The sequence below is a fragment of the Caballeronia calidae genome (assembly GCF_900044055.2).
GTDB lineage: Bacteria > Pseudomonadota > Gammaproteobacteria > Burkholderiales > Burkholderiaceae > Caballeronia > Caballeronia calidae.
Window position 1 is genome coordinate 56,064 of sequence record NZ_FCOX02000034.1, and the last position, 40,618, is coordinate 96,681.

40 protein-coding genes (1 of these 40 running past the window's edge) are annotated in these 40,618 nt (G+C 62.6%); 26 read left to right on the forward strand and 14 right to left on the reverse strand.

Features of this window, described 5'->3' with window-relative positions; translation table 11 throughout:
- From araD to AWB78_RS26510, 3 genes are all read left to right on the forward strand, one after another.
- Positions 1-317, forward strand: partial view of an L-arabinonate dehydratase gene (gene araD / locus AWB78_RS26500; protein WP_062608932.1) — the 3' end only. 1,447 nt of this gene lie to the left of the window's left edge; the window shows 317 of its 1,764 coding nt (coding positions 1,448-1,764); its start codon lies off the left edge, out of view; it ends in the stop codon at positions 315-317.
- A 13-nt stretch (positions 318-330) separates the two neighbouring features.
- Positions 331-1,068, forward strand: coding sequence for a ribonuclease activity regulator RraA (locus AWB78_RS26505; RefSeq protein ID WP_062608933.1), 738 nt, complete (start codon positions 331-333; stop codon positions 1,066-1,068).
- Positions 1,069-1,966: 898 nt separating this feature from the next.
- Positions 1,967-2,995 (forward strand): LacI family DNA-binding transcriptional regulator, encoded by a 1,029-nt coding sequence (locus tag AWB78_RS26510; protein WP_062608934.1) that lies wholly within the window; start codon positions 1,967-1,969, stop codon positions 2,993-2,995.
- A gap of 12 nt (positions 2,996-3,007) precedes the next feature.
- Here the strand turns inward: AWB78_RS26510 and AWB78_RS26515 are convergent, their stop codons facing one another.
- Positions 3,008-3,592 carry a histidine phosphatase family protein gene (locus AWB78_RS26515; protein WP_062608973.1) on the reverse strand — a complete coding sequence of 195 codons (585 nt, stop codon included), beginning with the start codon at positions 3,590-3,592 and terminating at the stop codon, positions 3,008-3,010.
- Positions 3,593-3,699: 107 nt separating this feature from the next.
- Entirely contained in the window at positions 3,700-4,620 is a 921-nt protein-coding gene (gene nudC, locus AWB78_RS26520) for an NAD(+) diphosphatase (RefSeq protein ID WP_062608935.1), read from the reverse strand.
- Between the two features lie 125 nt (positions 4,621-4,745).
- Here nudC and AWB78_RS26525 point away from each other — a divergent pair, with 125 nt between their 5' ends.
- Together AWB78_RS26525 and AWB78_RS26530 are read left to right on the forward strand one after the other, a co-directional pair.
- Entirely contained in the window at positions 4,746-5,456 is a 711-nt protein-coding gene (locus tag AWB78_RS26525) for a glutathione S-transferase family protein (protein WP_062608936.1), read from the forward strand.
- Positions 5,457-5,587: 131 nt separating this feature from the next.
- The gene (locus AWB78_RS26530) at positions 5,588-6,355 is read left to right on the forward strand and encodes an SDR family NAD(P)-dependent oxidoreductase (protein WP_074173539.1); all 768 of its coding nucleotides are present in this window, start codon (positions 5,588-5,590) and stop codon (positions 6,353-6,355) included.
- Between the two features lie 58 nt (positions 6,356-6,413).
- Here AWB78_RS26530 and AWB78_RS26535 read toward each other — a convergent pair whose 3' ends face one another.
- From AWB78_RS26535 to AWB78_RS26545, 3 genes are all read right to left on the reverse strand, one after another.
- Positions 6,414-7,361, reverse strand: coding sequence for an HpcH/HpaI aldolase/citrate lyase family protein (locus AWB78_RS26535; RefSeq protein WP_062608937.1), 948 nt, complete (start codon positions 7,359-7,361; stop codon positions 6,414-6,416).
- On the reverse strand, positions 7,358-8,515 hold the full coding sequence (locus AWB78_RS26540) for a CaiB/BaiF CoA transferase family protein (protein ID WP_062608938.1): 1,158 nt from the start codon (positions 8,513-8,515) through the stop codon (positions 7,358-7,360). Before AWB78_RS26540 ends, AWB78_RS26535 begins: the two co-directional genes overlap by 4 nt.
- Positions 8,516-8,656: 141 nt before the next feature.
- Positions 8,657-9,595, reverse strand: coding sequence for a LysR substrate-binding domain-containing protein (locus AWB78_RS26545; protein ID WP_062608939.1), 939 nt, complete (start codon positions 9,593-9,595; stop codon positions 8,657-8,659).
- A 177-nt stretch (positions 9,596-9,772) separates the two neighbouring features.
- Here AWB78_RS26545 and AWB78_RS26550 point away from each other — a divergent pair, with 177 nt between their 5' ends.
- The 4 genes from AWB78_RS26550 to AWB78_RS26565 all read left to right on the forward strand — a co-directional run bounded on the left by AWB78_RS26550 (position 9,773) and on the right by AWB78_RS26565 (position 15,404).
- Positions 9,773-11,218: an aldehyde dehydrogenase family protein gene (locus AWB78_RS26550; RefSeq protein ID WP_062608940.1), complete on the forward strand. Its 1,446-nt coding sequence runs from the start codon at positions 9,773-9,775 to the stop codon at positions 11,216-11,218.
- Positions 11,219-11,252: 34 nt separating this feature from the next.
- The gene (locus tag AWB78_RS26555; RefSeq protein WP_062608941.1) at positions 11,253-12,365 is read left to right on the forward strand and encodes a zinc-binding dehydrogenase; all 1,113 of its coding nucleotides are present in this window, start codon (positions 11,253-11,255) and stop codon (positions 12,363-12,365) included.
- Between the two features lie 103 nt (positions 12,366-12,468).
- Positions 12,469-13,500, forward strand: coding sequence for a TRAP transporter substrate-binding protein (locus AWB78_RS26560; protein ID WP_062608942.1), 1,032 nt, complete (start codon positions 12,469-12,471; stop codon positions 13,498-13,500).
- A 71-nt stretch (positions 13,501-13,571) separates the two neighbouring features.
- The gene (locus tag AWB78_RS26565; RefSeq protein WP_232477888.1) at positions 13,572-15,404 is read left to right on the forward strand and encodes a TRAP transporter large permease; all 1,833 of its coding nucleotides are present in this window, start codon (positions 13,572-13,574) and stop codon (positions 15,402-15,404) included.
- Positions 15,405-15,526: 122 nt separating this feature from the next.
- On the opposite strand, the gene AWB78_RS26570 is transcribed toward AWB78_RS26565, so the two are convergent.
- A complete protein-coding gene (locus AWB78_RS26570) occupies positions 15,527-16,918 on the reverse strand; it encodes a four-carbon acid sugar kinase family protein (RefSeq protein WP_062608975.1) in 1,392 nt (463 codons plus the stop codon).
- A gap of 7 nt (positions 16,919-16,925) precedes the next feature.
- A complete protein-coding gene (locus tag AWB78_RS26575; protein WP_062608944.1) occupies positions 16,926-18,203 on the reverse strand; it encodes a ribulose-bisphosphate carboxylase large subunit family protein in 1,278 nt (425 codons plus the stop codon).
- A 292-nt stretch (positions 18,204-18,495) separates the two neighbouring features.
- Between AWB78_RS26575 and AWB78_RS26580 the strand changes: the two genes are divergently transcribed.
- Positions 18,496-19,386, forward strand: coding sequence for a LysR substrate-binding domain-containing protein (locus tag AWB78_RS26580; protein ID WP_332460116.1), 891 nt, complete (start codon positions 18,496-18,498; stop codon positions 19,384-19,386).
- A 6-nt stretch (positions 19,387-19,392) separates the two neighbouring features.
- On the opposite strand, the gene AWB78_RS26585 is transcribed toward AWB78_RS26580, so the two are convergent.
- Positions 19,393-20,151: an SDR family NAD(P)-dependent oxidoreductase gene (locus tag AWB78_RS26585; protein ID WP_062608945.1), complete on the reverse strand. Its 759-nt coding sequence runs from the start codon at positions 20,149-20,151 to the stop codon at positions 19,393-19,395.
- Positions 20,152-20,252: 101 nt separating this feature from the next.
- Here AWB78_RS26585 and AWB78_RS26590 point away from each other — a divergent pair, with 101 nt between their 5' ends.
- From AWB78_RS26590 to AWB78_RS26625, 9 genes are all read left to right on the forward strand, one after another.
- On the forward strand, positions 20,253-20,903 hold the full coding sequence (locus AWB78_RS26590) for an MFS transporter (protein ID WP_062608946.1): 651 nt from the start codon (positions 20,253-20,255) through the stop codon (positions 20,901-20,903).
- 123 nt (positions 20,904-21,026) lie between these two features.
- Entirely contained in the window at positions 21,027-21,629 is a 603-nt protein-coding gene (locus AWB78_RS26595; protein WP_062608947.1) for a DUF1326 domain-containing protein, read from the forward strand.
- A gap of 2 nt (positions 21,630-21,631) precedes the next feature.
- Positions 21,632-22,423 carry a DUF2182 domain-containing protein gene (locus AWB78_RS26600; protein ID WP_062608948.1) on the forward strand — a complete coding sequence of 264 codons (792 nt, stop codon included), beginning with the start codon at positions 21,632-21,634 and terminating at the stop codon, positions 22,421-22,423.
- 142 nt (positions 22,424-22,565) lie between these two features.
- Positions 22,566-22,841, forward strand: a complete 276-nt coding sequence (locus AWB78_RS26605) for a hypothetical protein (RefSeq protein WP_157697625.1) — start codon at positions 22,566-22,568, stop codon at positions 22,839-22,841.
- Between the two features lie 162 nt (positions 22,842-23,003).
- The gene (locus tag AWB78_RS46745) at positions 23,004-23,219 is read left to right on the forward strand and encodes a hypothetical protein (RefSeq protein WP_157697626.1); all 216 of its coding nucleotides are present in this window, start codon (positions 23,004-23,006) and stop codon (positions 23,217-23,219) included.
- A 130-nt stretch (positions 23,220-23,349) separates the two neighbouring features.
- Positions 23,350-23,673 carry a DUF1840 domain-containing protein gene (locus AWB78_RS26610; RefSeq protein WP_062608950.1) on the forward strand — a complete coding sequence of 108 codons (324 nt, stop codon included), beginning with the start codon at positions 23,350-23,352 and terminating at the stop codon, positions 23,671-23,673.
- A gap of 143 nt (positions 23,674-23,816) precedes the next feature.
- The gene (locus AWB78_RS26615; protein ID WP_062608951.1) at positions 23,817-25,181 is read left to right on the forward strand and encodes an MFS transporter; all 1,365 of its coding nucleotides are present in this window, start codon (positions 23,817-23,819) and stop codon (positions 25,179-25,181) included.
- Between the two features lie 121 nt (positions 25,182-25,302).
- Entirely contained in the window at positions 25,303-27,471 is a 2,169-nt protein-coding gene (locus tag AWB78_RS26620; protein ID WP_062608952.1) for an amylo-alpha-1,6-glucosidase, read from the forward strand.
- Between the two features lie 78 nt (positions 27,472-27,549).
- Positions 27,550-27,867 carry an ABC-type transport auxiliary lipoprotein family protein gene (locus AWB78_RS26625; RefSeq protein WP_062608953.1) on the forward strand — a complete coding sequence of 106 codons (318 nt, stop codon included), beginning with the start codon at positions 27,550-27,552 and terminating at the stop codon, positions 27,865-27,867.
- Between the two features lie 43 nt (positions 27,868-27,910).
- On the opposite strand, the gene AWB78_RS26630 is transcribed toward AWB78_RS26625, so the two are convergent.
- Positions 27,911-28,660, reverse strand: a complete 750-nt coding sequence (locus AWB78_RS26630; protein ID WP_062608954.1) for a sialidase family protein — start codon at positions 28,658-28,660, stop codon at positions 27,911-27,913.
- A gap of 52 nt (positions 28,661-28,712) precedes the next feature.
- Here AWB78_RS26630 and AWB78_RS48510 point away from each other — a divergent pair, with 52 nt between their 5' ends.
- Together AWB78_RS48510 and AWB78_RS26640 are read left to right on the forward strand one after the other, a co-directional pair.
- Complete coding sequence (locus AWB78_RS48510; protein WP_232477887.1) at positions 28,713-28,955, forward strand: hypothetical protein; 243 nt, start codon at positions 28,713-28,715, stop codon at positions 28,953-28,955.
- Between the two features lie 469 nt (positions 28,956-29,424).
- A complete protein-coding gene (locus AWB78_RS26640; RefSeq protein WP_062608956.1) occupies positions 29,425-30,846 on the forward strand; it encodes a serine hydrolase domain-containing protein in 1,422 nt (473 codons plus the stop codon).
- Positions 30,847-30,898: 52 nt separating this feature from the next.
- On the opposite strand, the gene AWB78_RS26645 is transcribed toward AWB78_RS26640, so the two are convergent.
- On the reverse strand, positions 30,899-31,537 hold the full coding sequence (locus tag AWB78_RS26645) for a hydrolase (protein ID WP_062608957.1): 639 nt from the start codon (positions 31,535-31,537) through the stop codon (positions 30,899-30,901).
- Positions 31,538-31,749: 212 nt separating this feature from the next.
- On the opposite strand from AWB78_RS26645, the gene AWB78_RS26650 reads away from it, so the two are divergent.
- The gene (locus AWB78_RS26650; RefSeq protein WP_062608958.1) at positions 31,750-32,646 is read left to right on the forward strand and encodes a LysR substrate-binding domain-containing protein; all 897 of its coding nucleotides are present in this window, start codon (positions 31,750-31,752) and stop codon (positions 32,644-32,646) included.
- 24 nt (positions 32,647-32,670) lie between these two features.
- On the opposite strand, the gene AWB78_RS26655 is transcribed toward AWB78_RS26650, so the two are convergent.
- The gene (locus AWB78_RS26655; RefSeq protein WP_062608959.1) at positions 32,671-33,189 is read right to left on the reverse strand and encodes a phasin family protein; all 519 of its coding nucleotides are present in this window, start codon (positions 33,187-33,189) and stop codon (positions 32,671-32,673) included.
- Between the two features lie 363 nt (positions 33,190-33,552).
- Between AWB78_RS26655 and AWB78_RS26660 the strand changes: the two genes are divergently transcribed.
- The 3 genes from AWB78_RS26660 to AWB78_RS26670 all read left to right on the forward strand — a co-directional run bounded on the left by AWB78_RS26660 (position 33,553) and on the right by AWB78_RS26670 (position 36,938).
- Positions 33,553-34,029: a GNAT family N-acetyltransferase gene (locus AWB78_RS26660; RefSeq protein ID WP_062608960.1), complete on the forward strand. Its 477-nt coding sequence runs from the start codon at positions 33,553-33,555 to the stop codon at positions 34,027-34,029.
- Positions 34,030-34,165: 136 nt separating this feature from the next.
- A complete protein-coding gene (locus AWB78_RS26665; RefSeq protein WP_062608961.1) occupies positions 34,166-34,678 on the forward strand; it encodes a flavin reductase family protein in 513 nt (170 codons plus the stop codon).
- 403 nt (positions 34,679-35,081) lie between these two features.
- A complete protein-coding gene (locus AWB78_RS26670; RefSeq protein WP_157697627.1) occupies positions 35,082-36,938 on the forward strand; it encodes a hypothetical protein in 1,857 nt (618 codons plus the stop codon).
- A 201-nt stretch (positions 36,939-37,139) separates the two neighbouring features.
- Here AWB78_RS26670 and AWB78_RS26675 read toward each other — a convergent pair whose 3' ends face one another.
- Together AWB78_RS26675 and AWB78_RS26680 are read right to left on the reverse strand one after the other, a co-directional pair.
- The gene (locus AWB78_RS26675) at positions 37,140-38,309 is read right to left on the reverse strand and encodes an MFS transporter (RefSeq protein ID WP_062608963.1); all 1,170 of its coding nucleotides are present in this window, start codon (positions 38,307-38,309) and stop codon (positions 37,140-37,142) included.
- Positions 38,306-39,088 carry a DeoR/GlpR family DNA-binding transcription regulator gene (locus tag AWB78_RS26680; RefSeq protein ID WP_062608964.1) on the reverse strand — a complete coding sequence of 261 codons (783 nt, stop codon included), beginning with the start codon at positions 39,086-39,088 and terminating at the stop codon, positions 38,306-38,308. The genes AWB78_RS26675 and AWB78_RS26680 overlap by 4 nt, the downstream gene beginning before the upstream one ends.
- A 155-nt stretch (positions 39,089-39,243) precedes the next feature.
- On the opposite strand from AWB78_RS26680, the gene phnN reads away from it, so the two are divergent.
- Positions 39,244-39,804: a phosphonate metabolism protein/1,5-bisphosphokinase (PRPP-forming) PhnN gene (gene phnN / locus AWB78_RS26685; RefSeq protein ID WP_062608977.1), complete on the forward strand. Its 561-nt coding sequence runs from the start codon at positions 39,244-39,246 to the stop codon at positions 39,802-39,804.
- Positions 39,805-40,045: 241 nt separating this feature from the next.
- On the opposite strand, the gene AWB78_RS26690 is transcribed toward phnN, so the two are convergent.
- The gene (locus AWB78_RS26690) at positions 40,046-40,417 is read right to left on the reverse strand and encodes a YciI family protein (protein WP_062608965.1); all 372 of its coding nucleotides are present in this window, start codon (positions 40,415-40,417) and stop codon (positions 40,046-40,048) included.
- Between the last annotated feature and the right edge of the window lie 201 nt (positions 40,418-40,618).

Consider the following 40,618-nt stretch of genomic DNA (forward strand, 5'->3'; position numbering starts at 1 on the left):
CCGATGCGCGCATGAGCGGCACGAGCTACGGCGCGTGCGTGCTGCATGTGGCGCCGGAATCGTTCGTCGGCGGGCCGCTCTCGCTGGTGAGGGATGGCGATATCGTCGAACTGGACGTGCCCGCGCGGCGTCTGCATCTCGATGTCGGCGATGACGAGCTCGCCGCGCGCCGCGCCGCGTGGACGCCGCCGAAGCGTCCGTTCGAACGCGGCTTCGGCGTGATGCATCAACTGCATGTGACGCAGGCGGACAAGGGCTGCGATTTCGATTTCCTCGAAGAGAAAACCGCGACCGGCGGCGAGCCGGACATTCACTGAGAAGCGCAACATCATGACGACACAAGACATCGCCATTTCCGATGAAACCATCGAACTATTGCGTCACGTCAGCACGGCGACGCTCACGACGCAGCTTTTCAAGCGCGGTCTGCGCAACGTGTTCCTGCAGGGCGTCGCGCCGCTCGTGAAGCCCGCGAAGGGCGCGCCGAACATGGTCGGGCCGGCGTTCACGCTGCGCAACATTCCGGCGCGTGAGGATATCGATCATGTCGGCGTGTTTCAGGACCCGGAACATCCGCAGCGCAAGGCGGTGGAGACCGCACCGGCAGGGAGTGTGCTCGTGCAGGATTGCCGCGGCGAGCGCGGCGTGGCGTCGACGGGATCGATTCTCACGATGCGGCTCAAGGTTCGCGGTGTCGCGGGCATGGTGTCGGATGGCTGTGTGCGTGACAGCGGCACGATCGGCGATATCGGATTGCCGCTGTTCTGTGCGGGCGCGAGGGCGCCGCTCAATCTCGCGAAGCATCACGCTGTGGATATGAACGTGCCGATCGCGTGCGGCGGTGTCGCGGTGTATCCGGGGGATATCGTCGTCGGGGATGTCGATGGCGTCGTCATCGTGCCGCGCTATATGGCGGAGGATGTCGCCCGTGATGCTAGCGAGCAGGAGATCTTGGAGGAGTTTTTGTCTTCGCGCGTCGAAGGGGGCGCTGTGCTGCGTGGTACCTATCCGCCGGATGAGGGGACGCTTTCTGCTTACAGAGAGTGGCGCGAGCAGCGCGGCGGGTGAGTGTGTTTTTTTCGCCGGATCCCGTTTTCGCGTCGCGTCGCGTCGCGTCCGTCGGGTGTCCTGCGTGCGCTTCTTTCTATGAAATCCTGTTTTCGCGTCGGTCTATTAGCGTTGCCCCTGTGCGGGGCGGCAGTCACTTTCTTTGCTGCTGCAAAGAAAGTAACCAAAGAAACAGCTATCCCCAGCCTAAGCACTTCAGGCCGGCCGCGGCACAGAAGATTGCACGTGGTCCAGCAGTAGCGAGTGCCCTCATAGGCCTAACCGGGCTTGGACCGCGCACGGTCTGACTAGCTAGAACATTAAGGGCGCTGGTTCAGCACCAAATAGCTCCGGCACAGCGCTACGCGCTGCCGTTGGGTCTGCAAGGGACCCCAACGAATCACAAATGCAGTGAGATGGAAGCGTAAGCAAAGAAGCACACGCATCCCCGATGGACCGATCGGCCGCGAAGCGGGCCGGAGCTATTTGGTGCTGAACCAGTTTGTTATGCGGCGCGATGTGACAGACCGTGCGCGATCCAAGCCCGGTAAGGCCTATGAGGGCACTCGCTACTGCCGGACCACGAGAGTGCTTCTGTGCCGGGGCCGGTGTGAAGTACTTTGGATGGGGATAGCTGTTTCTTTGGTTACTTTCTTTGCAGCAGCAAAGAAAGTGACTGCCGCCCCGCACAGGGGCAACGCTAATAGACCGACGCGAAAACAGGATTTCACGCACGCACCCGAGCATAAACCCGGTGACTGCCGCCCCGCACAGGGGCAGAGCCAATAGACCGACACGAATACGAGAAGTCCATAAAAGCCGAACGCAAAGTTAGCAGCAGCAAAGAAGGTAACTGCCGCCCCGCACAGGGGCAACGCAAATAGACCGCCACGAACCCGGGATCCGGCGAAACGAAAAAATGCAGCCCAACAAGCCAAAAACCCGCCGCCCCCGGACGGGGCAAAAAACCGTCCGCATAACCGACGTAGCGACGACCGCCGGCGTCTCCCCCATCACAGTGTCCCGCGTCTTCAACGCCCCCCACACGGTGGCACCAGAAACCCTGAACCGCGTGCGACGCGCAGTCGCCGACCTCGGCTATGTGCCGAACCGCCTGGCCGGCGGCCTGTCATCGGCGAAATCGCGTTTGATCGCGGCGATCGTCCCGACCCTGGCGCATTCGCTCTTCTCCGCAACCGTGCAAGCCTTCAGCGATACGATGTCCCGCGCCGGCTATCAGGTGCTGCTCGGCCTGTCCGGCTACAGCGACGAAGACGAAGACCAGCTCCTCGACGCCATCCTGAGCCGCCGCCCCGAAGGCGTATTCCTGACAGGCGTCGCGCACACGCCGACGCTCAGGGAACGCCTGCGCAAGATCGGCATCCCGATCGTCGAAACGTGGGACATGAGCGACGATCCCATCGATATGCTCGTCGGCTTCTCGCATCACCAGATCGGCGTGGCGGTCGCGGAGCGCTTCGTCGCGCGCGGCACCCGCCGTCCCGCGCTCGTATCCGCGAACGATCAACGCGCGCTCGCGCGGCGGCGCGGTTTCGTCGAAACACTCGCGAAACACGGCATCGACGATGTCGCCGAGACGCTGATGCCCGCGCCCAGTTCCGTCGCGCTCGGCAAGGAAGGCCTGCGACGCGTGCTCGAAACCCGCGCGGGCGTCGATGCGATCTTCTGCAGCTCCGATCTGCTCGCGCTCGGCGTAGTCTCCGAAGCGCGGCGGCTCGCGATCGACATCCCAGGGCGCATCGCCGTGTGCGGCTTCGGCGACCTCGAATTCGGCGCCGACACCTTGCCCGCGCTCACGACCGTGCGCGTGGACGGCAGGCGCATCGGCGCGACGGCGGCGCGCTGTCTGATCGACCGGCTGAACGGCGCGACGGAACGAACGCGCGTCGACGTGGGCTTCGAGCTGGTCGAGCGCGAAACGCTGTGACGACGCGCCCGGTCAGGGCAGAAGATTCCACTTGATGATCGCGCGCACGTCGCGTTCGAAGCCGAGCACGCTCATCGCGGCGGTGTCCATCGCGAGATGCGCGCCGAGCGACGGCGAGCCCGTCGCCCATTGCGCGCCGAATACGCGCGAAAAATGCGCGTGCGAAAAAAGCGCGATGTTCGCCCCGTTCGTCGCGATCAGCTTGTCGATGAGCGCCTGCGCGCGCCTGCCGACATCGGCAAGATTCTCGCCCTCCGGAATCGGCGATGTCCACACGGACCAGTCCGGAATCTCCTTGCGGATATCCGGCGTTTTCAGCCCTTCATAGACGCCGTAGTTCCACTCGTGCAACTCCGGCTCGACCTGCGCGCGATCGCCCAGACCGGCGAGGCGGCAGGTCTCGATCGCGCGGCCCATCGGGCTCGTCAGGACGAGATCGAACGATTGCGATGAAAGGATCGGCGCGAGCGCGGCCGCCTGTTCGCGGCCGGCATCGGTGAGCGGCACGTCCGTCGTGCCGGTGTGCTGGCCCGACTTGCTCCATTCGGTTTCGCCATGCCGGATCAGCCAGATATGGACGCCAACTTTCGAGTTCATGTCGTTCACCCGGTGTCTGAAGAATTCGCTCGCGTGCCGCCACGACCCGGCCACGGCACAGCTTGCGATTCTGCACCGTTTGCCGCGCGCGCGCCGCGAAGCTGCGCTCAGTCGAGCTCGCCCGCCGCGAACGCCTTCAGCAGATGATGCGCGATCGCAAACGGCTTCGGCGCCGATAGCCCTTGTTCGTGCGTGCCATCGAGCATCGCGGCGACGTCCTTGCGTGTGAACCAGCGCGCATCTTCCAGCTCGTTTTTGTCGATGACGATCTCGACGCTCGCCGCCCGCGCAAAGCAGCCGATCATCAGCGACGACGGAAACGGCCACGGCTGCGACGCGTAATAGTGCACGTCCGTGCAGCGAATGCCCGCTTCTTCCAGCACCTCGCGATACACCGCGTGCTCGAAAGTCTCGCCCGGCTCGACGAAGCCCGCGAGCGCCGAATACATGCCCGGCAGAAATTGCGGCTGACGGCCGAGGAGGCAACGCTCGCCATCGGTGACGAGCATGATGACCACGGGATCGACGCGCGGAAAATGCTGCGCCTTGCAACTCGGGCAGATGCGCCGCCAGCCCGCGCCGGCGGAATCGGTCGGCTGGCCGCAGTTCGCGCAGAAGCGATGCCGCCGATGCCAGTCGAGCATCGAGCGCGCTTCGCCGAGCGCGCTGACCATTGGCGGCGCAACGAGGCCTTGCATCGCGATGGGACGAAGCTCGACCGCTTCGACATCGGGCAGCGCGGGCGGTTCGGCGTCGAATGAATGGGCGAAAAGCGCGCGCTGATCGGCGTCGCGGCCGAGAAACACGGTTTGCGCGGGCGCGCCGAGCGGGGCGATTTCCTGCACGCCGAAAAGCGGATCGTGGCCGCCATCGGCGCGCTTGAATAGCGGCACGTTGTTCACGAAGAGCAGAAAGCGCGTGGACGGATCGTCGCGCAGACCGGCGACGAACGCTTCGTCGTCGCGCTTCTCCGACACGCGATCGAGCGGATCGAGCGTAAAACCGATGGCATGAGGCGGCGTGGGCATAGTATTTTTCGTGTGTGACGGGAAGATGCAAGGCCAACCGGGAATCGTAGCGAAGTTGGCGCGTCCTTGCAGGGCGACGCTTCGCCGGTTCGATCGATCAACGCCGTACGCGCGGAGACGTGCCGATGATTACGCTCTACTCCTATCCTCAGTTGTTCGGCCTCGAAGACAACAATCCGTTCGGGTTGAAGGTGTTCGCGTTCCTGAAGCTGACGGGCCTGCCGTTCGAGCATCGTCATGTGCTCGACACGAGCGCGGCGCCGCGCGGCCAGCTTCCGTATCTCGTCGACGACGATGAAACCGTCGGCGACAGCGATGCGATCATCGCGCATCTGACGCGCAAATACGCGCTCACGCTCGACGACGCGCTGAGCGCCCCGCAGCGCGATCTCGATCTGCTGATCCGCCGCACGCTCGACGATCTCTACTGGGTAATGTCCTACTCGCGCTGGCGCGACGACCGCTACTGGCCGCGCTTTCGCGATGCGCTGCTCGCGCAGCTTCCGGATGTCGGCGGTGAAGTACTCGAAGGCGCGCGCAAGTACAACTTCGAGCGCTATCGCTATCAGGGCATCGGGCGATACGAACCGGATGCCGCCTATGCGCGCGGCATCGCGAGTCTTCAGGCGATCTCAAACCAACTGGGCGACGGCCCGTTCATGTTCGGCGATGCGCCCGTGAGCATCGACGCCGCGTTGTATGGCTTCGTCGCGAACATCTGGTTCTATGACATCGATACGCCGCTCAAGGAATTCGTCGGCACGCGCGGGAATCTCGTTGCGCATTGCGGCGCGATGCGTGAGCGCATGGGACAGAGCGCGGCGCCGGACCATTGAATCTCACATAGGCTCGAGCGCCGGTTGAGTGACCTTTCCTCACAATACGCTGCATTAATATCCATTGAGCCGCTCTGACACGTCTCCGATAATGGGTCGCACATACACGCGAACTACAAACTGGAGACAACGTGGAGAAGACGAACGGACGCGTCGCGGTCGTGACGGGCGGCGCAATGGGCATCGGCGCTGAAACGGCGGAACAGCTCGGCAAGCGCGGCTATCACGTGGTGCTGGCCGACCTCGACAAGGAAAACGCCGAGGAAACCGCCGCGCGTCTCAATGCGCGGGAGCTGTCGATTTCGGCGGTGCAGATGAATGTCGGCAAGCCCGAGTCGATCGCCACGGCGTTCGAGCACATCGCGAAGACGCACGGGCGCTGCGACGTGCTCGTGAACGGCGCGGGCATCGCGAAGCTGGTGTCGTTCATCGACTATCCGCTCGACGCCTTTCTCAACACGATGCAGGTCAACGTGACCGGCACCATGCTGTGCGCGCAGCACGCCGCGCGTCTGATGGTCGAACGCCGCTGGGGACGCATCGTCAATATCGCTTCGGTGGCGGGCATGCGCGCGGTCGGCAAGGGCCGCACCGCGTACGGCACGTCGAAGGGCGCGGTGATCGCGCTGACGCGCCAGATGGCCGTCGAATTGTGCGATTACGGCATCACGGCGAACGCGGTCGCGCCCGGTCCCGTCGATACACCGATGACCAAGGTCCTGCACAGCGACCAGTTCCGCGAGGAATATTCGCGCGCGATCCCGATGAAGCGCTACGGCACGACATCGGAGATCGCGGCGGCGATCTGCTATCTCGCCTCCGATGAAGCGGCGTACACCAACGGCGTGGTGCTGCCGGTGGACGGCGGCTTTCTCTCTTGGGGCGCGGGCGCGGTTTGACGAACCGGGCAGGGACGCCGTCCGAAGTCTGCGAAGCACTCCGGACGGCGACAAAAACTCAGCGCCGATCCGCCGCGCCGAGCATCAGAATGCGCTGCGCCATGCGCAGGTTCGCATAGTCGATCATCTTGCCGTCGACGGACACCGCGCCGCGTCCGTCGGCTTCCGCCTGCTGCATCGCGTCGACGACGCGGGCCGCGAACGCGAGTTCTTCCGGCGACGGCGTGAACGCGCCGCGCGTCGCCTCAATCTGCGAGGGGTGAATCACTTGCTTGCCGTCGAAACCGAGCGCCGCCGCTTTCTCCGCCCACGCGCGCGTGAGCGTTTCATCGCGATACGCGCCGCATGGGCCGTCGATCGCGCGCAGCCCGAAGGCGCGCGCGGCGACGAGCACACGCATCATCGGATAAGCGAAGAGATCGAGCGGCGTTTCGACATGGCGTTCACCCACGAGCGACGTCTGCCGATAACCCGCCGGCGAGCCGCCGATCTCCGCACTGCGCGCGCCGATGGAACCCGCGAAATCGCCGACGCCCAGATGCAGCGCCGCGATGCGCGTGCTGCTTTGCGCGAGCGCTTCGACCATCACGAGGCCGAGCGCGGTTTCGATCAGCAGGTCGATGGCGAGCGGCGCCGTGCGCGCATTGCCTTCGGCGCTGTCGATCATGCGCGTGATCGCTTCGATATGCGCGGGACGTTCGGCCTTCGGCACGATGATGGAATCGAGCCGCGCGATGGGCGCGAGCGCGCGGATCTCTTCCTCGATATGACGGCTGCCGTATGCATTCACGCGCACTAGCATGGTCTTCGTGCCCCAGTCGAGTTCACGCAGCGCGCTTGTTGCGCCTTGCAGCGCTTCGGCTTTTTCCGACTCGGGCACGGCGTCTTCGAGATCGAGAAACACCGCATCCGCCGATGAGCGCGCAGCCGATTCCACATGACGCCTGCGATTCGCGGGCACCGCGAGCACGGTGCGCGTCAGGCGATATTCATTTGCGTCACTCATGCGGTGCTCCGTTTGCCGAGGCGCAGTTCATCGAGCACGCTTTGCGTGTGTTCGCCGACTGCGGGAATCGGCTTCATCACCGGTTCGACGCCGGGAATCGTGATCGCGGGCAGGAACATCGTGAGCGGTCCGGTCGGCGAGCCGACTTCACGCGTGCGCTTGCGTGCATTGACTTGCGGATGATCGACGAATTCTTCCACCGAATTCATGCGCGCGTTGGCGATCGCGGCGCGGTCGAGGCGCGCGAGCACGTCGTCGCTGGTCCACGCGGAGAAACGCGCTTCGATCAGCGCTTCGAGCGCATCGCGATTGGCGAGGCGCTGCGGATTGCTGTTGAAGCGCGCATCGACGGCGATGCTTTTATCGCCGAGCACGACATCGCAGAACGACAGCCACTCGCGTTCGTTCTGAATGCCGAAGAAGATGCTGCGACCGTCGCCGGTGCGGAACGGGCCATATGGAGCGATGGTCGCGTGACGCATGCCGTTGCGCTTGAGCGGCTTGCCGCTGCCCGTCACGTAGTACGCGGGATAGCTCATCCACTCCGTCATCGAATCGAAGAGCGACACTTCGAACGCCGTGCCCTTGCCCGTGCGTTCGCGATGATAAAGCGCCATCAGCACGCCGTTCAGCGCATACATGCCGGTGGCGATATCGGCGATCGCGAGGCCGCATTTGGCCGGCTCCGCTTCGCTGCCGTTGATCGCGAGGAAGCCGGATTCGCATTGCACGAGCAGGTCGTAGGCCTTCTTGCTGCTGTACGGGCCGCCGCTGCCGTAGCCGGAAATATCGCACGCGATCAGACGCGGAAAGCGCGCGACGAGCGACTTGGCATCGAGACCGAGCTTCGCGGCCGCGCCCGGCGCGAGGTTTTGCAGGAACACGTCGGCGGTTTCGAGCAGCGCGAAGAGCGCAGCGGCGCCTTCATCGCTCTTGATGTCGAGCGCGACGCTTTCCTTCGAACGATTGGTCCAGACGAACTGGCTCGACATGCCGTTCATCACGGTGTCGTAGTCGCGGCAGAAATCGCCGTTGCCGGGCCGTTCGATCTTGATGATGCGCGCGCCCCAGTCCGCGAGATGGCGGGACGCGAGCGGCGCGGCGATGGCCTGTTCGAGCGACACCACGGTGATGCCCGAAAGCGGAAGCGACATGCGTTGTCTCCTGATTGTGTGAGTCACGTCGGCGGCGCTTCAGCCACCGTACGAAAAATCGTAGCGCGCGTGACGCATCAGGAGGAAATACTGTTTGGAACTACGGGGTATAGGCGAATCCAATATGCCCGCGTTCGGGACCTATCTCTCGTTCGTGGTGGCGTCGATGCCGGGCGCCAGTTCAGCGACGATCTGCTGCATGCAGTCCTGCACCGCGCGCGAGGCGGCCGTCTGCGGCACCGCATTGAGGCGGCACAGCGCGACGGAGCGTTCGAGCGTCGGCTTGACGAGAAAGCGCGTGAGCAGATCCTTGTGCGTGCCTTGCCCCTTGGCGGCGCGGTCGCGCCCGAGATAGCTCGACAGGATGGTCGCGGCTTCACCGCGCCGCGCGATCTCGAGCATGGTCGGCAGCGAATCGATATCGGCCACGACGTTCAGATCGAGGCCCGCGCTATCGAATGCCCGCTCGACGAGCAGGCGCAGGCCATGCGATTTGCCGGGCAGCACGATGGGCACGCCGGACAGCAGTTCGAGCGGCACGGTCTTCGCGCGCGGATTGCCGACCCACGCCGCGCCATGCACGGCGAGACGCTCGTTGAAGAGCGGAATCACGGAGACGCCGCGCGTTTCGGTTTCGCGAAAGAGCACGGCGATATCGAGCCGGCCATTGGCGAGCAGCTCGTTCAGGTAGCCGCTCATGCTTTCGAAAATCTGCAGCTGGATGCCGGGATACGTGGCGCGCATGCGCTCGAAAAGCGGCACCGCGAGCACCGATGCGACGCTCGTCGGCAGTCCCACCGCGACCTGGCCGGACAGTGCATGCTCGCCGCGCTTCACGTCGCCGCGCATCTGCGCGATCTGCTTGATGATCGACTGCGCGTGACGGTACAGCGTCACGCCGGCTTCGGTGGGCGCGACGCCGGAATAACTGCGCATCAGAAGCGGGACGCCCAGATCGCTCTCCATTTCGGCGATCTGCTGGCTCAGCGACGGCTGCGAGATCGACAGCGCGAGCGCCGCTTTCGAGAGGCTGCCGGCATCGACGCAGGCCACGAAATAGCGCATCTGGCGAATGTCCATCGTGCTTGTCTCCGTTATGCGTGGTTTGCATGGATGACCACTGGATATAGGCGTGAATTATATCCTCTATTGCCAATTCGTATTTGTAGCGGTCGAAGCGATCTCCCTATACTTTTTTTCACTAAGCAACGACATAGCACTTGATCGCTAACCGTTCATCGAACAGGAGACATAGCAATGCCAACGGAGGCCAGGACCATTTTCATCGGCGGCGAGTGGAGCGCCGCTCAATCGCAGGGCTCGCTCGACGTACGCTCGCCGATCGACGGCGAAGTGTTCACGTCGATTTCCCGCGGCGGCAAGCCGGAAGTAGATCGCGCGGTAGCGGCGGCGCGCGATGCGCTCGCCGGTCCGTGGAGCACGATGGCCGGCTTCGAGCGCGGCCGCATCATGAGCAGGCTGTCGGCGTTGATTCTCGACAATCTCGAAGAACTGGCGCAGCTCGAAGCACGCGACACCGGCAAGCCGATCACGCAGGCACGAACGGATATCCGCGCGACCGCACGCTATTTCGAGTTCTACGCGGGCGCCGCCGACAAGATTCTCGGTGACGTGCTGCCGTTCCTCGACGGCTATCAGGTCACCGTGCAGCGCGAGCCGCGCGGCGTATGCGGGCTGATCATTCCGTGGAACTATCCCGCGTCGATGTTCGGCCGCACCATCGGCCCGGCGCTCGCCACGGGCAACACGGTCGTATTGAAGCCCGCCGAAGACGCGAGCATGAGCTGCACGCGGCTGACCGCGCTGGCGCACGAAGCGGGCTTGCCTGCGGGCGTGATCAACCTCGTGACCGGTCTCGGCGAGGAAGCGGGCGCGGCGCTGTCGCAGCATCCCGATATCGATTTCCTCTCGTTCACCGGCTCGCCCGAAGTCGGCACGCTGATTCAGACGGCAGCCGCGAAGAACCACGTGCCGTGCGTGCTCGAACTCGGCGGCAAGTCGCCGCAGATCGTGTTCGACGATGCCGATTTCGACAACGCGGCGAAGACCATCATCGGCGTCATCACGCAGAACGCGGGGCAGACGTGCTCGGCAGGCAGCCGCGTGCTGATCCAGCGCTCCGCGTATGACCGCTTCATCGCGATGCTCAAGGAGAAGATGTCGGACGTGCGGGTCGGCGCGCCGGCGGCGGATCTTCAGTGCGGGCCGGTCATCAACGGCACGCAGCAGACCAAGGTGAAGGGCTTCATCGAACGCGCACGCGCCGACGGCATCGACGTGATCGCGCAAGGTTCGCTCGATAAAAGTGCCGTGGAAACCGGCTATTTCGTCACGCCGACGCTCTTCGGCCCGGTGCCGACGACGCACGAGCTCGCGCAGGACGAGGTGTTCGGCCCGGTGCTCGCGGCGATTCCGTTCGAGGACGAAGCCGAAGCCATCGCGATCGCCAACGGCACCGCATACGGACTCGTCGCGGGACTGTGGACGGAGAACGGCGCACGTCAGATGCGCGTCGCGAAGAAGCTGCGCGTGGGCCAGGTGTTCATCAACAACTATGGCGCGGGCGGCGGCATCGAATTGCCGTTCGGCGGCGTGAAGCGCAGCGGTCACGGCCGCGAGAAGGGCCTGGAAGCGCTCAAGGAATACACCGTCGCGAAGACCGTCGTGCTGAAGCACGGCTGATGCGCACGTCAATCAAACGAGGAGACACAACCGCATGACCGCTGTTCCCGAATTTTCCCGCGCGGCCGTGCTGCGCGAATTCAAAGCGCCGCTGAAGATCGAGGAAGTGCCGCTGCCGCGCGATACCGAGCCGAACGCCGCGCTCGTCAAGATCGAAATGTGCTCGATCTGCGGCACCGATGTGCATCTGTGGCAAGGCTCGCTCTCATTGAAGGTGAATCTGCCGGTGATCATCGGTCACGAGATGGTCGGGCGCGTGGTGCGCGCGGGCGCGGGCGTGACGACCGATTCCGTCGGCACGCCGCTGAAGGTCGGCGACCGCGTCGTCTATACGCATACGTCCTGCGGTGGCTGCTACTTCTGCACGACCGCGCGCAAGCCGACGCTCTGCACGAATCGCCGCGCGTACATGTACGAGAACATCGAGGAATCGCCGTATCTGCTCGGCGGTTTCTCGCAATACGGCTATGTGCTGCCGCAGGCGGGGCGTCTTCGCGTGCCGGATTCGGTGCCGAACGAACTCGCGAGTCTGTCGAGTTGCGCGCTGCGCTCGGTGATGAACGCGTTCTCGCAGATCGGCGAAATCGAGCCGACCGATACCGTGCTGATTCAAGGCGCCGGCCCGCTCGGCCTGCTCGCGACAGCGAACGCACGCGTGCGCGGCGCGAAGAAGATCATCGTGATCGGCTCGCCTTCGGCGCGTCTGAAGATGGCCGAGCGCTTCGGCGCGGACGTGTGCATTCCCGTCGAAGGCGCCACGCCGCAAGAGCGGCTCGATGCCGTGCTCGCCCAAACCGAAGGACGCGGCGCGGACATCGTCATGGAGTTCACCGGCGTGCCCGCGGCGTTCGCGGAAGGCCTCGCGCTCGCGCGCAAGGGCGGACGTTACCTGGTGGTCGGCCAGCTCGGCGAAGCATCGACGACGATGGCGCCTTCGATGATCGTGAAGAAGAACCTGCAGGTCATCGGTTCATTTTCAGGCGATGCCCGCAGCTATTCGCTCGCGCTCCAGTTCCTCGAAAAGCATCAGCACGCCTTCCCGTTCCACGAAATGATCACGGGCCGCTACAAGCTCGATGAAGTCAACACGGCGCTCACGCGCATGAAGAATTTCGAGGAGGTGAAGCCCGTTATCACGGTGGACTGATCCGATAGCACGCAGCAGCGCCGCAGTAAATCTCGCAGCAGATACGCCGGTTCCTACGATGAAACCGGCGTCCATACAAATATCACACAACAGGAGACAACCCATGAAACTCGATCGTCGCAGCTTCCTCGTCACGAGCGCAGGAACCGCAGCGGTAGCCGCCTCGGGCATGATGGGCGCGCCGTGGATCAGGCGTGCGCAGGCGGCGGAATTCAGCTACAAGGTCGGCACGGATCTGCCGGCATCGCATCCGCTGAACGTGCGTATCCAGCAAGCCGCCGATGCCATCAAGAAGGAGACCGACGGCCGCATGGAGATTCGCGTGTTCGCGAACAACCAGCTCGGCGGCGATCCGGACATGTTCGCGCAGCTGCGCGCGGGCGCGCTCGAATTCTTCACGCTGTCGGGCGCGAACGCGTTGTCGTCGCTGGTGCCGAAGACCGCGATCACGGGCACGGGCTTCGCGTTCAAGGACTACGACCAGGTGTTTGCCGCGCTCGACGGCGAGCTCGGCGCACATCTGCGCGGCCTCATCACGAAGGCCGGTCTCGTCGTGCAGGACAAGGTGTGGGACAACGGCTTCCGCCAGATCACCACGAGCTCGAAGGCGATCAAGACGCCGGGCGATCTGCAAGGCCTGAAAATCCGCGTGCCGCCGGGCCGTCTGTGGATCTCGCTGTTCCGCTCGCTCAACTCCGCGCCGACATCCATCAGTTTCAACGAGGTGTATTCGTCGTTGCAGACGAAGGTGGTCGAAGGTCAGGAAAACGCACTCGCGGTGGTCGACACGGCCAAGCTCTATGAAGTGCAGAAGTACTGCTCGATGACGAGTCACATGTGGGACGGCTTCTGGTTCCTCGGCAACCGTGCGGCGTGGGAGAAGCTGCCGACGAACATTCGCGACGTCACCTCGAAGCATTTGAATGCGTACGCCATGCTTCAGCGCAAGGACGTCGCGCAACTGAATGCATCGCTGCAAAAGACGCTGGAAAGCAAGGGCCTGCAATTCAATGCGCCCGACCTGAACAGCTTCCGCGAGGTCTTGCAGAAATCGGGCTTCTACGCCGAGCAAAAGAAGTTCTTCGGCGAAGAGGAGTGGGCGCTGCTCGAGAAAGTCACCGGGAAACTCGCATGAGAACGCATATGGCCGATGAATTCACGCAAGGCCCCAACGATGGCAGTGAAGCGCTGCACAGCCTTCCGTCGATGCCGCGCGGCCTCGCGCTCGCCGATCATGTCCTCGGGCTGGTCGTGTCGATTCCCGCGGCGCTGCTCGTGCTGGCGGAAATCGTGCTGCTCTTCAGCGGCGTGGTGGCGCGTTACGTTTTTCACCAGCCGCTCGTCTGGGGCGATGAACTCGCGGCCATCCTGTTTCTCTGGCTCGCGATGACGGGCGCCGCGACCGCGCTGCATCGCGGCTCGCACATGCGGATGACGGCGATCGTCAATCGCGCGGGCGAGGAGTGGGGCGCGATCTGGGACAACGTCGCACTCATCGCGAGCCTGCTGTTCCTCGCAATGATCGCCGCGCCCGTGTACGCGTTCATCAACCAGCAATGGGGCATCGTCACGCCGGCGCTGGAGATCAACGACGGCTTGCGCGTCGCGGCCATCGTGTATGGCGTCGTGTGCATGCTGCTGATGTCGCTCGTCAAGCTGCTCGCGCGCGGCTGGAAAACGGCGGCGATCGGCCTCGGCGTGACGGCGGCGGTCGTGACCGTGCTGCATACTGTCGGTCCCGTGCTGCAATCTCTCGGCAATCTGAACCTGCTGATCTTCTTCGTCGGCGTGATCGGATTCACGGTGCTCTCGGGCATGCCCATCGCGTTCTCGTTCGGGCTCGCGGTGTTCTCGTATCTGTCGCTGTCCACGTCGATGCCGCTCGAAATCGTCGTGAGCCGCATGGACGAAGGCATGTCGCAACTGCTGCTGCTCGCGGTGCCGATGTTCATCTTCCTCGGCCTGCTGATCGAAATGACCGGCATGGCGCGCGCGATGATCAACTTCCTCGCGTCCTTGCTCGGTCATGTGCGCGGCGGCTTGTCGTACGTGCTGGTCGGCGCGATGTATCTGATCTCGGGCATCTCCGGTTCGAAGGCCGCGGACATGGCCGCCGTCGCGCCGATTCTCTTTCCCGAGATGAAAAAGCGCGGCGAAAAGCCGGGCGAGCTGGTCGCGCTGTTGTCGGCGACGGGCGCGCAGACGGAAACCGTGCCGCCTTCCATCGTGCTGATCACGATCGGCTCGGTGACGGGCGTGTCGATATCCGCGCTCTTCACCGGCGGCCTGCTGCCGGGCCTCGTGCTCGCGGTCGCGCTGTGCGTGCTCGTGTGGTGGCGCGCGCGCGGCACGAAGCCGGTGTCGGCGAAACGCGCGACGGGTGTGGAGATCGGCAAGACGCTGGTGATCGCGCTGCCGGCGCTCGCGTTGCCGGTGGTGATCCGCTTCGCGGTGGTCGAAGGCGTGGCCACCGCGACGGAAGTGTCGACGGTCGGCATCGTGTATTCGCTGATCGCGGGCTTGCTGATCTATCGGCGCTTCGATCTGAAGCGCGTCATGCCGATGCTCGTCGAAACGGCGGCGCTGTCCGGTGCGATTCTCATCATCATCGGCACCGCGACGGCGATGGCCTGGTCCCTCACGCAGTCGGGCTTCTCGCACAGCCTTGCGTCGTTCATGGAACATCTGCCGGGCGGCGCGATGAGCTTCATGGCGGTGTCCATCGTGATGTTCGTGTTGCTCGGCAGCGTGCTCGAAGGTATTCCGGCGATCGTGCTGTTCGGGCCGCTCCTGTTCCCCATCGCGCGCGATGTCGGCATACACGAAGTGCAATACGCGATGGTCGTGATTCTGTCGATGGGCCTCGGGCTGTTTGCGCCGCCGTTCGGTGTCGGTTATTACGGCGCGTGCGCGGTCAGCAAGATTCATCCGGATGAAGGCATCCGGCCGATCGTGGGTTATATGATCGCGCTGTTCATCGGCATTATCGTGATTGCGCTGGTGCCGTGGATCTCGATCGGGTTCCTGAAGACGGTTTGAGGGTTTGAGTGGTGATGGACAAGCGGCGATGCTTCACGGCATCGCCGCTTTTATTTCGGCCATGAAAAGCAAAAGGGCGGCGATGTCTCCATCGCCGCCCCTTCGATTTGCCGCACAAAAACTCAACTTACATTCCCGTCCCGTGCCGTGATGAAGAACTTCTCATCACCCATCTGCCCGCCTTTCAGCGCGACGCGCAGATCGCGCAGATGCGGCTTGTCGGAAATTACGCGGCACAGCGGTGCACCCGGCGTCAAACGCGCATCGATCTCCAACGCATCCGGCCCGAGCACTTGCGTGACCTGGCTCGACGTATCCCCGCCCGAAAGAATGAGACGACGCAGCGGCATTGCGCGCAGCACGGCATCCGCGATTGCGCCGAGCCGCTGACCGAGCAGACGTCCGCCGCGATGACGCGCATCGTCGAGCGACATGCCTTGCGCCACGAGCGCATCCAGCATGCCGCCGATGCGCGGATCGCGTGGCCCGCGCGCCGTGTGCATGATGACGCTCTGTCCATCGCGCAACGCATTCAGCGCGCGGCTCACGATGGCATCGAACGTGTGCGTGCCGTCTTGCGTATCGATGAGCGCGCGCGCGTCGATTTCGATATCCGCGAAACCGGCGCCGATGGCCGCATCGATCTGCGCCGCCGACAACGGCGATGCACTGCCCGACAGCGCGAGAATCGGCGCGGCGGGTTCGATGCGATCGTAAGCGCGTGTTTGCGCCTGCAACGTGCCGGTTTCATTCCACCATTGCGTGAGCGCGTATTCGAGGCCCGACGAACCGACCGCGAAAACGGGCCCATGCCGTTGCCCTTCCTGCCAGAGCAAACGCCCGACTTCCGTCAGATGCGCGGGCGATGCCGTATCGAGCAGCAAGCCCGCGGGCGTGGCATCGAGCGCTTGCTTGAACGCCTGATCGATCTGCTCCCGCGTGCCCTCGAAGTTCGGCAGATGAAAGCCCGAAAGCGTTAGCTCCGTTTGACGCGCGAAGTGGCGAAGCAGATCGCCTTCGTCCATCGGCGTGACGGGATGCGCGCTCATGATCGGATGACGATCGATGCGATAAATCTTCCCGTCGGTTCCGGAGCGCGCGAACAGATTGCCGAACGCGCAAAAGCGCTTCAACGCAGGCGTGCCCGCGACGATCGGAATCGTGCGCGGCCCGAACGACGCACGCGCAAGCTCCATCACACGTCCGATGCTGCCGATGCCCGGCGCGCTGTCGAAGGTCGAGCATACCTTGTAATGGATGATCGGCGCGTTCAATGCGGAAAGCGCCTCGAAGACGGGCGGCAACGCCGAATCCATTTCGGCGGGCGTCATCGCGCGGCTGTCGCCGGCGACGCCGATCGCATCGAAGCCGCCGAGCGCGGCCAGTTGCTCGCGCGTCGGCGGCTTCAGGAACAAGGCGCAGCGCAGGCCGGCGAACGCCAGCACTTCGAGCGCATCGGAGGAGCCGGTGAAATCGTCGCCATAGAAGGCGAGGCGTAGCCTGGCATCGGTCATCGTCAATTCAGATTGCCTTGAAGTGGGAAAGGGCGGCGAGGAGCGCGGGATGCGTCTTCGCGTACGTGTTCAGATCGACGCCTTCGACCGCGGCTTCCCAGCCTTCGCGCATGCTGGCGACGCCCGCCGCGATGCCCTGCGGATGCCCGATGATGCCGCCGCCCGCGAGATGCATCAGATCCACCGAACGGAGCGCGCCGAACAGATCCGGCGCCTGCGATGCCCATTGTCCCGACGAGAATACCGGCATCACCGGCCGCACGCCGGCGAAAGGCGCGAGGCACGCACGCGCGGAATCGATCACGGACGCATCCGGCTCCCAGAACTTGCTGCGCACGCCGTTCACGTGCAGATGATCGACGCCCGCGAGCCGCCACAGCTTCTGATACGCGGTGAACGAAAAGCCGAGCTGCGGATAGCGCGTGAACGCACCCCAGCCATTGCGATGGCCGTGTATCGGCAATTGCGCGTGACGCCGAACATGCTCGACGCCCGCGAAGCCGACCCAGTTCACGCACACCATCACGCACGTGCCGCCCGCTTCGAGCACCTGATCGTGACGGCGCAGCATTTCGTCGATGGTTCCGGAGATGTTGATCGCGTACATCGGCATGCGTCCGAGCCGGTCGGCATGCTTACGCAGCACCGGCATTACGGCGGCGAGGCGCGCATCGAAGCTCGCGTAGGCAGGATCGGCGAGCAGTTCGTCATCCTTGATGAAGTCGATATCGGCGGCGCAAAGATCGTCGACGATTCTCGCGGTTTCATCGGGCAAGAGTCCGATGCTCGGCTTGATGATGGTGCCGATCAGCGGCCGCGCATGCACGCCCGCCAGACGCCGCGTGCCGTCGATACCGAAAGCCGGCCCGGCGAAGCGCCGCGCGTAATCGTCGGGCATGTCGATATCGAGCAGACGCAAGCCTGTGATTTCCCCGAGTTCGAAGAGATTGCCCGCGATGGTCGACAACAGCGCGGGCAGATTCGCGCCCACATTGTCGATGGGAAACGCGATGTCGATCTCGCCGCGATAGTAGAGCTTCGCCGGTTCCTTGCGTTCGGCGTACGCGCTCTTCAACGAAGGTTCGAGCACCGGGGGCAAGGAATCGACACGGGCCACGCGGGCGCGCGCACGTTCCTTCAGTGCATCGGTTTCGCCCGGCAGCGCGAGGAAAGTGCCGCTCGACTGCTCGCCCGCGATCACTTCCGCGGCCTTCGCGATAGGCACCGAGCTTTCCACGAAATAACGCGCCGTGAATTCCGCGCGCGAATTGGAGTTTTTGGACATGTTATGGCTTCACGTTGCGGCAGGCGCGATAGGAAAGGAGTGCGCCGGATGTCTCCGTTTTCGGCTTGCCGCACGACGTATCGTGCGGCGAAGCGCGCTTATGGACTGTCGATCGACTATAAGATTGACGCTCGAAAGCATCAAACGATATGATTTCTGCGCGCGCTGCAAAAAACTCACAATAGCAACGCACTCATTGCTTCACGTCGCTTGTTCGCATGTTCATCACGCTTCGCGTTCGTTTCGATTCACTTCGAAGCGCGCGGGCTTCGTTTCGCGAGGTCATCTGCACGTGCCCCGTCCTTCCCTCAACGCGCTGCGCGCGTTCGAAGCCACCGCGCGGCTGCGCAGCTTCGGCGAAGCGGCCGCGGAACTGTCCGTTACGCATGGCGCGATCAGCCGTCACATCCGTTCGCTCGAAGACACGCTCGGCGTGCTGCTGCTGTTACGCAACGCGCACGCGACCGAACCCACGCCGGAAGGCGCGCGTCTCGCCGAAGGACTGTCGCGCGGGTTCGACCTGATTCAGTCGAGCGTCGATCAGGTGCGGCCCGGCCCGCTCACGCTGTCGTGTTCGCAGTCGATCATGATGTACTGGCTATTGCCGCGGCTTTCCAGGCTGCATCGCAAGGAGCCGCAAATCGAGCTGGGTTTCAGCATGGGATCGGGTGAAGTGGATTTCGCGCGCGACAACATCAGCGTCGCGATTCGCCTGTCGACCATCAAGCCGCCGAAGGACATCGTGCCGAAGCCGCTCGTCGATGAATGGATCGGCGTCGTGTGCGCGCCCGAGTACATGCGCGAGACGCGCATCACCAGCGCCGACGATCTCGAACGCGCGCGTCTGCTCGCGACCGCAACGCGCCCCGGCGCGTGGGACGACTGGTTCGAGGCGAGCCGTCACACGCCCGCGCGCCGGCCGCAGATAGCGGAATCGTTCGAGCACTTCTATCTCTTGATTCAGGCCGCGAAATGCGGGCTCGGCATGGCGACCGTGCCGCGCATGCTGGTGCGCGACGAACTGGATTCGGGCGCGCTCGTCGCACCGTTCGGCTTCGTGACGGGACCGCGCAAGCTCGTGCTGTGGGTCGCGCCGCATCTCGAAGCGCGGCCGCAGACGATCGCGCTTTCAGGCTGGATCAGCGACGAGCTACAGCGCGTGGAAGGGCAGATAGCCGCATAGCCCGCTTTACATTGCGCTGCCGCCGTCGGCGTTATAGACGGCGCCCGTCACGAACGATGCGTCCGGCGACGCAAGGAACGCCACCACCGATGCAATCTCCTCCGGTTGCGCGCCGCGCGCCATCGGCGTGACGGCGTAGATCGAATCGATGAAGCCTTCGGGCTTCGTCGAGAGTTGACGGCGCACGAAGTCCGTCAGCGTGAAGGCAGGCGCGACCGCGTTCACGCGTATGCCCGACTTCGCGAACTCGCGCGCAAGCGATTTCGTCATCGCGAGAATCGCGCCTTTCGATGTCGCGTACGCGGCGGTGCCGAGCATGCCGCCGCCTTTCTGCCCGGCGATCGAACTGAGATTCACGATCGAGCCGCTCTTCTGCGTGACCATCTGACGGATCACTTCCTGGCAGCACAGCCACGTGCCCGTGGTGTTCACGTCGAGCACCCGGCGGAATTCGTCCGGCGCGATGTCGAGGAACGGCTTCGCGCTTTCGAGTCCCGCGCTGTTCACAAGCACGTCGATGCGGCCCCACCCCGCGACCACGGTTTCGACCATCGCTTTCACGCTGGCTTCGTCGGCGACATCGACCTTGACGGGCATCGCTTCGAAGCCGCTCGCGCGGATGGATTGCGCTGCGTCGTCGGCGGCGGGTTCGCGCAAGTCCGCGATCGCCACGCGATAACCGCGGCTCGCCAGCATGTGCGCGGTAGCCTGACCGATGCCGCTGGCCGCGCCCGTGATGATCGCAACAGGTGTCTCTTTCGTCATTGTTCTGGTCTTTGCGTGTCGTGAAGGGTGACCAGAAATATAGGCTTGCATGCGGCACGCATCAAACGAAATGATCTCCGCGCGCGCGGAGAAAAAATCACATGAGCGGTGGGCGCTTTTGGGCAGATGCGTTCAAAGGCCCGTTCTGGGCGTTCGTGTACGAGAACTTCACGCCGGGCGAAGCGGCCATCGTGCTGGCGCAGGTCAACGCGGTGGGTGGCCTGGGAAGCTTTCTCGGCTCGTGGCTTTTCGGCGTCGTGAAAGGGGCGACGGGAAGTTATGCGCTCGGTCTGCTGCCGATCGTCGGGCTTACGGTCGCCGCGCGTTGGTCGTCTGCATGCTGGGTGGTGCGTGGAGGCAGCAGCGAACGGCATGAGTCCGTGACTCACGGGCTCGAAGCAGCCTTGGCGGTGCGTGCGTCGCGAGGCGGCTTTTTATCCTGCACCGGAGTAGATACACGCTCCGCGCGCGGCGTATCCGCTGGTTCAGCCACCGACTTCTCGATGAGCGCGCGGTCTTCCGCATCGCCTTCCTCTGCATGCGCTACTGACGTGAACAGTGCGACGAGGAGCAATGAGCTAAGCAGCTTCATACAAACCTCCGCAGCGGAAAGGCGTGGCGTCGTCACCAACGTTATAGGACTCGGCATTTACGAATGCGAGTCTTCTTTGGCGAACGAATCGATTTCAGAATATCGAGTTCGGAAGAGGCCGATCGATCCTTTTAAAAAGCCGAAACTGTCGCCGTTTTAATGCTGCGTTGAGAACATCGGCGCCCGGACGCGGATGCTTTGATTCCTGTCCGTTTAACGCCTACAACAAAGGATGTCCGGCGATGTTCTTCCCGGCCGGATTCAACCGGCGGAGGAGGCGCGAATGAGCTATCAACTGATGGGCAGCATCCTCGAAGTGTGCGAATGCAAGGTGCTGTGTCCGTGCTGGATCGGGGAAGATCCCGATAACGGCACCTGCCGCAGCGCAATTGCCTACCACTACGAGAAAGGCACGATCGATGGCGTCGATGTATCGGGCGTGACCGTTGCGTTCGCGGCATTCATCCCCGGCAATGTGCTGAAAGGCGGCTGGCGCGTGGCGATGTTCGTCGACGAGCGCGCGAGCGACGCGCAGTTCGACGCCCTGGTCAGCGTTCATCGCGGCGAGCGCGGCGGACCGCTCGCGGATATCGTGAAGCTGATCGGCGAAATGGTGTCCATAGAACGCGCTTCGATCGAATACACGGTCGTCGAAGGCAAAGGCAGGATGAAGGTCGGCGAAACGATCGAGGCGGAACTGGAGCCGTATCGCGGACCGACCGGCGAGCCGACCAAACTGGTCGAAAGCATCTTTTCGACGATACCCGGATCGCCCGCCTTCGTCGGCAAGGCCAACTCGTTTCGCCTGCGGCACGAAAAGCTCAATCTCGATCTGTCATTGACGGGACATAACGCCATTCAGGGATCGTTCAACTTCGCATCGTGAAGATGCGCCTGCGCTCGCGGCTTTTCGCGCCGCTCTTCATCGCGTTGACGATCAGCGCGTGGATTGCGTTATGGATGTGGGACGCGGGGCCCTACGCGCGCTATCTGCGTCACGCGAGCTGGGCCGAACTGCCAGTCGTCGGCGCGATATGCCGCGCGGTGCCCGGCGCGAGCCTCACGCTTGCCGCGTTGCTGCATAGCGCCGCATGGCTGCTGATGATCGCGGCGATGATGCTGCCGACCGCCTTCCCGCTCTTCGACACCTTCAGGCGAATGACGATCGCGCGCGACAACCGGCATGCGCTCATGGCGCTGCTGATCGTCGGTTACGCAACGGCGTGGGCGCTGTTCGGCTTCGTCGCGCACGGCTTCGACGCGGCGCTCCATCGACTCGCAGATCAATCGCCGTTGATGCTTGCCGATGGCTGGCTGATCAGTGCCGCGATCGTCGCGCTCGCGGGCTTGTATCAGTTCAGCAGTCTCAAGCATCGATGTCTCGACAAGTGCCGCTCGCCGCTGATGTTCATCACCGAGCATTGGCGTGGCCGTAGCGTGCGCCGCGAGAGCTTTCTGCTCGGCATGAGTCACGGCGTATTTTGCGTCGGCTGCTGCTGGGCGTTGATGCTGCTGATGTTCGCCGTCGGCACGGGGAGTGTCGGCTGGATGCTGGCGCTGGGCGCGATCATGGCGGCCGAGAAGAATTTCCGCTGGGGCGGGGCCATCGGAAAGCCGCTCGGTGTTGCGTTGATTGCGTGGTCCGCGTGGATCGTCGTGCAAAACGCGCGTATCGGCTGAAGGGCGCCCGAGCATCGTGCACAGCGCGCAGGCTTCTCGTGTTCGGACCCTTGCGCAAGGCGTGGCACACGGTATGCATCCCGCATATGATGGAGACCGGTCCATTCGGTCGGTGTCCGGTTTTCAAAGAGGGGAGGGCGTAATGAGTCTTCAGGGGGAAATCGAGAGGCTGCACCAGGCTGACGCCGACATCCTGATGGCCAACCAGCGGATTCAACGTCAAAAAGACCTGATCCAGGAGCTCAAGAGAGACGGCCACGACACCTCACTGGCGCTTGAACTGCTGATGACCATGCAGGGAACGCGGCAAGCCCTGATTGACCATAGAAAAGTGATCCTGGAGCACGTCGAACGAATAAGCGGGAGCCGCAGCCGCGAGGAGCAGGCGATGCCGCGACCGGATGGCCACGACATCTGATATCGGGGATGAATGTGCGAAGCGATCGCCCTTGTGGACGCCCGCACCTTTTACGTGGAGGCGGCCCATCGATTGCGACGTGACGCTCATCGGACGATCATTCTCATCATGTCCCGCAGAAGATGAGAATGATTGAGCCGAAGCAAGAGAGCGGAGGACGAAATGGAAATTATTGAAACCGTGGGTTCACGTCATTTCTCGGCAACGCTGGCACTCAATGGACTTCTTATACTGAAAGAAGGGAATCGTGAGCTAACGCGAGGAACGTTGTGCGATGCACTTGCCGCGCTCGGCGAGCGGCCCGAAATGACGAATCTGCAGACTACCGTTGAGGATATGTTGCGCGCTTACATCCGGTCGTATGCGCGTGTGACATAGGAAGCGTTGCCGCTGAAGTCGATCCAGCATGCCCGCTGCCGTATTTGCGAACATTCGATCTATGTCACAACGTGATATATTGAAATTTGAACATCGGGCTGGGCAGCGCGAATAAGCAAGGAGAACGGCCATGTTGGTTACCTTTCAGTCGAAAGCAACACCCGACGTCGTGATGCTGCGTGACCTGGCGGGATATCTTCTTGGGGCCATCGGCAAGCGCCTCGACGAGAGGGGCGTCATCGTACACGACGAAATGCCCGCGGCAATCGCCCGCCTCGAAGCCGCGCTCGAAAGCGATGCGAAAACCGCTGGCGAACACGGCGCGAATTTCCACGCATCGGTTGGCGACAATGCGCGCAGCACCAGTGACGGATTACGGCACCGCGCTGTTCCGTTCCTCGATATGTTGAGACTCGCGCATAAGCATGACGCGGATATTCTGTGGGGCTTGTAGCCGTTTCGATCGAACGGCTAGTAAAGCGCTCGTCGACATATATTCATACCATTCCGGAATGCTTTTTGCGGTAACGCGGTAATCGCTCGCTGAAGTCGAGCGTGTTTTCAGGCAAGAACGCCTGCCATATTTGGGGATTGAAAATGGCTGCCCATCAACCAGGGGCCATGCCCCTCTCCGACGACGATTACCGCCGCCAGCTACGCCGCGCTGTCATCGCCAGCACGATCGGAACGACGATCGAATGGTACGACTTCTTCCTCTATAGCATCGTCACCGGTCTCATTTTCGCCAAACTGTATTTTCCGGAATCGGACCCGCTCGTCGGCACCTTGCAGGCCTTTCTGATTTACGCCGTCGGCTTTGTCGCGAGACCGGTCGGTGCGGCCATCTTCGGTCACTATGGCGATCGCATCGGACGCAAGGCTACCTTGATCGTCACGCTGCTGCTGATGGGGCTCGCCACATTCGCAGTCGCGTTCGTGCCGACCTACGCGACGATCGGCATCTGGGGCGCTGTCATTCTGACCGTGCTGCGCTTCATACAGGGCGTGGGCGTTGGCGGCGAATGGGGCGGCTCCGTTTTGATGTCGATGGAATGGGCGCGCACGAATTCGCATCGCGGCTTCGTCGCTTCGTGGCCGCAATTCGGCGTGCCCGCGGGGTTGTTCATCGCCAACCTCGTCGTGCTGGCCATGAGCGAGATGTCCGGCAGTGCATTTCTCACATGGGGATGGAGAGTGCCGTTCGTTCTGAGTATCGTGTTGGTCGCGATCGGGCTTTATATCCGCCTGAATATCCTCGAGACTCCGATCTTCGCCAAGCTTCTGGCCGAACAGAAGATCGAGAAGACGCCGATGCTCGAAGTGATACGCCGGCAGCCGAAAGATATCTTTCTCTCCGCATTCGTGCGAATGGCCGAACAGGCACCGTTCTATATCTTCACGGCCTTCGTCTTCACTTATGGTGTGAGGACGCTCGGCGCGACACGCGACCTTTTGCTCACGGCCGTTTTGGCCGCATCGGTTCTTGAGTTTTTCACGATCCCATTGTTCGGTCACATATCCGATCTCATCGGACGGCGACGGATGTATATGATCGGCGCGGCCCTCGCGGGCGTGTTCGGCTTCGTCTATTTCGCCATGGTCGACACCAGGGCTCCGGTGTGGATCTTCTTCGCCATCGTGCTCTCACTGGTGCCGCATTCGATGATGTACGGGCCGCAAGCGGCTTTGATCGCCGAGTCCTTCACGGGACGGCTGCGATACAGCGGCGCGTCGCTGGGATATCAACTGGCTTCGTTGATCGCGGGTGGTCCCGCGCCGTTGATCGCCACCGCGCTTTTCGCGTACTACCATTCGGGTTATGCGATCGCGGGCTATATCTTCGTATGCGCGTTGTTCAGCCTTGCAGCGGCTTGGCGGATGGGCGACTACACGAACAAGGATATCTCGCGCGAATATGACGAGCCGATGGAGAAGCATGGCCACGCGAGACCGGCTCATTGATGCGCGTCGTGCGACGTTGCCGGCCGTGTCTGTCCGCTATGCGCTCGGGCGATGAGAGGCCGCCCGAGTCAAGCTCCACGACGCGCGCAATGCCGCGTGGCCTTATCGAAGAGGCACGGACATGTCGCTGGAGGTGAAGATCGGCCCACCGCAGCTGGCCATTCATCAGGGGCATACGGTTCTCCTGACCGAGCTCGACGGGCAGATCATCAGCGGGTCGCAAAAAGGCCTTTATTTCCAGGACACGCGGCTCATCAGCAACTGGTCGATCTTCGCGAACGGCGAGCCCTGGGACCTGTTGAGCTCGGGCGCGTTGCGGTCCTTCGCGATGCAGGTCTTTCTCGCGAATCGCCCGCTCGACAGCGAGAATGGACCGATAGAAGCCCATACGATCGGCCTGACGCTGACCCGTCATGTCGGCGGCGGCATTCACGAAGACATCGACCTGACGAACTACGGTCTGCACGCGGTGTCGTTCAATCTCGAGCTTGCCGTGCGCAGCGATTTCGCGGACATATTCGAAGTCAAGAACGAGCATGTGGTTCGTCGCGGCCGAGTCGTGACGACATGGGACGAGCGCGAGCAACGCCTCAAAACGGTCTACCGCAATCAGCAGTTTCGCCGCGGCATCAGCGTGCGCGTGCACAACGGCGAAGCGCGAGCCGGTTATGCGAACGGCCGCATCACGTTTGCAGTCAGCCTGCGGCCGGGTGCCCATTGGCATTGCTGCCTGAATTACGACCTCGACGACGACGGCCGGGTCACGCATGCGCCACGGCAATGCGGCGCGGGAGACGAAGGATCGCCGGAAGAAAGACGCCTTGCGCAATGGCGGCGCGCGATTCCATCGCTCGAATGCAGCGACGAAACCTTCAAACTTCTCTTCCGGCAGGCGACGGATGACTTCGCCGCATTGCGCGTGCCGGAATACGAGAATGGCCGACGCCAACTGATTCCCGCAGCCGGATTGCCGTGGTTCGTCGCGTTGTTCGGACGCGATAGCCTGATCACATCGCTGCAGACGTCGCTGATCTATTCGGATTTCGCGCGTGGTTCGCTGGCGACGCTCGGCGCGCGACAGGCCTCCGAGCGCGACGACTTCCGCGACGCCGAGCCGGGCAAGATCATGCACGAGTTGCGTCGCGGTGAACTGGCGCGGTTCGGGCTCATCCCTCACACGCCTTACTATGGATCGGCGGATGCGACGCCCTTGTATCTGATCGTGCTGCACGCGGCATGGTGCTGCACGGGAGATCGCGAACTGCTGATGCGTCATCTGCCCAACGCCGAGCGCTGTCTTCAGTGGATCGACCATTACGGCGATCGCGACGGCGACGGTTTCCAGGAATACGAAACCCGCTCGACGGGCGGTCTGCAAAACCAGGGCTGGAAAGATGCCGGCGATGCCGTGATGTATCCCGACGGCACGCTCGTCGAGGGGCCGAAGGCGCTATGCGAGCTTCAAGGCTACGTCTACGACGCCTGGCTTCGCATGGCCGCGATCTACGACGTGCTCGATCAGAAACGCCGTGCATCCCGGCTTCGGGCGAAAGCCGCCGCGCTGTTCGAGCGATTCAACGATGCGTTCTGGGACGAACGCGCCGGCTTCTATGCGTTCTGCCTCGATGGAGACAAGCAACGTGTGATGAGCATCGCGTCGAATGCCGGCCACTGCCTGTGGTCGGGCATCGTTCCGATGGAGCGCGCGCGCCGCGTGGTGCGAAGGCTGATGAAGCCCGACATGTGGAGCGGATGGGGCATTCGCACGCTATCGTCGAAGCATCCGGCCTTCAATCCGCATTCTTACCAGAATGGCGCGGTCTGGCCGCATGACAACGGACTCATTGCCGAAGGATTCAAGCGCTATGGTTTCGCCGATGAAGCGGGACGCATCGCGAAAGACATATGCGATGCAGGCTGCTATTTTGCGCTGAATCAGCTGCCCGAGCTCTACGCGGGGCTGCAGCGCACGGAGGCGAGCTTTCCGGTGCAGCACATCGGTGCGAATGTGCCGCAGGCATGGGCGGCCGGATCGATCTTTTCGCTCTGTTACGCGATCCTGGGCCTTCAGCCCGATGCTTCGATGAAGCGGCTGTACGTCGACCCGGTTCTGCCGCCGTGGATCGACACGCTGACCCTGCGCAATCTCAAGGTGGGCACGCAGCGTTTCGACATCCGTTTCGCGCGGATGGGCGAGAGCACCGAGTTCGAAGTGTCGAAAGGGGCGCGCAATAGCGTGATACGGCGGCCTGTGTCGAAGTGGCGTGAAGAACTCGCCGCGGGCCGATGACGTTTCGCTTCATCGGAACAGGGCCGATGCGTCGATGTCGGTCATCTTCTCCAGTTCGCCGACGCGCGTATCGCAGGTATGTCTTATCCGCGAGGATGCGTCTCACGCTGGCGCGCGATCTCGCGGCACGGCTTCCCGAAGGCGCGTTCGTGCCTCCCCGACTTGCCGGCGCCGGAAGGCACGCGCGCGCTCGTCGTCACGATGGTCGGCATCGGCGTGCCTGTCGAAGGGGATTTGACGCTCGTCGCACGAAACCCGGATCGGGTCGTATCGATGCGACATGCGACGTTGCGCGCGCCAATGACAGGCGTCGATGGCGAAGCACAGGCCGCTGCGATGAGCCGTGCGCTCGCCGGGTTGGCTGACCGGATCGCGCAGTCGTTGAGTTGCCGCTGACACCGGAGACTGGAGCCGGTCGCCTCCAGTCCCCGGTTCGCGCTCACGGCAAGGTGATTTTGCGGGTGAATTCGGCCGTCACGTTGGGGGCCGTGGCGATGCCGAATACGGGATGGACGGTCCTGGTCCTGGGTCCGGTCGCAGCCAGGCCCATGTAATCGCCGAGGAAATGGCCACCGGCGTTTGGAGCGTCGAGCATGTTGAACGAGGCTTCGGTCAGCCGTTTTTCATATCCCCATTTGCCGGGGTCCGTGCACGCCGTGTTGCAGAAGAGCGCGAAATAGTCGGTGCCCTCGAAGTCGGAACTGTCAGTGTCGTAACGAAAGTCGTAGTAGGTCACCACGACCGTGCCGTTGCCCGCCACCGCCACGGCAGGGATGAAGGCCTGTTGTCGACACGGCTTCGTGGCATTCACCGGGGTCTTGTTGATCTTCACAGGTGTCGACCAGGTAGCCCCGTTGTCATTGGACTGACTGAAAAGAATCTCCTCTATGTCGAACGGCCCATTGGGTGTGGAGCACTTCGCTGTCGAAAAACGAGTGTCCTGCCAGACGAGATAGAGAGCCCCCGACATCGGATCCACTGCGACACTGAAGAGGATGGAGGCATCGCGTACCGCTTCGCCGCTGTTCGGAGTGACCGCGCCGCTAGACTGAATGTCGATGGGGAACGTCGGCGCGCTCCAGCTCGCGCCCTTGTTCGTGGACTTCAGATAGCCGATGCTCGAACCCGCCGGCGTGACACCGAGCCCTGTGAAGAAATCGAGCAGTGTCCCGTTCGGCAACACGCGCACGATGTTGTTGATCGTCTGTTTGTTCGTGCCCGGCTGATAGATCGGCGTCGCCGTGCCGATGGCGGTTCACGCGGACTGGTCGGCGTCGTCTCGAGCGATGGTGGCAGGCGTTCCAGCGATCCTGCTGATGGCCGACGAGCAGGCGATACGGGTTGGTCGGATCGACCGCCACCCAGGGCTCGATCGACGTGGCCGGAAAAAGGATGCTCCCGAACGCCGCCTGCTGCGCATGCACCTGGTCTGCGGTGCATCCGCTGAACGGATCACCGGAGGTTATACGGACAAGTGGGCCTAGTGTTTGCGCGTGGGCGCCCGGGCCGATGGCGCACGTGAGCGCGATGACAGCGCCGCTTGCGAATCCGAGGGAGAGTGAAAGGGACAGGCGTCTGAAGTTGGAGTTCATTTTATTGCCTCGCGAAAAGGGGAAAACGCGTTGGCACCGCCAGCTTTACATCACCATCACGATGACCTTCGTACTGTGATCCTCCGATGCATACGAAAAGGACTTGCCTTGCTATCTCGCGCCACCAGGTACACCGATTCGTGTACAGAAACACACTAGGTCGCGTTCGCCAAAGTTGTGTGGAAAAGTCATCGCGACTGTGAGCGCAGCGCACGGCGTCGCCTATTGCATTGATGTGGTATGAGGGTTGCAGGAGCGCGGACATAGCATGTACGCGCTTGCAGAAACATTGGCGCTTCGCTTGCCGCTAGAATCGGGAAGCCGATGTCTCATCGACAGCCCCGGAGTGAACCCTCGTGCCATGAGCAGGTCGATCGGTCGAATCGCGATTCTTTGGTGGACACTCGGTCTCGCGTTGATCGCATCGCTGGCGTACGCGGGCCTCACCCTGTCGCGCATTGCACCGATCGGCACCGGTTATGCCGCGAAGATTCTCTGTACCGGCGTGTTCGTGTCGGGGCGCCCCGCGCAGCAGGTCATCGACGAAGACATTCAGGCCGGCGTCCATCCGCTTCTGCATCTGGTGCATCCGACAGTCGATGTGCAGGCACGCCGCGCCCGCGCGACCTTTCTTGGCATGGCCGCACGCGCAGCCTGGTTCAGACCGGGACTCGGCTGCACACTGAAGCTCGGTGACGCACTCGCCGGCCCGGCGACCATGATCGAACCGGCATCGAATCGCGCGCCGCCGAATGCGACGCAGGCGACGAATGTCCACGACAACGACAATGCGCTGCATGCCGTCATGGACAGCGCGTTCGACGAACCCGATCCGCTCAATCCCCGGCGCACGCGCGCGCTGGTGGTCATGCAAAACGGCCGGATCATTGCACAACGGTTCGCGCCGGGCTTCTCCGAACAGACGCCGCTCATCGGCTGGTCCATGAGCAAGAGCGTCATTGCTGCGTTGATTGGCGTGCTGGTAGGCGAAGGCAAGCTCTCGCCGGACGCAACCGCGCTGCTGCCGGAGTGGCGCGGCCATGAAGACGCACGCGCGCGCGTCACGCTCGACGAATTGCTGCGAATGACGAGTGGCCTGCAGTTCAACGAGGACTATGACGACCCGCTCTCGGACGTCGCCATCATGCTGTTCGCCGAAGCGGATCAGAGCGCCTATGCCGCGCGAAAGCCGCTCGATTTCGCACCCGGCGCACGATGGGAATACTCGAGCGGCACGACCGAGATTCTTTCGCGGGTGATCCGGCAGGCACTTGGCGGCACCGAGCGCGATTATCTGGAATTCCCGCGTCGCGCGTTATTCAAGCCGCTCGGCATGCGCACGGCGGTGTTCGAGGCGGATGCGGCGGGCATGCTCGTCGGTGCGTCGTTCGTGTGCGCGAGCGCAGGCGATTGGGCGCGCTTCGGGCAACTTCTGTTGCAGGACGGCGTATGGGACGGCAAGCGCATACTGCCGCCGGGCTGGGTGCGCTATATGCGCGAGGTCACGTTGCAATCGCCCCGCCGCGATTACGGCGCTCATATCTGGGTCAAGGTGCCGGAGCCCTTCGACAGTCACGCATCGCCACCGCCGGCGCTGCCGCCCGACGCGTTCCATCTGGTCGGTCACGAAGGCCAGTTCGTGAGCGTGGTGCCGAGCCGCGAGCTCGTCGTGGTCCGCATGGGTCTATCGCGTCCCGAGAAGGCGTGGGATCACGAGACGTTTCTCGCGCGCCTGATCGACGCATTGCCCTCCGCTCCCGTCGAGACAGGCGGCGCCAAATGACATGGCACATCACGCGACGGCCTGAACGAAACAGGCCGCCGCGCGGCGCGCGTCAGTTCTTGTCGTATGCGAACTGGATGCCCGCGGTCCCGCCCGTTTCGATGAAAAGATTCATGAAGGCCGGCACGGTGTCACTGCGCGCCCAGTCGCGTTGAAGCTCGCAGAAAAGCTGGGCGACGCTGATCATCTTGCCGCCTGCCTGTTCGATACGGCGCAAAGCGGCTTCATGCGCCGCCACCGACGTTCCGCCGACCGCATCGACGACGACATACACTTCGTAGCCGGCTTTCAGCGCATCGAGTGCGGGGAACGTCAGGCAGGCTTCCGTCCACAGCGCAGTCATGATGAGCTTCCTGCGGCCGGTTTCCTCGACGGCCGCGCGGAATTCGACGTCTTCCCACGAGTTGATACTCGTGCGATCGTAGGTTGGATAGTCGCCGAGTGCGGCGCGCAGTTGCGGAATTGGCGGCTTGTTCAGGCCGGTCTTGACGTTGACCGTGGAATGGATGATCGGCAGCTTGTATGCGACCGCGGCCTTCGAAGCGCCGACGATGTTATCGACCAGTTGCTGACGATCCATCGACGCAATGGAATTCACCTGAACCGGCTGATAATCGATGACGATGAATGCCGCGTTCTGCGGCGTCAGAAGATGATCGTTCGCGGGGTCGCGAATGGGTTCGCTTGCCATGTTTGTCTCCGGAAACAGTGCAGTAAATAAAAGACGATGCCGATGATCGATGCGTGATGCATCGGGTCCGCATGCAAAGGAAATGCTATGCGAGCGACCACGCGGCTTCCAGTCCTTAAAAATGCCGACTGTGTTCCATGAGCAGAACAACGCGCGTTTTCTTATGGGCCAATGCCGTAAGATGCCTTTATTGTTCTGCCGAAGGAACAGTAATGGACGATCTGAACGACATCTTCTATTTCGTCAAAGTGGTCGATAACCGTGGTTTCACGCAAGCCGGCCGCGCGCTCAACATACCCAAGTCCAAGCTGAGCCGGCGCATCGCCGAACTCGAAGCACGATACGGCGTTCGCCTGCTCAACCGGTCCACGCGGCATTTCTCCGTGACGGAGACGGGAAGGGAATTCTACGAGCGCTGCCTCGCGGTCCTCGTCGAAGCCGATGCCGCGCGCGAGGTCATGGAGCGCAAACTTTCGGAGCCCCAGGGCATTGTGCGCATGAGTTGCCCGACGACGCTGCTCGAATACCGGATCGGCGATCTCGTGGCCGACTTCATGACGCAATACCCGAAGGTGCAGATCCTTCTCGATGCAACCAATCGAAAGGTCGATGTCCTCGGCGAAGGCCTCGATCTCGCGCTGCGCGTGCGTTTTCCGCCGCTCGAAGACAGCGGGCTCGTCATGCGTGTACTGTCCGGCAGTCCGCAGCGTCTCGTTGCGGCGCCGGCGCTCGTGAAGCAGCACGGAAAGCTTGCGCATCCGGCGGACGTCGTCGGCATGCCCAGCCTCGATTGGGGACCGCAGCGCGATCATGCATGGGCGCTGATCGGCCCGGAAGGAGCGGAGGCGCGCGTCGCTCACGCGCCCCGCTATATCACCGACGATATGACCGTGCTTCGGCAAGCCGCACTCAAAGGCGTGGGCATCGTGCAGTTGCCGTATATGGTCGTCGAAGATGCGCTCGGAAAAGGCGAGCTGGTCGATGTCGTGCCGGGGTGGGCGCCCAAAGGCGGGCTGGTCCATGCCGTCTTTCCGTCACGCAGAGGCCTGCTGCCTGCAGTGCGGCTGTTGATCGACCACCTCGCCACGCATATCCGGAAGGACGAGTGAGCGCGTGTCGCGCGGCCGCGCGGATCAGAGCGAGCGCCTCGCACGCGATGTCTTCACGACTTCACCGCTCGCATCCAGCACGACAGCGCTCGTTTCCCGGGCAGCGTCATTGGCCGTGTCGGCGAGATTCGTGATCAGCTCGCCCGAAGATTGCGCGGCCGTTTCGACATCGTCGGCCGCGGCGCTCGCCATGTCATCGAACTTGATGCCGTTGCGTTCGTACTGGTCGCGCACTTCGCCGAGCATGTCGTCTTGCGTCGACGTGATGATCGACAGCACATGCTGTCCGTAGGAAGCGGCCTTCTGGGGAAATTGCGCGAGCATGACCGACTGCCAGCCGAGGACGTCGCCCGCGCCGGCCTCATCGCCCGCGCGCAGAAGCGCGTTGCTTTCCTCGATCACTTTACGAACCGTCTGTACGTTCAGTTCGGTGAGCGCCTGCAGACCGCTCGCGAAGCGTCCGGTCACGTTGAGAAACGCCTGCAAATTGGCGCGCGTGAGCGACGGAATCTGGTAAGCGAAATAACCGGGATAGTGGAACATTGACCGCACTCCTGGAAGTCGAAAAGAAATCGGTAAAAGAATAGGCTTGCTTTCCTGCGTGGGATTAGCTCACTGCGATATGACAGCCGCGTGCATGCGCGATAAAAAAATCGGCGATACGCGATGACCGGCGGAACAGGCCGCATCTCACGTCTCAGACGAAGTATGCGCACGGCGGTTCCCGTTTCGTCCGCGAAAATATCGAGCGTTCGTCGCAACCGGTTGCGGACGCAAGGCGCGGCTTTCGACCGCTCGGTGAGTGGAATTCGAGCTTTCGTGCGAGCGGTTTTGTGCGGCGGAATGCTCGTTGCTGGAATAGCTGACAGGAAACCGTCCCCGGCTCCATTCCATTTCGAGGCAAACATGAGCGACTCTCAGACGATCTACATCGGCAGCGAGGACCCCGACTCGCTCGAGGCACGCATCCTGCGCGACGAACGCGCGGCTTATCTCGCGGCGATGACGGGCGAGAGCGGACAGCACAGCACGGATCCCGGCGATCTGCGAAGCATCCGCGCGCGCTTCGTGATCGCGAGAAACGCGATGGGCGAAGCAATGGGATGCGGCGCCATTCGACGACAAAGCTATAAGATCGCCGAGGTGCGCCTGCTCTATGTTCGTCCGCAATATCGCGGCCTGGAAGCGACGCTGCTGTCGTATCTCGAAGAGGAAGCGCGGCTGCTTGGCTATCACATGGTGTGGCTTGCGACGATGCCCGCCGAGCGATGTGCATCCCGTGTTTGCGAGGCCAGTGGATATCGCCGGATGCCGACCGATGATGACCGTCTTCAGCAGGGTGAAGCTGTACGCTTCGAAAAGACACTGCCGCATTCCGTCTGAACCTGCCGCAATGAGTCGCTGGTGAAACGGACTAACATCGAATGCGGAGAATCGCCGACGAACGCATCGTGGCGGCCCCATAAACATTGCATTGTGCGTGGAAGTTCCACCGGCATGGAATCGAAAAGGTGCGATCATGGCCGATGACATGGCAAACCTCTTCCGGCGTCTGACGGCAGGCGTGTATGTGATCGGCGTCGCGCATGGCGATCTTCGGAATGCGTTCACGGCGAGCTCGGTGATGCAGGTCTCGTTCAGTCCGCTGCTCGTCGCGCTCTGCATCAACCCGGAGCATGCGTCTTATCCGATTCTAAGCAGCGGCCGCGCGTTCTCAATCAACGTGTTGCGAGCGGATCAGCAGGCATTGGCCGAGCACTTCGGCACGCAATCGGGACGCACGGTCGACAAGCTGTCGTCGACGTCATGGCGTGCCGGTCTGACGGGCGCGCCCCTGCTGCAAGACGCGCTTGCCTATTTCGACTGCCAGGTCATCAGCGAGGCCGAGGCCGGGGATCATCGGCTGATGCTCGGACGAGTGGTCGATGGCGCCGTGCTCGATGCGAACGGCCAGCCGTTGCTGTATTCGGCGACCGGCAATCTCGATCACAGCGCCGAACTCTATGCGAAGGCGTTTTGCGAACCGAGGTAGGCAGTGCCGCCGCACCGCGATACGCAAGCTAGCTCACTCCGGCGCGGTCTCCACGTCGGCCGCCGACCCGCTTATGCTCGACACGCCGCGCTCTATGCTCATGCGGCTCGCCATGCGCTCGAGCTTCGCCTGATCTTTCGGATGCGTGCGTACGCTGGATGTCCTGGTCGCGAAAGAAGATGACCTTGTGCTTGAGCCCGAGGCACCGTGACGTCCGGAAGAAAGCGAGTCACGCATACGGCACGCAGAACGAACCAGCACCGTTCGCGAATCGAGCGGTCGATTTCGGCCAGAGTGTAGGCGGCAAACGCAAGAACCGAACATCCGGCTTCGGATGAATTAAAACGATATTGGGGAGACCCGTCACGCATGAGCATGCAGGCGCGCACTATCGAGGGAAGACATGGCGACACGAACCTATGTCAGGACGCAAGACCAGACGCTGCGTCGAGCACGATCGAATGCCGAAAAGCCCGCGGCGGCCCTTCCTCAGCTCGAGCGCCAGACACCCGAACTCCTTCGATTGCAACGTGCGCTCGGCAATCAGGCGGTCAACCGGCTGCTGTGCGAGGCGCAATCCGGCATCACGATACAGCGCAAGGAGCCGCAGGCCGAAAGCCCGGCTCCCGCCAACGATGCCAAAGCAACAACGACTCCAGCCCCGAATTCACCAGCGCCTGCTAAAAAGACCTCGACGCCGATGAAGATCAAGGCGAGCTACGAAGAGTTGCCGGGTGCGTCGAGCACGGGGGCCGAACGCAGCAAGGCGGAGAACGCGCTCTGGTTCAACCCGCTGACCATCGCGTCGCTGTCGCCGTCCGTCGATGAAGTCTCGGTGTCGAAAGGCGTAACGCGTGGAGGCGGTCAGTTGATAGAGACCTACAACGCGCCGCTCAACGAAAACCCGGCCGAGGGCACCGGCATGATCTCGGCGCAGCTTCAGTATGCGAAGGATGTCAACAAGAGCTACAGCATCAAGGTCAGCGGCCTGAAGGGCAAGCAGGCGACGGACGCGCAGTTCGAAGCCAAGAAGTTCGTCGCGGAGAGAATCAAGACGTTCGGCGACTTTGAAGAGATCCAGCAGCAGGCGTCGGCGCACATGGAAGAGAAGTTTCCCGGCTCGCAGACGGAGATCACGGTCTCCAGCGACCAGAAAGTCATGAGCGATGCGGGCCGCAGCAAGTTCTTCTACAAGGCGCGCGCGACGCCGACCATCCTGCTCGAAGTGCCCGTCACGCCCGTCGCGGAAAAAACCATCCACAGTGGCAGCACGACGACCAAGTCGCAGGGTTCGGAGAGCCAGCAGGAAACGCACAAGGACAACGAGAGCGAGAAGGTCGACACCACGAGAACGAAGACCGATCAGGAACGCCACGGCGAGTCGTCGGTCGAGAAGGTGCAGCAGGAGTACAACGAAGCTGTCGTGAAAACGCTCGACGATATGGTCACCAACGTGACGACCGTGCATGACAAGGTGAAGTCGGAACTGGTGCAGAAGACGGTTTCATCGTTCAAGTATCACGATCAGGATGCGTGGGAAACGCATCGCGTCGAAGGACACTTCACCGACTATACGAAGAACGTGAAGGGCTACACCGAGAGCGGCGACAAGGAGAAAAGGAACTGGGCATGGTGGCTGCAAAAAGGCGTGAACATCATTCAGCAAGTTACCGATATACCCTTCATCTCGGACATCCCGAAGATCGGCAAGTATGTGCGAAAGGTCAAAGGATGGGGCATTGCGCTCGATCTCATCGATAAGGTCGCCGGTACGTTCGCCGAGACGGGCAAGGTCAAGTACACCGACAGCAAGGAAGACACGACGGTCCACGAGAAGGGCGGCACGAAAGACGATACATCGGGCAAGCGCACCCGAGACGTCACCGGCGACGCCACGTCCACCACGACCGCCAACCTCGAACAGTCGTTCGACAGCACGACCAAAACGGAATGGAACCGTCACATGAGCGAGGCGACCGACACGAAGAAGTCGTTCTCCAGCGTCACGAGCAAGGATTCCTCGGGCGGCTCCAGTAGTTCTTCCACGGACGATTCCACCTACGACCGAAACAAGCAGAGTAGCGGCGGCTCGGACAAGAAGAAGCAAAATCAGAGCATGACCACGACGATGAACTACGACGTGAGCGCCAAGGAAACCTATACGAAACCGTATCTGAAGGCGACCGTGGTGGACGGCGACGGCGAGGTCAGCGCGACTCCGTTCACCGCCACCAAGCCGGCCGAAACCGAAGGCAAATAGCCGCATCGAAGAGGCAGACCGTCGCCGTTTCTACGTCTTTTGGTCTTTTCGTCTTTATCGCGCCCAGCGAAGAAGAGGGCGCAGGCCCGAGTTGTCCCACCCGGCGGCGGACCGCGCTTGCGCTTTCGATGTATCGATGTCGATGACCGAGCCCGGCCAGCTTCGGTCGTCCGACCCGTGGGACCGTCATGAGCAATCCTGTCAGGGTTGTCGCGTTACCAGACGCGCACATGCCGGAACCAGACAGAGCAGCACCGCCAACACCCAGAAGGCTGCAGGCAATCCTATCGCCTTGGCGATGAAGCCCACGCCCGCCGGCCCGGCGAGATGCCCGGCGTAACCCGTCGTCGTAATCGCCGAAACCGCGAGGGTCGATGGCATTGCGCGCTGCGACCCGGCGCGCCGGAACAGCACCGGCACGACATTCGATGCGCCGAGACCGATCAGTACGAATCCGCCCATCGCGAGCGCGACGGCCGGTGCAGTCAGAAGCACCACGAAACCCGCGGTCGCGAGCAGTCCTCCCCAAAACATCATCGCGCGGTCGCCGATGCGCGCGGTGAGCGCGTCGCCGCCCAGGCGGCCGGCGGTCATTGCGATCGAAAAGAACATGTAGCCTAGTCCTCCTTGCGCGGGGGAAACCAGCTCCGTGCCGGTGATCAGTAATGCACTCCAGTCGAGCAATGCGCCTTCGACCAGAAAAGTGATCGCTGCCAGGCCGGCAAGCACCAGCACAATGCCGTGCGGCAAGGCAAACAGTGGATCGCCCTTCGCGTGGGTCGACACGAGCAGACGAGAGCGCGCCGTCGCAATGACGACGAGCATCAGAACGGCGCATGGCAGCGTGCTTGCAAACGTCCCGATGCGCAGCGAAAGCAGAAAGGTCATCACGGTTGAGCCGATGAATCCGCCGACGCTGAACAGCGCATGAAATCCCGACATCAAAGGCCGGCCTTCCGCGCGCTCGACATCGACCGCGTGGATGTTCATCGCGACATCGAGCGAGCCGAGGAATGCGCCAAACGCGAGCAGTGCAATACCCAGCGTGAGCGGCGTATCAACGAGAGTCAGCACAGGCAGAACGACGGCCAACCCCGAGCCGCCGGCTACGATGATCGGCTTGCTGCCGTATCGCGCACTGAGCGCGCCGGTGACCAGCATCGCGATGACTGAACCAAGGCCGATACACAGGAGCAGGACGCCGAGCACGCCGTCATCGACGCCGAGCCGCTGTTTGGCGAAGGGAACGAGCGGCGCCCAGCACGCCACGCCAAAACCGGCCACGAGAAATGCAAGACGGGTGGCCAGTCGGGCTGCCGGCAGGCCCGGAGCTATTGCGTCAGGCTCCGAGAGAGTCGATCGCATGTTCATGGACTCTGCGGCTCCTGGGCCGCCACGACGGACGTGCCGGCTTTCGAGAGGGCCACACGCTCTTCGTGCGGCAGGTCATATTCGACGACCACACATTCGATCTCATTGATGGCTGCCACCTTGTAGGGTGCGCGCGTGTCGAACTTCTCGGTGAGTGCCAGTACCACGCTGTGCTCGCTGGACGCCAGGACGGCGCGCTTGAAAGTCGCGTCAGCGAGGTCGAACGCGCTGATCCCGCTCCTGGACGACATCGCGCAGGACCCGATGAAGCACCGGTCGATATTCATTTGCATGACGTTCTGCACGGCGTTCGCATCAACGCATCCGCCGACCGCTGGATCGACCGATCCGCCAATCACGATGAGATGAATGTCGGGTCGACGCAGCACCGCAGCGGCGATGTCGACCGAATTGGTCGCGACCGTGATGTCGAAATCTTCGGGCAACACGTCGACAAGCGCGAGATTGGTGCTGCCACTATCGAGAAACAGAAGTTCCCCGCGCTGGATCAGCGGCAGGGCCGCACGCGCCAGTTCCGACTTTTGCTCCATGGCTTTTTCAATGCGGCTTGCCATTGGCGCCGAAGCGGGAGTAATCGGCAGCGCCCCGCCGTAGACCCTCCGGCAGCGGCCTGCGGCCGCCAGAGCGCGGAGGTCGCGGCGGATGGCGTCTTCGGAAACCTCAAATTCAACGGCCAGGGCGGCCGCCACAACGGGTTTGCCTTGGGCGAGGCGATTCGCGATCTCGTCGCGTCTGGCGAGGGGGATTTCTTCGTTCATGCCGCATCATATCGTGTACAAACAAGAATGTAAACGTGAATAAACGTGCATATCAGCGTATGATGCGCCGTATCGTGCTCACGTTTTCGCACGATTTCGCTGGGTTTGGGACGCTGCGACTGAATACTGTTCGAGAAATGAATGGGAGCTACAACATGAGTACCGTTGACAGCACAAAGCTGATCTACGTGATGGGGCCCTCGGGCGCGGGCAAGGACTCGTTACTCGCCTTCGCACGTGCTCGCGTCGGCGCGCGCGTCATGTTCGCGCATCGCTACATAACACGCGAGGTCGCGGACGGCGAAAACCATATCTCCCTCTCACAAGGCGAGTTCACTTCGCGACTTGCCCATGGGCTTTTTGCGATGCATTGGGACAGTTACGGGATGCGGTACGGCATCGGAATCGAGTTGGAAGCATGGCTCGCACGCGGCATGCCGGCCGTCGTGAACGGCTCACGGCAACATGCGGCAACCGTGTTGAAGCATTATCCCGATGCACGCTTTATTCACATCGATGCGGCACTGCCGGTTCTGGCCGCACGGCTCGCACGACGCGGGCGCGAGGATGCTGCTCAGATCGAGGCGCGTCTCGCGCGTCGACCGGCGTTCAAACTGCCTTCGCGTGCACGCGTGGTGAAGATTGACAATTCGGGCGTACTGGCAGATGCAGGCACGCAGCTTATCGACGCGTTCGCACTTGTTGAGTGTGGCTAGGCTTTCCGAGCGCGTGTGAGACGCTCCGGATCCAGCGATCTCACTGATTGGCCGTTCTCCAGGCTTAAGCAGCCGTACTTTTCACGCGTGTAGAAGGACTACCGTGGGTCGGGACGGGGACCAGTCGCCAGCCTGGGTCCGGCGGAGATGGAATGGACACCGCCGTGATGACTCACGAAGCCTTGAAGGTGCTTGCGGAGAAAGGAGCGCCAGCCCGTTCCTGAGACTGGCGCCCCGGCCTTTATCGAGCCAGGTAGAAATCCATGGGGATAAGCTCGACGGCCCATCCGCCTTCTTCGCCCAGCGTGGCGGCCGGGTGCATGGACGCGATGCGCAACGCGTCGTTGAGGCTATCTGCTTCGATGATAAAAAGGCCGCCCACGACTTCCTTCGACTCGGTGTAAGGCCCATCGGTGACGTGCGTTTTGCCACTGCGCGGGCGAAGTGTCCTCCAGTGGTCCAGGTCGCCGAGCGACGCGGATAGCAGAACCTTGCCGGTAGCGCGCATCTTCTCGTCCAATGAGGGGCATTGGCTCAACAATTCCTTGACGTCGTCCGGCGGCATCGCGGCGAATTTTTCAGGCGTGAAGTAGGCCAGGCCGAGGTATTTCATGGGAGATCCTTTGGGTGTGTATGCGCTGACGACGAAGCTGATGATCGGAAATCGACAATGCTCCGGAAAATTTTGTGGCAGGTCTCGCCAACGAGTCGGTTTCGCCGCCGCCGCGGGACGAGATCGGCCCAGACTGTGTCAAAACCCATTTTTGGAGCGCTAGAATTTCGCTATCCAATGTTGGGGGTTGCGCAAAATGAA

Bases quoted from the DNA above. Each gene is read 5' to 3' on its own strand.
- AWB78_RS26650 (WP_062608958.1), top strand. From the start codon at position 31,750: ATGGACGATCTGAACGACATCTTCTATTTCGTCAAAGTGGTCGATAAC.
- AWB78_RS26680 (WP_062608964.1), bottom strand. From the start codon at position 39,088: ATGAACGAAGAAATCCCCCTCGCCAGACGCGACGAGATCGCGAATCGC.
- AWB78_RS26545 (WP_062608939.1), bottom strand. From the start codon at position 9,595: ATGGACATTCGCCAGATGCGCTATTTCGTGGCCTGCGTCGATGCCGGC.
- AWB78_RS26670 (WP_157697627.1), top strand. From the start codon at position 35,082: ATGGCGACACGAACCTATGTCAGGACGCAAGACCAGACGCTGCGTCGA.
- AWB78_RS26660 (WP_062608960.1), top strand. From the start codon at position 33,553: ATGAGCGACTCTCAGACGATCTACATCGGCAGCGAGGACCCCGACTCG.
- AWB78_RS26555 (WP_062608941.1), top strand. From the start codon at position 11,253: ATGACCGCTGTTCCCGAATTTTCCCGCGCGGCCGTGCTGCGCGAATTC.
- AWB78_RS26595 (WP_062608947.1), top strand. From the start codon at position 21,027: ATGAGCTATCAACTGATGGGCAGCATCCTCGAAGTGTGCGAATGCAAG.
- AWB78_RS26620 (WP_062608952.1), top strand. From the start codon at position 25,303: ATGTCGCTGGAGGTGAAGATCGGCCCACCGCAGCTGGCCATTCATCAG.
- AWB78_RS26525 (WP_062608936.1), top strand. From the start codon at position 4,746: ATGATTACGCTCTACTCCTATCCTCAGTTGTTCGGCCTCGAAGACAAC.
- AWB78_RS26585 (WP_062608945.1), bottom strand. From the start codon at position 20,151: ATGACGAAAGAGACACCTGTTGCGATCATCACGGGCGCGGCCAGCGGC.
- AWB78_RS26655 (WP_062608959.1), bottom strand. From the start codon at position 33,189: ATGTTCCACTATCCCGGTTATTTCGCTTACCAGATTCCGTCGCTCACG.
- phnN (WP_062608977.1), top strand. From the start codon at position 39,244: ATGAGTACCGTTGACAGCACAAAGCTGATCTACGTGATGGGGCCCTCG.
- AWB78_RS26610 (WP_062608950.1), top strand. From the start codon at position 23,350: ATGTTGGTTACCTTTCAGTCGAAAGCAACACCCGACGTCGTGATGCTG.
- nudC (WP_062608935.1), bottom strand. From the start codon at position 4,620: ATGCCCACGCCGCCTCATGCCATCGGTTTTACGCTCGATCCGCTCGAT.
- AWB78_RS26665 (WP_062608961.1), top strand. From the start codon at position 34,166: ATGGCCGATGACATGGCAAACCTCTTCCGGCGTCTGACGGCAGGCGTG.
- AWB78_RS26515 (WP_062608973.1), bottom strand. From the start codon at position 3,592: ATGAACTCGAAAGTTGGCGTCCATATCTGGCTGATCCGGCATGGCGAA.
- AWB78_RS26600 (WP_062608948.1), top strand. From the start codon at position 21,632: ATGCGCCTGCGCTCGCGGCTTTTCGCGCCGCTCTTCATCGCGTTGACG.
- AWB78_RS26550 (WP_062608940.1), top strand. From the start codon at position 9,773: ATGCCAACGGAGGCCAGGACCATTTTCATCGGCGGCGAGTGGAGCGCC.
- AWB78_RS26535 (WP_062608937.1), bottom strand. From the start codon at position 7,361: ATGAGTGACGCAAATGAATATCGCCTGACGCGCACCGTGCTCGCGGTG.
- AWB78_RS26625 (WP_062608953.1), top strand. From the start codon at position 27,550: ATGTCTTATCCGCGAGGATGCGTCTCACGCTGGCGCGCGATCTCGCGG.
- AWB78_RS26505 (WP_062608933.1), top strand. From the start codon at position 331: ATGACGACACAAGACATCGCCATTTCCGATGAAACCATCGAACTATTG.
- AWB78_RS26560 (WP_062608942.1), top strand. From the start codon at position 12,469: ATGAAACTCGATCGTCGCAGCTTCCTCGTCACGAGCGCAGGAACCGCA.
- AWB78_RS26640 (WP_062608956.1), top strand. From the start codon at position 29,425: ATGAGCAGGTCGATCGGTCGAATCGCGATTCTTTGGTGGACACTCGGT.
- AWB78_RS26565 (WP_232477888.1), top strand. From the start codon at position 13,572: ATGCCGCGCGGCCTCGCGCTCGCCGATCATGTCCTCGGGCTGGTCGTG.
- AWB78_RS26510 (WP_062608934.1), top strand. From the start codon at position 1,967: ATGCAGCCCAACAAGCCAAAAACCCGCCGCCCCCGGACGGGGCAAAAA.
- AWB78_RS26615 (WP_062608951.1), top strand. From the start codon at position 23,817: ATGGCTGCCCATCAACCAGGGGCCATGCCCCTCTCCGACGACGATTAC.
- AWB78_RS26645 (WP_062608957.1), bottom strand. From the start codon at position 31,537: ATGGCAAGCGAACCCATTCGCGACCCCGCGAACGATCATCTTCTGACG.
- AWB78_RS46745 (WP_157697626.1), top strand. From the start codon at position 23,004: ATGGAAATTATTGAAACCGTGGGTTCACGTCATTTCTCGGCAACGCTG.
- AWB78_RS26540 (WP_062608938.1), bottom strand. From the start codon at position 8,515: ATGTCGCTTCCGCTTTCGGGCATCACCGTGGTGTCGCTCGAACAGGCC.
- AWB78_RS26575 (WP_062608944.1), bottom strand. From the start codon at position 18,203: ATGTCCAAAAACTCCAATTCGCGCGCGGAATTCACGGCGCGTTATTTC.
- AWB78_RS26590 (WP_062608946.1), top strand. From the start codon at position 20,253: ATGAGCGGTGGGCGCTTTTGGGCAGATGCGTTCAAAGGCCCGTTCTGG.
- AWB78_RS26675 (WP_062608963.1), bottom strand. From the start codon at position 38,309: ATGAACATGCGATCGACTCTCTCGGAGCCTGACGCAATAGCTCCGGGC.
- AWB78_RS26605 (WP_157697625.1), top strand. From the start codon at position 22,566: ATGAGTCTTCAGGGGGAAATCGAGAGGCTGCACCAGGCTGACGCCGAC.
- AWB78_RS26570 (WP_062608975.1), bottom strand. From the start codon at position 16,918: ATGACCGATGCCAGGCTACGCCTCGCCTTCTATGGCGACGATTTCACC.
- AWB78_RS26690 (WP_062608965.1), bottom strand. From the start codon at position 40,417: ATGAAATACCTCGGCCTGGCCTACTTCACGCCTGAAAAATTCGCCGCG.